Genomic DNA, 55,051 nt, shown 5'->3' with positions numbered 1-55,051 from the left:
CGCTCTGTCGTCACCCTGGGTGCCAAGCTCGGTACCTTGCTGGGTGAGGGTGCCTACGTGCAGCGTGGCGAACGTCGCAAGGCGGTTACCGAGTTCAAGGAAGGCCTCGACTGGCTGATGAACGAGAGCACCAAGCGCCACACCATCCAGCGATACAAAGGGCTGGGTGAGATGAATCCGGATCAGCTGTGGGAAACCACCATGGACCCGACTGTGCGCCGCATGCTCAAGGTCACCATCGAAGACGCGATTGCCGCCGACCAGCTGTTCAACACCCTGATGGGTGACGCCGTGGAACCACGTCGTGACTTCATCGAAAGCAACGCGCTGTCGGTCGCCAACCTGGACTTCTGATCAGCCGAAGCAAAAAAGCCAGTACTCAGGTACTGGCTTTTTTTTGCCCATCGGAAAGTACCGTGAGTGTTCCACGTGGAACTAAAGCCCCAGCGCTTTCAACCGCCGATACAAGGTGCGCTCACTCAGCCCCAGGTGTTCGGCCAGTTCACTGCGCGAGCCACGGAAAGTTTCCAGCGCCAGCGCCAGGTCGGCCATTTCGTTGCGACCACGAGGACGTAGTGCTGATGACTGGGTCATGGGGCGGATATCTTCCGGCAGATGTTCTGGGCGTATCTGCCCATCATCGGCAAATAGCCGGGCGCGCTCGAGGATGTTGCGCAGTTCGCGGATGTTGCCTGGGAATGAGTGCCGGCGCAGATGCTCGAGCGCTTCGGTAGTCATGGTCGGTGATTGCTTGCCGGCCATTCGCTGCAACAGGCTTTCGCATAACAACGAAAGATCCTCTACCCGCTCGCGCAGTGCTGGCAGGCGGATGGGGAAGCCGCTGATGCGGTAGTACAGGTCTTCGCGGAACGTGCCGGCAGCGGCCATCTCTTTCAGTGGCTTGTGGGTCGCCGAGACCAGTCGGAAGTCGGAGTGAACCGTGCGCGTGCTTCCCACTGGGCGGAAGCTGCCCGACTCGATCAAGCGCAGTAGCTTGACCTGCATCGCCAGCGGAACTTCGCCAATTTCATCGAGGAACAGGGTGCCGCCATGGGCGGCTTCAGCCAGGCCGATCTTGCGCTGTGTCGCACCGGTGAAAGCGCCCTTCTCGTAGCCGAACAACTCACTCTCGAACAGCGACTCGGTCAGCCCGGTGCAATCCACCACCACCAGTGGGCCATTGGCGCGTGGGCTGCCCAGGTGCAAGGCGCGGGCGAACAGCTCCTTTCCGGTACCGGACTCACCTTGCAGCAGGACCGGGATCTGCGCCGGGGCTGCGCGCTGCAGGCTGGCGACAGCGCTCTTGAATGCGGGGGCCCGGCCAACCAGACCTTGCTGCTGGGGTTGCGCCGACGCCAGGGTCACGCTGGCCAGGCGCTCGACAAAGGCAACCACCCTGCCCTGTTCGTCGAGGATTGGTCGCAGTTCCACATCCACATGTTCGGGGCCGCGAGGGGTGTGATGGATATGCAGCACACGTTCCGGCACCTTGCTGTCCAGCGACTTGCGCAGCGGGCAATGTTCTCCGGCCTGGTCACAAGGCACTGCGTAGTGATGGGACACCCGGTGGCATTTCTCGCCCACTGGTGCCTGGTCAGCGCTGCCGAACTGACGACGATAGGCCGCATTGGCGGCGAGGATGTTGTAGTCAGTGTCCAGGATGATACTCGGCAGCACATCGTGTTCGAGGTAGGACACCAGCGCGAGGATCGCGGGATGAGTAGCGGTAAGCATGACAGCACCAGGTGAAAGACCTGGCGAGCGTAGCAAGGACTGCCAAACACTGCCATTGGCTGACAGTCGACTGCCACGCGGACTGTCACTTTTGCCTGGCTGACATGGGGCTGCTGCGCAGCCCACCGCGCTACAAGGCCGTGCCTACAGGGGAAAGCGGCTGGTCCGAAAGGCTGGCATGTATCTTGATAAAGCCCCTTCCACTGCCTAAGCCTTCAAGGAGGCCCGGTGGATAACTGGAGAGTGCAATGATCATTGGCAACAACCTTCACGTTGAAGAGTTCTTCGACAAAGCGACCTGGACCATCAGCTACCTGGTCATGGATGGCGAGACACGCCAGTGCGCGCTGATCGATAGCGTGCTGGATTACGACCCCAAATCCGGCCGAACCTGCACAGCTTCGGCGGACAAGCTGATTGCCCGGGTCGAGGCATTGGGCGCCAAGGTGCAGTGGATCCTGGATACCCATGTGCATGCCGACCATCTGTCTGCAGCGGCTTACCTCAAGGAAAAGCTGGGCGGCAGCATCGCTATTGGCGCGCAGATCACTCAAGTGCAGAAAGTCTTTGGCACCTTGTTCAATGCCGAGCCTGGTTTCGCGCGTGACGGCAGCCAGTTCGATGTGCTGCTCGTGGATGAAGAAGGCTTCCGCATTGGCAACCTCCATGCCCGAGCGCTGCATACCCCAGGGCATACCCCTGCCTGCATGAGCTACATGGTCGAGGACACCGGCGAGATCGCGGTATTCGTTGGCGACACATTGTTCACCCCTGACTACGGCACCGCCCGTTGCGACTTCCCCGGCGCCAGCGCTCGTACCCTGTACCACTCGATCCGGCGCCTGCTGGCCTTCCCTGACCAGACCCGGCTGTTCATGTGCCACGACTACCTGCCCGGGGGGCGTGAGCTGCGCCATGTCACCACCGTGGCCGAGCAACGTGCCGAGAACATCCATATTCGCGAAGGCGTCAGTGAGGATGACTTCGTCCGTATGCGCGAGGCTCGTGACGCGACCCTCGACATGCCTGTGCTGATCCTGCCCTCGGTGCAGATCAACATGCGTAGCGGGCAATTCCCGGAACCTGAAGAAAACGGCGTGAGTTACCTCAAGATCCCGCTGAACAAGCTGTAAGACACGCCGTACACATAACGAAGATTCAAAGGAACATCGCCATGCCTGCCCTGCTGTCCCCTGCCAATTCATCCCGTGCCGACCACCATAAAGTGGTGATCGTCGGTGCCGGTGCCGCCGGTATCGCCACTGCCTCCAGTCTGATTGCCCGCGATCCGTCGCTGGACATCGCCCTGATCGATCCTGCCGAGGTGCATTACTACCAGCCCGGCTGGACCATGGTCGGTGCCGGGGTGTTCAAGGCACCGAGCACCGCCCATACCATGGCTGCCACCCTGCCCCGCGGCGTGCGCTGGATAAAGGCGCGAGTCGAAGGTTTCGATCCCCAGGGGCAACTGGTCATCCTCGAGGATGGCTGCGCCGTCAGCTATGAACAGCTGGTGGTCTGCCCGGGTCTCAAGCTCGACTGGAACGCCATCGAAGGCTTGAGCGAGACCCTTGGTCGCAACGGTGTCACTTCCAACTACCGCTATGACCTGGCGCCCTACACCTGGCAACTGGTGCAGAGCCTCAAGTCGGGCCGCGCCCTGTTCACCCAGCCACCGATGCCGATCAAGTGCGCCGGCGCACCGCAAAAAGCCCTGTACCTGTCCTGCGACCACTGGTTGCGCCATGGTCATCTCGGTAATGTTCGCGCCAGCTTCTTCAATGCCGGCGCAGTCCTGTTCGGCGTGCCGGACTATGTACCCGCGTTGATGAGCTACATCGACAAGTACGGCGTCGACCTCAACTATCAGCACCGCCTGACGGCAGTGGACGGTCCGCACAAGCGTGCCACCTTCGTGCGCACCCTGGCCGATGGCAGCACCGAAACACGTGTCGAAGCCTTTGACATGCTGCATGTGGTGCCCCCGCAGGTGGCGCCGGACTTCATCCGCCAGAGCCCGCTGGCCGATGCCGCCGGCTGGGTGGATGTCGATCCGCATACCTTGCGCCACCGCCAGTTCGGCAATATCCATGCCCTGGGCGACGTGGCCAACACCAGCAACGCGAAGACTGCCGCAGCGGCACGCAAGCAGGCGCCGGTGGTGGCCAACAATGTGCTGGTGGCGCTCGGTCGGTTGTCGACGCTGGCGCAATACGACGGCTATGGTTCCTGCCCGCTGACCGTGGAGCGCGGCAAGATCGTCCTGGCTGAGTTCACTTATGGCGGCAAGGTAGCGCCGAGCTTCCCGCGCTGGTTGCTCGACGGCCGCAAGCCGACCCGATTGGCCTGGCTGCTCAAGGCGCAGATCCTGCCGCCGCTGTACTGGAAGGCGATGCTCAAGGGACGTGAGTGGCTGGCGCGACCACAGCCGTTGGTGGCCGAGGCGCAGCGGTGATCGAACATCAGTTGCTGGGCGCCGGGCTCGGCGCGCTCATCGGTGCCGTGCTGGCGCTGACCGGCGCGGGCGGAGGCATCCTTGCGGTGCCGCTGCTGGTGTTCGGCCTGGGCCTGAGCATGGTCGAGGCCGCGCCGATCGGCTTGCTTGCCGTAGGCCTGGCGGCGGCGGTCGGTGCAGTGCTCGGCTTGCGCCAAGGCTTGGTACGTTACCGCGCGGCGCTGTTCATCGCGCTGATCGGCGTCGCTTGCGCGCCGTTCGGCCTGATGCTGGCGCACCGCTTGCCTAACGCCCCGTTGGCGTTGGTGTTCGCCGGGGTGCTGGTGTATGCCTGCCTGCGTATCTGGCGCAAGGCGGTGCGCGAACTGCGCGGCGAGTCGCCCTGTGGCGAGCGGCAGATCATGCCCTGCGTGCTCAATCCGTTGCAGGGCCGCTTGCGCTGGACGTTGCCGTGCGCCCGGGCGCTGGCATTCACCGGGATGCTCTCGGGATTGCTGTCCGGTTTGCTCGGCGTCGGCGGCGGCTTCGTCATCATTCCAGCGCTCAACCGCTACACCAACCTGGACATGAAAAGCATCGTTGCGACCTCGCTGGCGGTAATCGCCCTGGTGTCTACCGGCAGCGTGGTCAGCGCCAGCGTGGCTGGCGTCATGCACTGGGTCGTGGGGGCGCCGTTCGCGCTGGGCGCAGTGCTCGGCCTGCTCCTGGCCAGACCGCTGGCCAGCAGGCTGGCCGGCCCGCGTCTGCAGCAGCTGTTCGCGGTCGCGGGTATCAGCGCCGCAGTGTTGCTGGCCGGCAAGGTGCTACTCGGCTAGCAGTTCATCCTGCTCGGCGGCGCACAGCGCCAGCAGGTAGTCCCACAGCACTCGCAGGCGGACCGACTTGTGCAGTTCGCGGCGGGTGCAGATCCAGTAGCTGCGCTGGATGGTCTCGCTGGGCAGCACGCGCACCAGTTTCGGATCGTGGCGGGCCATGTAGTTGGGCAGCACGGCGATACCCAGGCCGGCCTGCGCCGCATGTTGCTGGGCAATCACGCTGGTACTGCGAAAGACCACGTTCGGCGCCCGGCAGAAACTGTTGAGAAACAGCAGCTCCTGGCTGAACAGCAGGTCGTCGACATAGCCGATCCAGCTGTGCCGGGCGAGGTCCTCGCGGCTGTGCAACGGCGGTGCGCGATCCAGGTAGTCGTGGCTGGCGTACAGCGCCAGGCGGTAGTCGGTGAGTTTGCGGGTGATCAGCAGGTCGGCGCTGGGGCGTTCCAGGTGGATGCTGATCTCGGCTTCACGGTTGAGGATGCTGACGAAGCGCGGCACGGCCACCAGTTCCACCTCCAGCCCTGGATAGCGCTGGAACAGCGCCTTCATGCGCGGGGTGAAGAACATGATGCCGATGCCTTCGGTGACCCCCAGGCGGATTTTGCCCAACGGGGTGATCGCCTGGGTGATTTCTTCCTGCGCCAGCAGGGCGACGTTTTCCATGGCTTCGGCATGCTTGAGCAGGGCCTGGCCGGAGGGGGTGAGTTCGTAGCCCTGGGCATGCTGGACGAACAGCGCGGTACCCAGGTGCTTCTCGATGCTCTCGATATGCCGGGCCACGGTGCTGTGGGTGGTGTTGAGGCGCTTGGCGGCGGTCAACAGCCGGCCACTGCGCTGCAACTCGAGGAAAAACCGCAGATCGTTCCAGTCGAACATGAGCGTCCTTGGATGTACGTGCTGAGGACGCTCTCGCGGACTTGCCCCGCGAGAGCGTCGGAACGCTGTGCTAAAACGCACAACGGCTGCGCGAAATCTCGTGTTTCCTCGGCGAAATTAATCAATAAGATGGATCGGGACAAGAATAATAATCAGGCGCGAGGTTGCACATGCCATCAGCCGATTCTGTCTACGACTACGTGGTCGTGGGTGCCGGTCCCGCCGGTTGCCTGCTGGCCAACCGCTTGTCCGCCGACCCTGCCTGCCGCGTGCTGCTGCTCGAGGCCGGTGGTCGCGACAACTATCCCTGGATTCATATTCCCGTCGGTTACCTCTACTGCATTGGCAATCCACGTACCGACTGGTGTTTCAAGACCGAGCCACAACCCGGCCTGAACGGCCGCGCCCTGGGTTACCCACGGGGCAAGGTGCTGGGTGGCTGCTCATCGATCAACGGCATGATCTACATGCGTGGCCAGGCCGCCGACTATGATCGCTGGGCCGAACAAGGCAACGACGGCTGGGCCTGGAAGGACGTGCTGCCACTGTTCAAGGCCAGTGAGAACCACTTCGCCGGCGCCAGCGACAGCCATGGCGGCGACGGTGAATGGCGGGTCGAGCAGCAGCGCTACAGCTGGCCGATCCTCGACGCCTTCCGCGACGCCGCCGAACAGAGCGGCATCGCCAAGGTCGGCGACTTCAATACCGGTGACAACGCCGGCTGTGGCTACTTCCAGGTCAACCAGCGCAGCGGCGTGCGCTGGAATTCGTCCAAGGCGTTTCTCAAGCCCATCCTCAAGCGACCGAACCTGACCGTGCTGACTGGTGTGCAGGTTGACCAGGTGTTGCTCAACAATACCCGTGCCCGTGCGGTGAAAGCACGCTGGCAGGGTGATTGGCATGAGTTCGGCGCCCGGCGTGAAATCATCCTGTGCGCAGGTTCGGTCGGATCGCCGGGTATCCTGCAGCGCTCCGGCATCGGCCCGCGCAAGCTGCTCGAGGACCTGGGTATCAGCGTGCGTCACGATATGCCTGGCGTCGGCGGCAACCTGCAGGACCATCTGCAACTGCGGCTGATCTACCAGATCCAGAACACTCGCACCCTCAACCAGATGGCCAACAGCCTGTGGGGCAAACTGGCCATGGGCCTGCGCTACGCCGTGGACCGCAGCGGTCCGTTGGCCATGGCACCGAGCCAGCTGGGTGCGTTCGTGCGCTCAGGCCCGGAACAGACCAGCGCCAACCTGCAATATCACGTGCAGCCTCTGTCGCTTGAGCGTTTTGGTGAACCACTGCATCGGTTTCCGGCCTTCACCGCCTCGGTGTGCAACCTGCGCCCGGCCAGTCGTGGCCGGATCGATATCCGCTGCGCGGACATGAATGTGGCGCCCTTGATCGACCCCAACTACCTCAGTGCCCCCGAAGACCTGCGTGTCGCCGCCGATGCCATCCGCCTCACCCGACGCATTGTCCAGGCCCCTGCCCTGGCAGCTTTCGCGCCGCGTGAATACCTGCCGGGCCCTGCCCTGCAATCCGAGCAGGCACTGCATGAAGCGGCAGGCCAGATCGGTACCACGATCTTCCATCCGGTGGGCACCTGCCGCATGGGCAATGGCCCGCTGGATGTCGTCGACAGCCAGTTGCGGGTACATGGCATTCCCGGGCTACGCGTGGCCGACGCCTCGATCATGCCGCAGATCGTCTCCGGCAATACCTGTTCACCCACGTTGATGATCGCCGAGAAGGCGGCGCAATTGATCCTCAAGGGCGCTCACCGCCAGACCAACCTCAGCGACACCAGCGCAATACCGACGCCCTGATCCGGGTGTGTGCAACACCGGCGGCCAGCAGTCAGAGCCGCCGACAGTGGAACAACAAGAATAATCACTGTGGCCTGTGGGCCGAGGACAGCAACGATGTCGGATTACATTCAAGAGCAAGGGGCGGCAGCGAGCAGCTCCAGCCGTCGCGAAGAGCGCAAGATCATTTTCGCGTCATCCCTCGGGACAGTGTTCGAGTGGTATGACTTTTTTCTCTATGGCGCGCTGGCCGCAGTCATCAGCAAGCAGTTCTTCGCTGGCGTCAACGACACCACCGCCTTCATCTTTGCCCTGATGGCCTTTGCCGCCGGCTTCCTGGTGCGCCCGTTCGGTGCGCTGGTGTTCGGTCGCCTGGGCGACATGATCGGGCGCAAGTACACCTTCCTGGTGACCATCGTGCTGATGGGCCTGTCGACGTTCGCGGTCGGCTTGCTGCCCACTTATGCCAGCATTGGTATCGCCGCACCGATCATCCTGGTGGTGCTGCGCATGCTCCAGGGCCTGGCCCTGGGCGGCGAATACGGCGGTGCCGCCACCTATGTGGCCGAGCATGCTCCGCCCGGCAAGCGCGGCTTCCACACCGGTTTCATCCAGTCCACCGCCACCCTCGGCCTGCTGCTGTCGCTGATCGTGGTGCTGGCCAGCCGCTACGTCAGCGGTGACCAGTTCGAGACCTGGGGCTGGCGCCTGCCGTTCCTGCTGTCGATCTTCCTGCTGGCGATCTCCACCTGGATTCGCATGAGCATGCACGAGTCGCCGGCCTTCGTGAAAATGAAGGCCCAGGGCAAGGTCAGCAAATCGCCGATCCGTGAGTCGTTCACTTCCTGGCCCAACCTCAAGGTGGTGCTGACCGCGCTGTTCAGCATCAACGCCGGGCAGGCGGTTACGTTCTACACCGCTCAGTTCTACGTGCTGTTCTTCATGACCCAGATGCTCAAGATGGACCCGGCCCAGGCCAACACCCTGCTGATCATCAGCGTGGTGATCGGTGCACCGTTCTTCGTGTTCTTCGGCTGGTTGTCGGATCGGGTCGGGCGCAAGCCGATCCTGATGCTCGGTCTGCTGCTGGCCACAGTGTTGTACTTCCCGCTGTTCAAGGCCCTGAGCCACTACGCCAATCCGCAGATCGACGCTGCCAGCCAGCAGGCTCCGATCGTGGTGAGCGCCGACCCACAGGGCTGCACCTTCCAGTTCGACCCGGTGGGCAAGGCGCGCTTCGACAGTCCGTGCGACAAGGTCAAGACCTTCCTGGTCAAGCAGGGCCTGCCTTACAGCTCGGTCGATAGCAGCGGTAGCGGCGTCACCGTCAGCGTTGGCAGCACCACCATCAACGGCTTCGACGAGGCGGCCATGCGCAGCGCCATCGATGCCGCCGGCTATCCGGCCAAGGCCGATCCCGCCCACGTGAACCAGGTGATGGTGGTGCTGCTGATCGTCGCCATGATCCTGATCGCCACCATGACTTACGGGCCACTGGCGGCGGTGATGGTCGAGCTGTTCCCGACACGCATCCGCTACACCTCGATGTCCCTGCCCTACCACATTGGCAATGGCTGGTTCGGTGGTTTCCTGCCGACGGTGTCGTTCGCGCTGGTGGTGTATACCGGGGATATCTTCTACGGGCTGTGGTACCCGGTACTGATTACCGGAGTGAGCCTGGTGGTGGGGATCTTCTGCCTGAAAGAGACCAAGGATGTGGATATCGACAAGGTCTGAGCATCAGCCCATAAAAAAACCGGCGTAAAAGCCGGTTTTTTATCGCTGAAAAAAACTTATGCACGATTTTCGAAAAAACGTCATACATAGAAATAAATAGAAGATTCAATCACTTAGCTATCTATCCTGACGCTTTATCGAAAAATTGCTAACAACTTATCCACAGAACGTCAGGCTGGCTGCTGCTCAGGTTTTTCCGCCGCTGGCGGCAGCGAACCCATGGCCCGTTGGGTCGCCTCGTTCCACGCCTGGGCGCGGTCGTTCAGTTCGGCGATGGCCCGTGGCCCGGAACCTTGTGGATACATCGGCTCGCCGATCACCACCTCGATGGTACCCGGTCGTTTGCCCCAGCCCTCGCGTGGCCAGAATTTGCCGGCATTGTGAGCGATCGGCAGCACCGGCAGGCCGGCGTTCACCGCCAGGGCGGTGCCACCGCGGGAGAACTTGCCCATCTGGCCATGAGGCACCCGGGTGCCTTCAGGGAAGATCAGCACCCAGGTGCCCTGCTTGAGCAGCTCGTCGCCCTGGCTGGCGACCTGGCGCAGAGCTTCCTTGGGGTTCTTGCGGTCGATGGCGATCGGTCGCAGCATCGCCATCGCCCAGCCGAAGAACGGCACGTACAGCAGCTCGCGCTTGAGTACCTGGCTCAGCGGTGAGAAGTACGCCGACAGGAAGAACGTCTCCCAGGTGCTCTGGTGGTTCGACAGGATCACGCAGGGCACCTTCGGCACGTTCTCGGCACCGGTGATCTTGTAGTCGATGCCGAGGATGGCGCGGGTCAGGAACACCGCGCAGCGGCACCAGTACACGTTGATGAACTTGTAGCGCTTGGGAAACGGCAGGAAAGGCGCGACGAAGAAGCTCAGCGAGCACCACAGCAGCGAACTGGTGCCCAACAGCAGGTAAAAAAGAAAGATTCTGATCGCCTGCAGGATCGACATAGTGGCATGTACCGTTGCGGGACGCGCCCGCCTAAGGAAAAGTGCGCCACGATGGGCGCACTCATTTAAATAAGTTCTCTGGCGATGGCTGCCAGATCGTCGAAAATCAGTGTAGTTTCCGGGACGCCTTTTTCCAGGGTCCGTTCGCCCTTGCCGGTTTTCACCAGCACGGGTTGTGCATCGACGGCCAGGGCCGCCTCCAGGTCACCTTTGCTGTCGCCGACGAACCATACGCCGGCCAGTGGTACCTGGTAATGCTCGGCGATCGCTCGCAGCATGCCAGGCTTGGGCTTGCGACAGTCGCAACCTTCGTCCGGACCGTGCGGGCAATGCACGATAAGCCCTACCTCGCCGCCCTGCCCGGCCACCAGCTCGCGCAGGCGCGCGTGCATGGCCTCGAGGGTTGCCAGCGAGTAGTAGCCGCGGGCAATGCCGGACTGGTTGGTGGCCACGGCCACCGTCCAGCCCGCCTTGCTCAACTGCGCGATGGCCTCGATCGAGCCGGGAATGGGGATCCACTCCTCCAGCGACTTGATGTAGGCGTCGGAGTCGTGGTTGATCACTCCGTCTCGATCAAGAATCAGCAGTTTCAACGATTTACCCCAGCAGCGAGATATCGGCCACGCCCAGGAACAGACCGCGCAGGCGGCTGAGCAGGGCATAACGGTTGGCGCGTACCTTGGCGTCCTCGGCGTTGACCATCACCGCCTCGAAGAAGGCGTCGACCGGGTCACGCAGGGCGGCCAGGCGGGCCAGCGCCTCGCTGTACTGGCGCGCGGCAGCCATCGGCTGCACGGCCTGGTCGGCCTGCTGGATGGCCGAGTACAGGGAGAACTCGTTGGCGTTGTCGAAGTATTTCGGCTCGACCTGCTCGGCGATGGCGCCTTCGGCCTTGCCCAGCAGGTTCGACACGCGCTTGTTCGCCGCGGCCAGGGCTCCGGCTTCCGGCAGTTGGCGGAACGCCTGCACGGCCTGCACGCGCTGGTCGAAGTCCAGGGCAGAGCCTGGCTTCAGGGCACGCACCGACAGGTAGGTGGAGACATCGATGCCTTCGTCTTCGTAGCGTGCGCGCAGGCGGTCGAAGATGAACTCCAGCACCTGCTCGGACAGGCCTGCGGCCTTGACCTTGGCGCCGAACTGCTTGACCGCGAACTCGACCGCCGCGGTCAGGTCCAGGTCCAGCTGCTTCTCGATCAGGATGCGCAGCACGCCCAGGGCGGCACGACGCAGGGCGTACGGGTCCTTGCTGCCGGTGGGCAGCATGCCGATGCCGAAGATGCCGACCAGGGTGTCGAGCTTGTCGGCGATGGCCACGGCGGCCCCGGTCAGGGTCTGCGGCAGCTCGGCGCCAGCACCACGCGGCATGTACTGTTCGTTCAACGCCAGGGCGACGTCTTCCGGCTCGCCATCGTTGAGGGCGTAGTAGTAGCCGGCAATGCCCTGCATCTCAGGGAACTCGCCGACCATCTCCGAGGCCAGGTCGCACTTGGACAGCAGGCCGGCACGACCCGCGTTGGCGGCGCTGCCACCGAGGTGCGGGGCGATGAACGCGGCCAGCTTCGAGACACGCTCGGCCTTGTCGAACACGGTACCCAGCTGAGCCTGGAACACCACGTTCTTCAGGCGTTCGTTGAAGCTTTCCAGCGGCTGCTTCTTGTCCTGCTTGAAGAAGAACTCGGCGTCGGTCAGGCGTGGGCGCACGACTTTCTCGTTACCTTGCACGATCTGCTTCGGATCGCGGCTCTCGACGTTGGCCACGGTGATGAAGCGCGGCAGCAGCTTGCCGTCGCCGTCCAGCAGGCAGAAGTACTTCTGGTTGTCCTGCATGGTGGTGATCAGGGCTTCCTGCGGCACCTCGAGGAAACGCTCCTCGAACGAGCACACCAGCGGTACCGGCCACTCGACCAGCGCGGTCACTTCGTCCAGCAGCGCCGGCGGCACGATGGCCGTGCCTTCCTGCTGCATGGCCAGCTCCGCGGTGCGCTTGGCGATCAGCTCGCGACGCTCGGCGAAATCGGCCAGCACGTAGGCCTTGCGCAGGTCCTCGACGTAGTTGGCCGGGGTGGTGATGACCACGTTTTCCGGGTGGTGGAAACGGTGGCCGCGGGATTCACGGCCGGCCTGCTGCGCGAGGATGGTGCAGTCGACGACCTGGTCGCCGAGCAGCATCACCAGCCACTGGGTCGGACGCACGAACTCTTCACGGCTGGCGCCCCAGTGCATGCGCTTGGGGATCGGCAGGTCGTTGAGCGAGTCCTCGACGATGGTCGGCAGCAGGCTGCTGGTGGCCTTGCCAGGGATGTGCTGGGAGAAGCGCAGCTTCGGGCCGCTCTGGTCGATGTCCGACAGCTCGACGCCGCACTTCTTGGCGAAGCCCAGGGCGGCCTGGGTCGGGTTGCCTTCGGCGTCGAAGGCTGCCTGGCGGGGCGGGCCGTCGATGTTGATGCTGCGGTCCGGCTGCTGCACGTCGAGTTGGCGAATCAGCACGGCCAGGCGGCGTGGCGCGGCGTAGACCTGCTTGCCGGTGTAGTTCAGGCCGGCGGCCTGCAGGCCTTTCTCGATACCGACGAGGAAGGCGTCGCCGAGCGTCGCCAGGGCCTTCGGTGGCAGCTCTTCGGTGCCCAGTTCAACCAGGAAATCTTGAGCACTCATTGTGCAGCCTCCAGCTTAGCCAACACTTCGTCACGCAGTTCGGGAGAGGCCATCGGGAAGCCCAGGCGTGCACGGGCTTGCAGATAGCTTTGCGCCACGTCCCGGGCCAGGGTACGCACGCGCAGGATGTAGCGCTGGCGCTCGGTCACCGAGATGGCGCGGCGGGCATCCAGCAGGTTGAAGGTGTGCGAAGCCTTCAGGACCATTTCGTAGGTCGGCAGCGGCAGGTCGAGCTTGATCAGGCGGTTCGCTTCGCTTTCGTAGAAGTCGAACAGTTCGAACAGCTTCTCGACGTTGGCGTGCTCGAAGTTGTAGGTCGACTGCTCCACTTCGTTCTGGTGGAACACATCGCCGTAGGTGACCTTGCCGAACGGGCCGTCGGCCCATACCAGGTCATAGACCGAGTCCACGCCCTGCAGGTACATGGCCAGGCGCTCCAGGCCGTAGGTGATTTCACCGGTGACCGGGTAGCACTCAATGCCGCCGACCTGCTGGAAGTAGGTGAACTGGGTCACCTCCATGCCGTTCAGCCAGATTTCCCAGCCCAGGCCCCAGGCGCCGAGGGTCGGCGATTCCCAGTTGTCTTCGACGAAGCGGATATCGTGAACCAGCGGATCCAGGCCGATGGCTTTCAGCGAGCCGAGGTACAGCTCCTGGAAGTTGGCCGGGTTCGGCTTGAGCACCACCTGGAACTGGTAGTAGTGCTGCAGGCGGTTGGGGTTTTCGCCATACCGTCCGTCGGCGGGACGACGGCTGGGCTGCACATAGGCGGCGTTCCAGGTCTCCGGGCCTACGGCGCGCAGGAAGGTAGCAGTGTGGAAAGTGCCGGCGCCTACTTCCATATCGTAGGGCTGAAGCACCACACAACCTTGCTCGGCCCAGTAGTTCTGCAGGGCGAGGATCAGGTCTTGGAAGGTACGCACGGCTGGCGTAGGCTGGCTCACGAAATTCACCTGTATCTGGGGATGCGGATGTAAAGAGCGGGAGTATAACCCGATTCGCCTCGCCCTCTACGTTATTGGAGCCTTATGCCACGCTGCTTTTGGTGTTCCGACGATCCGTTGTACCAGGCCTATCACGACCATGAGTGGGGAACGCCGCAGCGCGATCCGGCGTTGCTCTTCGAGATGCTTTTGCTCGAAGGGTTCCAGGCTGGGTTGTCATGGATCACGGTCCTGAAGAAACGCGAGCGTTATCGCCAGGTGCTGCATGGCTTCGATCCGTTGAAGCTTGCGCAGATGAGCGACGCGCGCATCGAGGAGCTCATGCAGGATGCCGGCATCATCCGCAACCGTCTCAAGCTCAAGGCCGCCCGGCGCAACGCGCAGGCCTGGCTGGCTGTGGATAACCCCGCCGAGTGGCTGTGGTCGTTCGTCGGCGGCGTGCCGAAGATCAACCATTTCAAGGGCCGCGACGAAGTGCCGGCGGTCACCGACGAGGCCAAGGCCATGAGCAAGGCGTTGCAGAAGGCTGGTTTCACCTTCGTCGGGCCGACCATCTGCTACGCCTTCATGCAGGCCACCGGCATGGTCATGGACCACACCACCGATTGCGATCGCTACGCCGCCTTGCTGCGCTGAGGGGTTACAATGCGCGCCTTGCTGAAATAAGGAATCCGCCTGTGGAAAAGTTCAAGGGCGCCCTGATGGTCGGGGTGCTGCGCCTGTTTGCCAAGCTGCCCTGGGGCGCTGTGCAGCGTGTCGGCACCGGCATCGGCTGGCTGATGTGGAAAATCCCCAATGGCTCGCGCAATGTCGTGCGCATCAACCTGGCCAAGTGCTTCCCGGAGATGGATCCGGTCGAGCGCGAGCAACTGGTCGGGCGTGCGTTGAAGGACATCGGCAAGTCGTTCGTCGAGAGCGCCTGTGCCTGGATCTGGCCGCCGCAACGCTCGCTCGACCTGGTCAAGGAAGTGCACGGCCTGGAAGTGCTGGAGCAGGCCCTGGCCTCGGGCAAGGGCGTGGTCGGCATCACCAGCCACCTGGGCAACTGGGAAGTGCTCAACCACTTCTATTGCAACCAGTGCAAACCGATCATTTTCTATCGCCCGCCGAAGCTGAAGGCGGTGGATGACCTGCTGCGCGAGCAACGTGTGCAGATGGGCAACCGGGTGGCGCCTTCGACCAAGGAAGGCATCCTCAGCGTGATCAAGGAAGTCCGTCGCGGTGGTCAGGTGGGCATTCCCGCCGACCCGGAGCCGGCCGAGTCGGCAGGTGTGTTCGTGCCGTTCCTGGGGACCCAGGCGCTGACCAGCAAGTTCGTGCCGAACATGCTCGCCGGCGGCAAGGCGGTCGGGGTGTTCCTGCATGCGTTGCGCCTGCCGGATGGCTCGGGCTTCAAGGTGTTCCTGGAGGCGGCGCCGGAGGCGATGTACAGCGAGGATGTGACGGTGTCGGCGGCGGCCATGAGCCAGGTGGTCGAGCGCTATGTGCGCGAGTACCCGAGCCAGTACATGTGGAGCATGAAGCGTTTCAAGAAGCGCCCGGCGGGCGAGCCGCGCTGGTATTGAGGTTGCTGGGGGCGCTTTGCGCCCCTTTCGCGACGCAAGGCAGCTCCGGCGATTTCAGGCCTTGTTCAGTTTCTTGAGAAATACCGTCATCTCTTTCTCGGCCTGCTTGTCGCCATGGGCCTGCGCCGCCGCGATTCCCTCTTCCCAGGCCTGGCGCGCGCCAGCCAGATCGCCGCTGAGCTGATACGCCTTCCCCAGCAGCTTCCACGCCGCCGAGTATTTCGGATCCTGCTGCACACAAGCAGCCAGGTGCACTGCCGCTTCAGCGCCATTGCCCTCGTCCAGCCAGGCCTTGCCCAGGCCGAACCTCAGCAGCGGGTTATCCACACCCTTGGCCAGCATCTTTTCCAGCGATTCGCGCATGCCCTTTGCTCCTAGAAGAAACTCAGCCCCACGTGGAACAGCCGCTCCACGTCACGGATCTGCTTTTTATCCACAACGAACAGGATCACGTGGTCGCCGGACTCGATCACCGTGTCGTCGTGGGCGATCAGCACCTCGTCCTCGCGGATGATCGCGCCGATGGTGGTGCCCGGCGGCAGGTTGATGTCCTCGATGGCCTTGCCCACCACCTTGCTCGACTTCGCATCGCCATGTGCCACCGCCTCGATGGCCTCGGCCGCGCCACGGCGCAGCGAGTGCACGCTGACGATATCGCCACGGCGCACGTGGGCCAGCAGGGTCCCGATGGTGGCCAGCTGCGGGCTGATGGCGATGTCGATATCGCCGCCCTGGACCAGGTCGACGTAGGCCGGGTTGTTGATGATGGTCATCACCTTGCGCGCGCCCAGGCGCTTGGCCAGCAGCGACGACATGATGTTGGCTTCGTCGTCGTTGGTCAGGGCCAGGAAGATGTCGGCGTCGGCGATGTTCTCCTCGAGCATCAGGTCCTTGTCCGAGGCGCTGCCCTGTAGCACCACGGTGCTCTCCAGGGTGTCGGAGAGCTGGCGACAGCGGGTCGGGTTCATCTCGATGATCTTGACCTGGTAGCGGCTTTCGATGGCCTCGGCCAGGCGCTCGCCGATCTGCCCGCCCCCGGCGATGACCACGCGCTTGTTGGTCTCGTCGATGCGCCGCAACTCGCCCATCACCGCACGGATGTCCTTGCGCGCGGCGATGAAGAACACTTCGTCGTCGGCCTCGATCACCGTGTCGCCCTGCGGGATGATCGGCCGGTCGCGACGGAAGATCGCCGCCACGCGGGTGTCGACGTTGGGCATGTGCGCGCGGATCTGGCGCAGTTGCTGGCCCACCAGCGGGCCGCCGTAGTAGGCCTTGACCGCCACCAGCTGGGCCTTGCCCTCGGCGAAGTCGATCACCTGCAGGGATCCGGGGTGCTCGATCAGGCGCTTGATGTAGTTGGTGACGACCTGCTCGGGGCTGATCAGCACGTCCACCGGAATATGGTCGTTGTCGAACAGTTCTTCGCGGGTCAGGTAGGCCGATTCGCGTACCCGGGCGATCTTGGTCGGGGTGTGGAACAGCGTGTAGGCCACCTGGCAGGCGACCATGTTGGTTTCGTCGCTGTTGGTCACCGCCACCAGCATGTCGGCGTCGTCGGCGCCGGCCTGGCGCAGTACCGTCGGCAGCGAGGCGCGGCCCTGCACGGTACGGATGTCGAGGCGGTCGCCAAGGTCGCGCAGGCGCTCGCCGTCGGTGTCGACCACGGTGATGTCGTTGGCTTCGCTGGCCAGGTGCTCGGCCAGCGTGCCGCCGACCTGCCCCGCGCCGAGGATGATGATCTTCATCCGCTACTCCCTACCTTTTTGTGCTTACCCGCGCGAAGCGGCGATCTTGATCAGCTTGGCATAGTAGAAACCGTCGTGGCCGCCTTCCTGGGCCAGCAACTGGCGGCCATGGGGCTGGCGCAGGCCGGCCTCGGTGGCCAGGTCCAGCTCGCGGGCACCGGGGGTGCGGGCGAGGAAGGCGTCGATCACCTCGGTGTTCTCGGTCGGCAGGCTCGAACAGGTGGCATACAGCAGCATGCCGCCGACCTCGAGGGTCGGCCACAGGGCATCGAGCAGTTCGCCTTGCAGCGTGGCCAGGGCCGGGATGTCCTCGGCCTGGCGGGTCAGCTTGATGTCCGGGTGGCGGCGGATCACGCCGGTAGCCGAGCAGGGCGCGTCGAGCAGGATGCGCTGGAACGGCTTGCCGTCCCACCAGCTGGCGGTGTCGCGGGCGTCGCAGGCGATCAGCTCGGCGTCGAGCTGCAGGCGGTCGAGGTTCTCGCGCACGCGGGCCAGACGCTTGGCTTCCAGGTCGATGGCGACCATGTGGCCCAGGCCCGGCTCGGCCTCGAGCAGGTGGCAGGTCTTGCCGCCGGGGGCGCAGCAGGCGTCGAGCACGCGCTGGCCGGGAGCCAGCTCGAGCAGGTCGGCGGACAACTGCGCGGCCTCGTCCTGCACGCTGACCCAGCCCTCGGCGAAGCCCGGCAGGCCGCGCACGTCACAGGCTTCGGCGAGCACGATGCCGTCACGGCTGTACTGACAGGCGCTGGCGCCGATGCCCGCCTCGGCCAGCAATGCCAGGTAGGCGTCGCGGCTGTGATGGCGGCGGTTGATCCGCAGGATCATCGGCGGGTGGGCATTGTTGGCGGCGCAGATCGCTTCCCACTGCTCCGGCCAGAAGGCCTTGAGCGACTTCTGCAACCAGCGCGGGTGGGCGGTGCGCACCACCGGGTCGCGCTCCATGCCGGCGAGCAGTGCCTCGCCTTCGCGCTGGGCGCGGCGCAGCACGGCGTTGAGCAGGCCTTTGGCCCAGGGCTTCTTGAGCTTGTCGGCGCAGCCGACGGTCTCGCCGATGGCGGCGTGGGCCGGAATGCGGGTGTAGAACAGCTGGTACAGGCCGACCAGCAGCAGCGCCTGGACATCGGCGTCGGCGGCCTTGAAGGGTTTTTGCAGCAGTTGCGCGGCGAGCAGGTCCAGGCGGGGCTGCCAGCGGGCAGTGCCAAAGGCCAGGTCCTGGGTCAGGCCGCGGTCGCGCTCCTCGACCTTGTCCAGTTGCGCCGGCAACGAGCTGTTGAGCGAAGCCTTGCCGCTGAGCACGGCGGCCAGGGCACGGGCGGCGGCCAGGCGTGGGTTCATTGGCCGAGCACCTTGCCGCTGGCGAATTTTTCGCGGCGGCTGTTGAACAGGTCGCTGAAGGCCAGCGCCTTGCCACCGGGCAGTTGCAGACGGGTCAGGCTCAGCGCGCCCTCACCGCAGGCGACCACCAGGCCGTCCTTGCTGGCCGAGAGGATCTCGCCCGGGGCGCCCTGGCCTGTGGACAACTGGGCGGCCAGCACCTTGACGCTTTCGCCATCGAGGGTGCTGTGGCACACCGGCCATGGGTTGAAGGCACGGACCAGGCGCTCCAGCTCGACGGCCGGGCGATTCCAGTCGATACGGGCTTCGTCCTTGTTCAGCTTGTGCGCGTAGGTGGCCAGGGCATCGTCCTGGACTTCACCTTGCAGCGATCCGTCGGCCAGGCCGGCAATCGCCTGCACCACGGCGCCCGGGCCCATGCTGGCCAGGCGGTCGTGCAGACTGCCACCGGTGTCCTCGGCGCCGATCGGGGTGATCACCTTGAGCAACATGGGGCCAGTGTCCAGGCCCGCTTCCATGCGCATCACGGTCACGCCGCTTTCGGCATCGCCCGCTTCCACGGCGCGCTGGATCGGCGCCGCACCGCGCCAGCGTGGCAGCAAGGAGGCATGGCTGTTGATGCAGCCCAGGCGTGGGATATCCAGCACCGCTTGCGGCAGGATCAGGCCGTAGGCGACCACCACCATCAGGTCTGGCTCGAGCGCGGCCAGTTCGGCCTGGGCATCGGCGTTGCGCAGGGTTGGCGGCTGGAACACCGGAATGTCATGGGCCACGGCCAACTGCTTGACCGGGCTCGGCATGAGCTTCTGGCCACGCCCGGCGGGACGGTCGGGCTGGGTGTAGACGGCCACGACCTCGTACGGGCTGTCGAGCAGGGCCTTGAGGTGTTCGGCGGCAAACTCTGGAGTGCCTGCGAAGACGATGCGCATGGGAGTTCTCGCTGCAAAAAAGAAAAAGGCTTGCCGGAGCAAGCCTTCTGGAAGGTCGGGATCAGGCTTGCTGGCGGTGCTGCTTTTCCAGCTTCTTCTTGATCCGGTCACGTTTGAGCTGCGACAAGTAGTCGACGAACAGCTTGCCGTTCAGGTGATCGAATTCGTGCTGCACGCACACCGCCAGCAGGCCTTCGGCCTCGAGTTCGTAGGGCTTGCCGTCGCGGTCCTGGGCCTTGACCCGAACACGCAGCGGGCGGTCGACGTTCTCGTAGAAGCCCGGCACCGACAGGCAGCCTTCCTGGTACTGGCCCATGTCGTGGGTCAGTTCTTCGACGCTGGGGTTGATGAAGACGCGCGGCTCGCTGCGGTCTTCGCTCAGGTCCATCACCACGACCTGCTTGTGCACGTTGACCTGGGTCGCGGCCAAGCCGATGCCAGGGGCTTCGTACATGGTTTCAAACATGTCGTCGATCAGCTGACGCAGGGCGTCGTCGAACTCCGTCACCGGTTTGGCGATGGTGCGCAGGCGCGGGTCAGGGAATTCGAGAATGTTCAAGATGGCCATAGGGGTCAGGCAGTCACTGTGCGGTCGGTTGAAAACTGAGCACACATAATAAAGGGAATCGGGGCGTTCGGCACCTGGGAAAGCTCGACTAGGGTCTCTATGGGCTTGATAGCTGCCACTTAATGGACAGCTTTTCAAAGTATTACCCACAAAGTTATCCACAGGTTGCGCCACGCCAGTGGCCCCCCGTTTCGATCAAGGATGATCCCTATGAGCGCAGTCCATTCGTCGCCTTGTCCACCGGCCGAACTGGAAGCGCGATTGCGTCTGCATCGCCTTCCCGAGATCGGTCTTCGGCGTTTTCACAGCCTGATCCAGGCCTTCGGCAGTGCCTCCTCGGCCCTCAGTGCACCGGCCAGCGCCTGGCGTTCGCTGGGGCTGCCGGCAGCTAGTATAGACGCTCGGTGCAGTGTGCAAGTGCGCGATGGTGCATTGGCGGCGATGGCCTGGCTAGAGCGTCCGGGCCAGTATTTGCTGATGTGGGACCAGCCCGGCTACCCGGCGTTGCTGGGTGAAATCGACGATCCGCCACCGCTGCTTTTCGTCGCCGGTGAGCCCACCTTGCTGGAGCGTCCGCAACTGGCGATCGTCGGTAGCCGACGCGCCACGCCGCCGGCGCTGGACACCGCCGGCGCGTTCGCCCGCTGTCTTGCCCAGGCCGGATTCACCATCACCAGTGGCTTGGCCCTGGGGGTCGACGGTGCCGCTCATCGGGGCGCGTTGCAGGCTGGCGGATCGACAATCGGGGTGCTCGGCACCGGGTTGCAAAAACTTTATCCACAGCGTCACCGCGACCTGGCGCGGGCGATGGTCGACAACGGCAGCGCGCTGGTTTCGGAGTACCCGCTGGACGCCGGCCCCCTGGCGGCCAACTTCCCTCGGCGTAACCGCATCATCAGCGGCTTGTCGCTCGGCGTGCTGGTGGTCGAGGCCAGCCTGGCCAGCGGTTCGCTGATCACCGCCCAGCTGGCGGCCGAGCAAGGGCGGGAGGTGTATGCGCTTCCCGGGTCCATCCACCACCCGGGCGCCAAGGGCTGTCACCAGTTGATCCGCGACGGCGCGTCGCTGGTGGAAAACGTGGAACAGATCCTCGAGACGCTGGGCGGCTGGCGGAACCTGCCGCCCGCGTCTGTGGATAAACCCGTTCATCCGTTGCTGGCGCTGCTGCACGTTGCGCCGCAGACCAGCGAGGGCCTGGCGCACAGCAGTGGCCAGCCATTGGCCCAGGTGCTGGCCAGTCTCACCGAACTGGAACTCGAAGGCCGGGTCAGCAATGAAGGCGGGCGTTGGTTTGCCCGTGCCGGCTAAGTACACTGCGCGCACGGCGTTTTTATGCGGAGAGACGGAAAAATGGTGAGCAGTTGGCGTGTGCAACAAGCCGCGCGTGAGGTGAAGGCGGGTGCGGTGATCGCCTACCCGACGGAAGCGGTCTGGGGCCTGGGCTGCGACCCGTGGAACGAGGACGCGGTGTACCGTCTGCTGGCGCTCAAGTCGCGGCCTGTGGATAAAGGCCTGATCCTGATCGCCGACAACATTCGCCAGTTCGATTTCCTGTTCGAGGATTTTCCGCAGGATTGGATCGACCGCATGGGCAGCACCTGGCCGGGGCCGAACACCTGGCTGGTGCCGCACCAGGACCTGTTGCCCGAGTGGGTGACCGGCCAGCACGACACCGTGGCATTGCGGGTCAGCGATCACCCGCAGGTGCGTGAGCTGTGCGCGCTGGTGGGGCCGTTGATTTCCACCTCGTGCAACCCGGCCGGACGGCCGGCGGCCAAGAGCCGGTTGCGGGTGGAGCAGTACTTCCATGGGCAGGTGGATCTGGTGCTCGGCGGTGCGCTGGGCGGGCGCAAGAATCCGAGCGTGATTCGTAACCTGGTGACGGGCGAGGTCGTGCGCCCGGGCTGATATCGCTGGCGAGGGCGTTGCCCTCGTTTCGCGACACAAGGCCGCTCCTACAGGGCATCGCGTCCGTCTGTAGGAGCGGGCTTGCCCCGCGATAGGGCCCTCAAGGCAGCAGGACGGTGGAGCCGACGGTACGCCGCGCCGACAGTTCCGTCTGCGCCTTGGCCGCTTCGCTCAACGGATAGCGCTGCTGGATATCCACAACCAGCTTGCCACTGGCGATCATGGCGAACAGATCATCAGCCATGGCCTGGGTGTTCTCGGCATTGTTGGCATAGGTGCCCAGCGTTGGCCGGGTCACGTACAGCGACCCCTTCTGCGACAGGATCCCAAGGTTCACCCCGCTGACCGCCCCGGACGCATTGCCGAAACTCACCATCAACCCACGCGGCCTCAGGCAGTCCAGCGAGGTCAGCCAGGTATCGGCGCCCACGCCGTCATACACCACTGCGCACTTTTGACCGTCGGTCAGCTCAAGCACACGCTTGGCCACGTCTTCATGGCTGTAGTCGATGGTTGCCCAAGCACCGAGGGCCTTGGCCCGTTCGGCTTTCTCGGCAGAGCTGGCGGTGCCGATCAACTTGGCCCCCAGTGCCTTGGCCCACTGGCAAGCCAGCGACCCCACGCCACCGGCTGCGGCATGGAACAGTACGAAATCGCCCGGTTGCACGGCGTAGGTCTGCTTGAGCAGGTACTGGGTGGTCAGGCCCTTGAGCATCACCGCCGCCGCCTGCTCGAAGCTGATGGCATCGGGCAGCTTGACCAGGTTGGCCTCGGGCAGCGTGTGGACTTCGCTGTAGGCTCCCAGCGGGCCGCCGGCATAGGCCACGCGGTCACCGACCTTGATTCGGCCGACGCCCTCGCCTACCGCCTCGACCACGCCGGCGCCCTCCGTGCCCAGCCCGGAAGGCAATGACGGCGGCGCATACAGCCCGCCTCGGAAATAGGTGTCGATGAAGTTCAGGCCGATCGCCCGGTTGCGCACCCGCACCTGCTGCGGACCGGGCGGGGCCGGGTCGAACTCCACCAGTTGCAGGACTTCCGGGCCGCCATGCTGGCTGAACTGGATACGCTTGGCCATCACACACTCCTGTCGTCGAAGGTCGCAAAGGCCTTCTATCGGACGCCTTTGCTTGATCGCCGTCAACTGCGACGCGGCGTTGGCCGGTGGTATGCTACGCGGCGAATTTTTCTGCTCCTTCCAGGTGACCCGATGACCAGCCGCACCGAGGCCGTGAAAGCCTACCTGCTCGACCTGCAAGACCGCATCTGCACTGCCCTCGAAAACGAAGACGGCGGCGCCCGCTTCGTCGAGGATGCCTGGGTGCGTGATGCCGGTGGCGGCGGGCGCACGCGGGTGATCGGCGAAGGCAAGGTCATCGAGAAAGGCGGCGTCAACTTCTCCCACGTGTTCGGCGCCGGCCTGCCACCGTCGGCCAGCGCCCACCGCCCGGAGCTGGCGGGTCGTGGCTTCGAGGCCCTGGGCGTGTCGCTGGTGATCCATCCGCATAACCCGCATGTGCCCACCTCCCACGCCAACGTGCGCTTCTTCATCGCTGAAAAGGAAGGCGAAGAGGCGGTGTGGTGGTTCGGTGGCGGCTTCGACCTGACCCCGTACTACGGCAACGAGGAAGACTGCGTGCACTGGCACCGGGTCGCCGAGCAGGCCTGCGCGCCGTTCGGCGCGGATGTCTACCCGCGCTACAAGGCCTGGTGCGACCGCTACTTCCACCTCAAGCACCGTGGCGAGCCGCGCGGCATCGGCGGCCTGTTCTTCGATGACCTGAACGAGTGGGGCTTCGATACCTGCTTCGCCTTCATCCGCGCCATCGGCGATGCCTATGTCGACGCCTACCTGCCGATCGTCCAGCGTCGCAAGGACACCCCGTACACCCCCGCGCAGCGTGAATTCCAGGAATACCGCCGTGGCCGCTACGTCGAGTTCAACCTGGTCTACGACCGCGGTACCCTGTTCGGACTGCAGTCCGGTGGGCGTACCGAGTCGATCCTGATGTCGCTGCCGCCGCAGGTTCGCTGGGGCTACGACTGGAAAGCCGAACCGGGCAGCGAGGAAGCACGCCTGACCGAGTACTTCCTGCAGGATCGCGACTGGCTCGCCCAGTAAGCCTGTGGATAACCGAGGAGCTCCCATGGACCAGTACGTCGTTTTCGGCAACCCCATCGGCCACAGCAAGTCGCCGCTGATCCACCGGCTGTTCGCCGACCAGACCGGCGAGGACCTGGAATATGCCACCCTGCTGGCGCCTGTGGATGACTTCAGCGACTGCGCCCGGGGCTTCTTCAAGCAAGGCTGCGGCGCCAATGTCACCGTGCCGTTCAAGGAAGAGGCCTACCGCCTGTGCGACAGCCTCACTCCCCGGGCGCAACGCGCCGGCGCGGTGAACACCCTGACCAAGCTGGCCGATGGCACGCTGCAGGGCGACAACACCGATGGCGCCGGGTTGGTGCGGGACCTTACCGTCAATGCCGGGGTCGCGTTGACCGGCAAGCGGGTCCTCATCCTCGGCGCCGGTGGCGCCGTGCGCGGCGTGCTGGAGCCGATCCTGGCGCACCGGCCGCAGTCGCTGGTGATCGCCAACCGCACGGTGGAAAAGGCCGAGCAACTGGCCCGTGAGTTCGATGAGCTGGGGCCGGTGGTGGCCAGTGGGTTCGCCTGGCTGCAGGAACCGGTGGACGTGATCATCAATGCCACGTCGGCGAGCCTGTCCGGCGAGTTGCCGCCGATTGCCGACAGCTTGGTCGAGGCTGGGCGCACGGTTTGCTACGACATGATGTATGGCAAGGAACCGACGCCGTTCTGCCTGTGGGCCAGCAAGCTGGGGGCAGCCAAGGTGCTCGATGGGCTGGGGATGCTGGCCGAGCAGGCGGCCGAGGCGTTCTTCATCTGGCGGGGGGTACGGCCGGAGACGGGGCCGGTACTGGACGAGCTGCGCCGGCAACTCGCTCGGGTTTGAGATTGCTGGGGCCGCTTTGCGGCCCTTTCGCGGCGCAAGGCCGCTGCTACAAAGCAACGCGGCTCCAGGTGTCGCGAAAGGGCTCAACACAACCGTCGGATTTCAACCTCACTCCTCAAATCGGATCGGGCACCGCGCCACGCCCTCCAGCTTCTGCAATTCCTCGATCACTTGCGGCCTGGCCCTTTGCAGCGTCAGGCTCCCGCCCCCACGCAGCAACCGCCGCGCCTCGCGGTGCAACATATCCACACCCGAATAATCGATGAAGTTCACCTGCCGTGCGTCGATCAGCACATGCGGCCCCTGGCAGCGCTGCAAGCGCGCTTGCAGGTAATGCGCGGCGCCGAAGAAGATCGAACCACCCACTTTCAGTACATCCGTCTCCCCTTCCCGGCTCTGCTGTACCCGCGGCCGCGACGTGCGCTTGAGGTAGAAGAACAGCGACGCCAGCACTCCGGCATAGATCGCCGTCTGCAACTCCAGCAGCAACGTTGCCGCAGCGGTCAGTGCCATTACCAGGAACTCTGAGCGACTGACCCGGAACAGCGCGCGGATCCCGCGATGATCCACCAGCCCCCAGCAGATCAGCAGGATGCTTCCGGCCATCGCCGGGATCGGCAGATGGGCGATCAATCCGGCGCCGGTCACCGCGAACAGCGCTACCCACAGTGCCGAGAACACCCCGGCCAGCGGTGAGCGTGCTCCGGCCTCGTAGCTCAGGCCCGAGCGGGTGAACGAACCGGATGACAGGTAGCCGGAAAAGCACGCGCCGACGATGTTCGACAGGCCCTGGGCGCGGACTTCCTGGTTGGCGTCGATCAGTTGTTCCGAGCGCGCCGACAGCGAGCGGGCGATGGACAGGCTGGTCACCAGCCCGAGCATGCCTACGGCCACGGCGCTGGGCAGCAGGCGCAGGATCAGTTCAAGGTCGAACAACGGCAGCGGGCTCAGCGGCGGCAGTTGGCCGATGAATGCTGGCACCCGTGCCACATGGCCGAACACCCCGGGCAACAGCCAGGCCACCAGGCTGACCAGCAGCAGACTTATCAACAGGCTCGGCCAGCGCGGGCGCCACAGTTTCAGCGCGATGCCGATCACCAGTGTGGCCAGGCCCAGGGCCAGCGATGGCAGGTCCACCTCGCCGATATGCCTGGCCAGATCCTGCACGGTCTTCAGCGCTGTGGCCTGGCTGGGCAAATCCATGCCCAGCAGGTTGGGTAGCTGGCCGAGGGCGATGACGACGGCGGCCCCGAGGGTGAAGCCCAGCACCACCGAGTGGGAGACGAAGTTGACCAGTGCGCCGAAGCGCAGCAGCCCCAGCAAGAGTTGGAAGATACCGCCGAGGAAGGTGAGCAACAGCACCAGGGTCACGTAGTCAGCGCTGCCGGCCACGGCCAGCGGGCTGATGCTGGCGTAGAGGACGATGGAAATGGCGGCGGTGGGGCCGCCGATAAGGTGCCAGGACGAGCCCCACAGGCAGGCGATGAGCACCGGCACGATGGCGGCGTACAGGCCGTACTCGGCGGGCAGGCCGGCAATCAGCGCGTAGGCGATGGACTGCGGCAGGGCGAGGATGGCGCCGCTCAGGCCCACCAGCAGGTCCTGACGCAGGCTGCGGCCCGATTGGTGGGGTAGCCAGGAGAGGAAGGGCAGCAGGTGGACAAGGCGAGGCATCTATTATCGATCCTGGTATTCGGGCGACATTCGAGATTGCAGGCGAGGGCTTCGCCCTCGTTTCGCGAAAGGGCCGCGAAGCGGCCCCGGCAGCCTAACAGACAAACTTCAGAGCTTAGCCCTGACCGCTTCCGATGCATCACCGTCGGTCTTGGTCGTCACGCCCGCCAGCCACCCTTCAAGCCGCTCGGGATGCGCTTTGACCCAAGCCCTGGCCGCGTCATCGAAGCTCACTTTCTTATCCACGACCTCGGCCATGATGCTGTTTTCCATCTCCAGCGAGAACCTCAGGTTCGCCAGCAGCTTCGCGGCATTCGGGCAGGCTTGTGGATAACCGTTGCGGACCAGGGTGTATACCTCGCCCTTGTTGCCGAACCACTGCTCGCCGCCCGTGAGGTAGTGCATCTTCAGCTTCACGTTCATCGGGTGCGGGGTCCAGCCGAGGAAGGTGATGAACTGCTGTTTCTTCACTGCCCGGTCCACCTGGGTCAGCATCGCCTGCTCGCTGGACTCGATCAGCTTCCACTGGCCAAGGTCGAATTCGTTGTTGGCGATGATCGCTTTCAGCGACAGATTGGCCGGTGCGCCGGAACCTATGCCGTAGAGCTTGCGGTCGAACCTCTCGGCATTGCGTTGCAGGTCGGCGAAATCCTTGATTCCGGCGTTCCACACGTAGTCCGGCACCGCCAGAGTGAACTCGGTACCTTCGAGGTTGCGCGCCAGCCGCAGCACATCGCCATTGGCGACGAACCTGTCATGGAAGCCCTGTTGCGCCGGCATCCAGTTGCCGAGAAAGGCATCCACCCGGCCATCCTTCAGGCCGCCATAGATGATCGGCACGGCCAGGCTGTCGATCTTCACCTGGTAGCCCAGGCTTTCCAGCAGCAGGCGGGCGATGGCGTTGGTACTGGCGATATCGCTCCAGCCGGGGTCGGCCAGTTTCACGGTGCTGCATTGCGTGTCGCTGTCGGCGGCGTGGGCCGTGCCCAGGCCGAGGGCCAGGGTGAGCACGGTGGCGGAGAACTTGTGCATGGCGGCCTCTCTTGTCAATCCAGGGGTGCGGGCTGTGGATAACGTGCCTTGCGCTCGAGGTCGTCGAGATCGATGTGGTTGCGCATGTACTGTTGGCTGGCGTCCACCAGGGGTTGGTGGTCCCAGCTTTGCAGCTTGCCGATGGCCAGTGCCTCGGCCACCAGGCGGCGGCGGCGCTGGCTGGCCAGCACCTGCTGGCGCAGCGCCGGGATGTCCCAGCGTTGGCGGGCTTCATCGACGAATGCCTGCAGCAGCGCCTGGTGCTCAGGGCTGCCGGTGAGGTTCTCCCGCTCGTGCGGGTCGCGGCTCAGGTCGTAGAGTAGCCAGGGGTCGTCCTCGCTGTACACGAACTTGTAGGCGCCGCGGCGGATCATCATCAGCGGGCCGACCGTGCCTTCGGCCATGTATTCGCCGATCACTTCGTCATGGCCGCCCTGCCCTTGCAGGTGGCCGAGCAGCGAGCGGCCGTCCAGGTGCAACGATTTATCCACCGCCCCGCCCGCCAGCTCGACCAGGGTCGGCAGCAGGTCGCAGGTGGACACGCTGGCGCTGACGCGGCTTGCGGCAAAACGTGTTGGTGCGTGGACCAGCAGCGGCACCCGCGCCGACATCTCGAACCAGTGCATCTTGTACCAGAGCCCGCGTTCGCCAAGCATGTCGCCGTGATCACCAGAGAACACGACCAGCGTGTCGTCGGCCAGGCCGCATTCCTCCAGCGTCTGCAGCAACTGGCCGATGTTGTCGTCGATGTAGCTGCAGGCGCCGAAGTAGGCGCGGCGGGCGTCGCGGATCTTGTCCACAGGCAGTGGCTTGTTCCACAGGTCATAGACCTTGAGCAGGCGTTGCGCGTGTGGGTCCTGCTGATCCTGGGGGATTTCGCCGCGGGGCAGCGGGATATCCACAGCCTCGTACAGGTCCCAGTAGCGCCTGGGGATGGTGTAGGGGTCGTGCGGGTGGGTCATGGAAACGGTCAGACAGAACGGCTGGCCACTGCCATCGCGTACATGGTCGTAGAGGTACTGGCGAGCCTTGAACACCACCTCCTCGTCGAAATCCAGCTGGTTGGTGCGCACACAGGGGCCGGCTTGCAGCACGGAAGACATGTTGTGGTACCAGCTCGGGCGCTGGTCCGGCGCGTCCCAGTTCACTGCCCAGCCGTAGTCGGCCGGGTAGATGTCGCTGGTCAGGCGCTCTTCGTAGCCGTGCAACTGGTCTGGCCCGCAGAAGTGCATCTTGCCTGACAGCGCGGTGCGGTAGCCGAGGCGGCGCAGGTAGTGGGCGTAGGTGGGCGTGTCGGCGGGAAAGTCCGCGGCGTTGTCGTAGGCACCGATGCGGCTGGGCAACTGGCCGCTGACCAGGGTGAAGCGCGACGGCGCGCACAGCGGGCTGTTGCAGTAGGCGCTGTCGAACACCACGGCCTGCTCGGCGAGGCGCGCCAGGTTGGGCATCCTGATCGGCGATGGGTTGTAGATCGGCAGCAGCGGCGCGGCCATCTGGTCGGCCATGATGAACAGGATATTGGGTCGCTTCATGGATGCCCTTCCATCGTCTGGAGTTATGGTGAACGCTTGAAATCCAGCATGCTGCTGTGGATAACAGGGGTAAAGCCCACACCGGGCAATGACTGGGATTAGCCACACTTATGTTTGATCACCTCGCCGACCTGTCTCTCGATACCCTGCGCGTGTTCGAGGCTGCCGCCCGCCTGCGCGGCTTCACCGCCGCAGCGCTCGAGCTGGGCACCACGCAGCCGGCGGTGAGCCAGCAGGTCAAGCGCCTGGAAGCGCAGTTGGGGACGCGGTTGTTCGACCGCATCTACCGGGGCATTGCGCTGACTGAGGCGGGCCGGTCGTTGTTCGAGCAGGTGCATCAAGGGCTGCAGGTCATGGACGATGGCATTGCCCAGGTCAGTGGCAAGGGCCAGCGCGAGGTGTTGCAGGTCGCCACCGACTTCGCCTTTGCAGCGTTCTGGCTGATGCCGCGGCTGCAGCGTTTCCACGAGGCTTATCCACAGGTGGACGTGAGCCTGGTGACCGGTGAGCGCAGCCAGGGGATGCTACGACCGGATATCGATGTGGCGGTGTTGTTTGGCGATGGCCGCTTTCACCAGGGCGAGAGCCGCTGGCTGTTCGATGAAGAGGTTTTCCCGGTGTGCAGCCCTCGGCTGGTTCATGGCAAACCCTTGTCAGCCGTGGCTTTGCAACGATTGCCATTGCTCCACCTGAAGGGCGAGCAAGCCAGCCGCTGGTTCGACTGGGCGGGTGTGTTTCGCGGGTTTGGCGTGGACAGCCCGCCTCCGGCCGGGCAGTTGCGGTTCGACAACTACACCTTGCTGATCCAGGCGGCGATTGCCGGGCAAGGGGTGGCGATCGGCTGGGGGCACCTGGTGGATGGGCTGGTCGAGCAAGGGTTGTTGTGTCGGCCTGTCGAAGGCAGCTTGTGTTCGGCGCGCGGGTATTACGTGGTGCTGCCGCCGCGCAAGCGGCGTGGGGCGTTGATCCAGCGCTTCGTGGATTGGCTGGAGCAAGAGCGTGTGTAGGAGCGGCCCCGGATTTCAGCATGCCTGCAATATTGCCGAGGCGGCTTCGCCGCCTGTTCGTGACGCAAGGCCGCTCCTACAGGGATGGCGTAGACTTCCAGGTATTCGCATTAGCGCAATCAGGAGCCATCGTGCAAAGGATCAAGGGCTACCACGCCCACGTTTACTACGACGCATCGACCATGGAGCAGGCGCGTGAGCTGTGCGAAGAAGCCGCACGGCTGTTTCCGGTGACCATGGGTCGCATGCACCAGAAACCGGTCGGGCCGCACCCGGACTGGAGCTGCCAGCTGGCGTTCGGGCCGGAGGTGGTGGGAGTGGTGCTGCCGTGGCTGGCGCTGTACCGCAAGGGGCTGGTGGTGTTCCTGCACCCGGAGACCGGCGATGAACTGGCGGATCACCGCGACCATGCGATCTGGATGGGGGCGATTCGCCCACTGGACCTGTCGATCTTTGGCGCCTGATGCAACGTGGGAGCGGGCTTGACCTGCGACAGCGGCGCTGAGTCCAGCATCGTCATCGCAGAGCAAGCCTGCTCCCACCACACCTGCTGCGTGGATCAGGCGCGAGCAGCGCGCACGCCTTCGGCCAGGGCCGAGCACAGGCTCAGCACATCATTCACCGCCTGATCGGCGCTCTTGGCCTGGGCGATCTTGTCGACCAGCGCCGAACCCACCACCACGCCATCGGCCAGGCGGGCAATGGCTGCCGCCTGCTCTGGCGTGCGGATACCAAAGCCGACGCTGATCGGCAGATCGGTATGTCGACGCAGGCGGGTGATCGCTTCGGTCACGTGTTCGGTGGTCGCCGAACCGGCACCGGTCACACCCGCCACCGATACGTAGTAGACGAACCCGGAGCTGCGCCCCAGCACGCGCGGCAGGCGCGCATCGTCGGTAGTCGGGGTGGTCAGGCGAATGAAGTCGATGCCTGCGGCCTGGGCCGGGGTGGCCAGTTCGGCGTCGTGCTCCGGTGGCAGGTCGACGATGATCAGGCCATCGACACCGGCTTGCTTGGCTTCGGCGACGAACTTCTCCACGCCGAAGCGGTGGATCGGGTTGTAGTACCCCATCAGCACGATCGGCGTGGCCTGGTTGTCCACGCGGAATTCACGCACCATCTGCAGGGTCTTGGCCAAGGTCTGGCCGGCTTCCAGGGCGCGCAGGGTGGCGAGCTGGATGGCCACGCCGTCGGCCATCGGGTCGGTGAACGGCATGCCCAGTTCGATCACGTCGGCGCCGGCTGCCGGCAGGCCCTTGAGGATCTTCAGCGAGGCGTCGTAGCCCGGGTCGCCGGCGGTGACGAAGGTGACCAGGGCCGAGCGGCCTTCGGCCTTGAGTTCGGCGAAGCGTTGTTCGAGACGGCTCATGCCTGTTTCTCCTGGGCGGCCATGTGGTTCATCACGGTTTGCATGTCCTTGTCGCCGCGACCGGACAGGCAGATCACCATCAGGTGGTCCTTGGGCAGTTTCGGCGCGCGCTTGATCGCCTCGGCCAGGGCGTGGGAGCTCTCCAGCGCCGGGATGATGCCTTCCAGGCGGCAGGTGGCGTGGAAGGCGTCGAGGGCCTCGTCGTCGGTGATGCTGACGTACTCCACGCGCTTCACTTCGTGCAGGTAGGCATGCTCCGGGCCGATGCCGGGGTAGTCGAGGCCGGCGGAGATCGAGTGGGCGTCGGTGATCTGGCCGTCGTCGTCCTGCAGCAGGTAGGTGCGGTTGCCGTGCAGCACGCCCGGCACACCGCCGTTGAGGCTGGCGGCGTGCTTGTCGGTGTGCACGCCGTGGCCACCGGCTTCGACGCCGATGATCTGGACGCTTTGCTCATCGAGGAACTCATGGAACAGGCCCATGGCGTTGGAGCCGCCGCCGACGCAGGCGATCAGGCTGTCGGGCAGGCGCCCTTCCTTCTCCTGCAACTGGGCACGGGTTTCCTTGCCGATGATCGACTGGAAGTCGCTGACCATCGCCGGGTACGGGTGCGGGCCGGCCACGGTGCCGATCAGGTAGAAGGTGTCCTCGACATTGGTGACCCAGTCGCGCAGGGCCTCGTTCATGGCGTCCTTGAGGGTGCCGGTACCGGCGGTGACCGGGACGATTTCGGCGCCGAGCAGCTTCATGCGGAACACGTTGGCCTGCTGGCGCTCGATGTCGGTGGCGCCCATGTAGATCACGCAGGGCAGGCCGAAGCGCGCGGCCACGGTGGCGGTGGCCACGCCGTGCATGCCGGCGCCGGTCTCGGCGATCAGGCGCTTCTTGCCCATGCGCTTGGCCAGCAGCACCTGGCCGATGCAGTTGTTCACCTTGTGCGCACCGGTGTGGTTGAGTTCTTCACGCTTGAAGAAGATCTTCGCGCCGCCGCAGTGCTCGGTCAGGCGCTCGGCGAAATACAGCGGGTTGGGACGGCCGATGTAGTCGCGCTGGAAGTAGGCCAGTTCCTCGAGGAACTTGGGATCGGCCTTGGCGGCTTCGTATTCGCGGGCCAGGTCGAGCACCAGCGGCATCAGGGTTTCGGCCACGTAGCGGCCGCCGAACGAGCCGAACAGGCCGTTGGCGTCTGGGCCGGCGCGGTATTGGGTCTGGGTCATGGGGCGCTCCGTTGACAGGTTCGATAGAGGGACCGTGTTGCCTGCTTACCGCTGCGTGGCTGCGGCGGTAAGCCGATGCGACTTGCCCCGCGATGAGGTGGGCGCCGGTCGATGGGGTCTACTCTAACCAGCGCACGTCCGGCTGAAAACCGATAAGATTGCGCCAACCTGTCAGGAAAACTCACAAGTCACATGGCCCAGGATCTCCCGCCCCTCAACGCCCTGCGCGCCTTCGAGGCCACGGCTCGACTCAACAGCGTCAGCCAGGCTGCCGAAGCGCTTCACGTGACCCACGGTGCTGTCAGCCGGCAGATCAAGGTGCTCGAGGAGCATTTGGGGGTGGTGCTTTTCGTCAAGGACGGACGCGGCGTCAAACTCACGGATGCCGGTGTTCGTCTGCGTGATGCCAGCTTCGAGGCGTTCGACCGGCTGCGTGCTGCCTGCGCCGAACTTTCCCGCGATGCCGGGGAAGCACCGTTCGTCCTGGGTTGTTCTGGCAGCTTGCTGGCGCGCTGGTTCATCCCGCGTCTGGGGCGCCTGAAAGCCGACTTGCCGGAGCTGCGCTTGCACCTCTCGGCCGGCGAAGGCGATCTCGACCCGCGGCGTCCCGGGCTGGACGCCCTGTTGGTGTACGCCGAGCCGCCCTGGCCGGCAGACATGCAGGTGCACGTGCTCGCCGAGGAAAGGATCGGCCCGGTGATGAGCCCGCGCTTCGAAGGCTACCAACGTTTGCAAGCCGCGCCAGCCGTGGCTTTGCTACGAGAAACGGTGCTGCACACCACCTCGCGTCCACAGGCTTGGCCGGTCTGGGCCGCACAGCATGGGTTGGCGCCGGATGCACTGAACCAGGGCCAGGCTTTCGAGCATCTGTACTACCTGCTGGAGGCGGCGGTGGCGGGGTTGGGGGTGGCGATCGCACCGCAGCCCCTGGTGGCGGATGACCTCAAGGCCGGGCGGTTGGTTGCACCGTGGGGTTTTTCGCCGACCCAGGCCGCCTTGGCGCTATGGGTACCCCGGCGAGCCGCCGACGGGCGCGCCGAGCAACTGGCGCAGTGGCTGCGCCAGGAGTTGCAGCGTCAGGCCAGTTAGTTGCGTCGGCACATCAGGTAGGCCGCCAGCAGGCCGAGGGCGCCTACCGCCACCCCAGCCGTGGTCCAGGGGTGTTCCTGGGCATAGTCACGGGTGGCTATGCCGGTCTGGCGGGTGCGGGTCTTCACTTCTTCGTAGGCCTCGCCGAGCAGGCTGCGCGAATGTCGCAGCGCACGCTCGGCGCTGCTGCGAATGGCCTTCACGGACTTTTGCGATTCCTCCGAGGCGTCGTGCTTGAGATCTTCCAGGGTCTTCAGCAGGCTTTCGATCTCGTCCTGCATGCTTTCCAGAGACGCTTGGCGCAGTGAGTTGCGTGGCATGTTGACTCTCCTTGGCGGTGTGGGCTGTAAGAAATGCGACTGTGGGGCCTGGTGAAAGTGCGATCGAATTTTCACGATAGACGACGGCTCGCAGGTAAACCGGGCCCGCGCTGCTAGGCTCAACGGACATCCCTCAAGGAGAGCGCTCATGTCCGATCATCACACCTACAAGAAGATCGAGCTGGTCGGGTCGTCCCCCACCAGCATCGAGGAGGCGATCAACAATGCCCTGGCCGAGGCCGGCAAGAGCATCAAGCACCTGGAGTGGTTCGAGGTGGTCGATACCCGTGGGCACATCCGCGACAACAAGGCCGCGCACTTCCAGGTGACACTGAAGGTCGGCTTCCGTATCGCCAACAGCTGACGCTGGGCTTGTTCCGCCAGATACGGTAATAAGGGCTCAGGGCGCGTGCTTCGCGCCCTTTCCGTCTTTGATCAGTACAAGGAAAGCGATCGATGAAGAAGCTGATTCTGGCCGTGGGCCTGATGGCATTGGCCGGTGGTGCGCTGGCGGCGGGCAAGCCGTGCGAGGAGCTCAAGGCGGAGATTGCCGCCAAGCTCGATGCCAAGGGTGTGAGAGGCTACTCGCTGGAAGTCGTCAAGAAAGGCGAGCCGGCGGGCAAGGTCGTCGGCACCTGCGAGGGCGGCAGCAAGGAAATCGTCTACCGCCGCGGTTGAGCCAAGGGGCATCGCAGGCTGCCGCCAGTATCCACAGGGTCTTGTGGGCGCTGGCGGCAGCTTGCGCTGGACTCACTCTGCCTTCAAGGCTTGAGCCATCAGTTCATAGGACCTGATCCGGTCCGCATGCTCATACAGGTCGCTGGTGAAGATCAGCTCGTCCGCGCCGGTCTGCTCCAGTAGCACCTCGATCTTCGCCCGCACTTTCTGCGGGCTGCCAATCATCGCCAGACCCAGGAAACTGCTGACCGCGTCGCGTTCGTGGGGCAGCCAGAGGCCGCTCATGCTTTCTACCGGCGGACGTTGCATCAGGCTCTGGCCACGGATCAACGCCAGGATGCGCTGGTACACCGAGGTGGCCAGGTAGTCGGCTTTCTCGTCGGTTTCCGCCACCACCATCGGGATGCCCAGCATCACGTAGGGCTTGTCCAGCGTCGTCGATGGCTTGAAATGGTCGCGGTAGATGCGGATCGCCTCATGCATGTAGCGCGGCGCGAAGTGCGAGGCGAAGGCATAGGGCATGCCGCGCATGCCGGCCAGCTGGGCGCTGAACAGGCTGGAACCGAGTAGCCACATCGGTACCTCGGTGTCGTGGCCAGGCACGGCGATGACCTTCTGGTCGCCGGTACGCGGGCCCAGGTAGCGCGACAGTTCCTCGACATCGTCGGGGAAGTCGTCGGCGCTGCCGGAGCGTTCGCGGCGCAGGGCGCGGGCGGTCATCTGGTCGGAGCCCGGGGCGCGCCCCAGGCCCAGGTCGATGCGGCCCGGGTACAGGCTGGCCAGGGTGCCGAACTGCTCGGCGACCACCAGCGGCGCATGGTTGGGCAGCATCACCCCGCCGGAGCCGACACGGATGGTCGAGGTGCCGCCAGCCAGGTAGCCGATCAGCACGGCAGTGGCGGAACTGGCGATGCCGTCCATGTTGTGGTGCTCGGCGACCCAGAAGCGGTGGTAGCCGAAGCGCTCGACATGCTGAGCCAGGTCCAGCGAGTTGCGCAGTGCTTGCGCCGGGCCACTGCCGGCGCGCACGGGCACCAGGTCGAGGGTGGAAATCTTCAGGTCTCGCAGGTGCGTCATCGGAGCCTCCGCAACAGGTGGTTGGCCAAGGGCCTTTTGCAGTCTGTATGGGCACATTCGGCGGATTCAATGCCTGTTGGTGGATTGACCTGAACTTGGCGCAGGTCGTGTCCTCAGAACCAGAGACATCCACCCGATCAGCCTGGATGCCACCCTACTGCCCTAGGCGGCGCAACAGGGGCGGATTGCTGTAGTCTAACCAGCGTCGGCAGCCCGCCTGCCCTTCCAGGAGCTGTTCCCCATGATCCGCGTAACAATCGCCGTGCTTGCCTCGCTGCTGGCCACGGCCGCACTGGCCGCGCCCAAGCCGTGCGAGGAGCTCAAGGCCGAGATCGAAGCGAAGATCCAGGCGCGCGGGGTGTCTTCCTACACGCTGGAGATCGTACCCAACGCCGAAGTCAGCGATCCGAACATGATCGTAGGCAGTTGCGAGGGCGGGACCAAGAAGATCATCTACCAGAAGAACGATCGATAGCCTGTAGCGGCTTCGCCCTGTAGGAGCCAGCCTTGCTGGCAAACCAGGCGTCGCAGTGCCGGTGTTCGCCGGCAAAGCCGGCTCCTGCATCGACCGCCTGCCTTCAAGGAATGCAGTACACCTCGCTAGGCTCGTCCACCACCACCTTGCGACTGGCGTCGTACAGCAGCACCTGTGGCTGCATCACCGGTGCCCGCGCCTCCAGGCGATAGCGTTCGCCGGCCTTGAAGTCGTTGAAGCGCACGGTCAGGTAGCAGGTGCGCTCGGTCGGGTCGGTGCTGAAGCCACCGGCATAGATCTCGTAGTCGAAGCGCACCACCAGTTCGTGCTTGCCCGGCGTTACCTGGAAGTAGCGCCCATCGTCCAGGCGCTTGCCGTCCAGGCGCTCGGCCATGATCGTCCGTCCGGGGGTGATGGTGTAGAGATCGACCCAGGCCTTGTTCGGGTCGACGGGCGGCAAGGGGCTGGCGCAAGCCCCCAGGGCACTGAGGGCGATCAGCATCATGGGCTGGCGCATGGCGAAACTCCTGCTCGCGATTCACAGGCAACAAGCATAGCGCCGTTCGCCGCCTCAGGTGCGCTGGCAGCCTGCCGGTTCGCCCTGGCCGATCAGCTTGCGCTGCTGGTCATACAGTTTCACCCAGGGATGAAAGCCGATGCTGCCGGCCTGCATCTGGTAGCGCTGGCCGGCGTTGAAGTCCTTGAACGTCAGGTTGAGCTGGCAGTCGCGCCACAGCGGCTCGTCCACCGGGCCGATATTGCTGGGCGCGACCGCGAACTGATAGCGCACGGTCAGCTCGTGATTGCCGGGCTGGACCTCGAAGTAGCGGTTGTCGGCCCAGTCGCGTTCGTCGACCTGCACGGCGTGCAGCGAGCTATTGCCGGGCGGGGCGAGGTCGATCCAGGCCTGGTTGGGATCAGGGTCGGGCAGTGTGGTGCAACCGGACAACAGCACGAGTGTGCCGACCGCAGACAGCGTACGCATGGCGAAGCTCCCCCTTGCGAGATAGTCTTGGACGCATTCGGCCGACGAGCGAGATAGACAGCCTCGATGTGTGGACTTTTTCTTTTCATGCGCGGCAGCCGTCGGGCTCTCGACCGTGTTTTCACCCGGTTGGTTCCCGGCGCGCTGGGTGTTCTGCTGAGCGGTTGTTCCAGCCTGGGCTATTACGGTCAGTTGGCCGAGGGGCAATGGCAGCTGTTGCGTTCACGCCAGCCGGTGGCGCAGGTCGTCGCCGACCCGGCCACCAGCCCGGCGTTGCGCCAGCGCCTGCAGTTCGCCGAGCAGGCCCGGGTGTTCGCCAGTGAGCGGCTCAAGTTGCCAGACAACGGCAGTTATCGGGTGTATGCCGAGCTGGGTCGGCCCTACGTGGTGTGGAATGTGTTCGCTACGCCGGAGCTGTCGTTGCAGCCGGTCACCCACTGCTTCCCCATCGCAGGCTGCGTGGCCTATCGCGGCTACTACCAGCCCGGCGCGGCGCGTGGCGCGGCGGCGCTGATGCGGCAGCAGGGACTGGATGTCTACATCGGTGGCGTGGAGGCCTATTCGACCCTCGGCTGGTTCGACGATCCGATTCTCTCGAGCATGGTGGGTTGGGGCGATGAGCGCCTGGCCACGGTGATCTTCCATGAGCTGGCACACCAGCGTTTCTATGTGAAGGACGATACCGAGTTCAATGAGTCGTTCGCGACCTTCGTCGAGCAGGAGGGCTCGCGGCAATGGCGCCTGGCCCGTGGGTTGGCGCCGGTCGATGATGCCAGCGCGCGGCAACGCGAGCAGTTGACCCAACTGGTGCTGGACAGTCGTGGGCGGTTGCAGGCGATCTATGCAGGGCCGCTGGACGATGCCGGCAAGCGCAAGGCCAAGCAGGCGGAGTTCGAGCGCCTGCGCCGGGAATACCGGGAGGTGCGGGATCGTGACTGGCAGGGGGACCGGCGTTTCGATGTGTGGATGTTCGCACCGATGAACAACGCGAAGTTGCTGCCGTTCGGGCTTTATGACCAATGGGTGCCAGCGTTTTCGCAGCTGTTCAAGGAGGCGGGAGGAGACTGGCGGCAGTTCTACCAGCGGGTCGAGGCGTTGGGACGGCTGCCCATTGAACAGCGCAAGGCGGCGCTTGGGCGGCTGATGGCCGGGCCTTGAGGCCTGGGGGCTTGGTACGCCCCACCGCAGGCAAGCCAATTCCCGAAGGTAGGAGCGGCCTTGTGTCGCGAAAGGGCCGCTCCTACAGATCTCGCGTCTTCGGGAGCCTGGTTGCCTAGTGAACGAAGGCCCGGTGCAGCTCGGCCAGGGTCTGGAAATGAAATGCCGGCGTTTCGGCCACCAGTTCTTCCCGGCTACCGAACCCGTACCCCACCGCCACCGCCTGCAGCCCATTGCTGTGCGCGCCGATCAGGTCATGCTTGCGGTCGCCGATCATCAGCGTCTGCGCCGGATCCAGGCCTTCCTCGTCCAGCAGGTGGCGGATCAGTTCGACCTTGTTGGTCCGGGTGCCGTCCAGCTCACTGCCGTAGATCACCTTGAAGTGACGGTCGAAGGCGAAGTGCCGGGCGATTTCGCGGGCATATTCCCAAGGTTTCGAGGTGGCGATGTACAGCGTGCGGCCTTGGTCGTTCAGGGCTTGCAGCAACGCCGGCACGCCGTCGAACACCTGGTTCTCGTACAGCCCGGTGACCTTGAAGCGCTCCCGGTAGAAGTTCACTGCGTCCCAGGCCTTGGCCTCATCGAACCCGTAGAACTGCATGAAGGCCTGCAGCAGGGGCGGGCCGATGAAGGGCTCGAGGCGGGTGAGGTCGGGCTCGTCGATGCCGAGCTTGGCCAGGGCGTACTGGATCGAGCGGGTGATGCCTTCGCGCGGGTCGGTCAGGGTGCCGTCGAGGTCGAAAAGGATGTTCTGCTGGTGCATGGCGCTGTCCACTGTGTTGTTCGTTGTGCCGTCGCGGGCAAGCCCGCGATGCGGTCATTCCGCTTGGTCGTAGCCTTCGGCCAGGTGCTGGTCCTTGAGCTTGACGTAGTTGCCGGCGCTGTAGGCGAAGAACGCGTGTTCCTGGTCGTTCAGCAGGCGCACCTGCTTCACCGGGCTGCCCATGTACAGGTAGCCGCTGACCAGGCGCTTGCCTGGCGGCACCAGGCTGCCGGCGCCGATGATCACTTCGTCCTCGACGATGGCGCCGTCCATGACCGTGCTGCCCATGCCGACCAGGATGCGGTTGCCCAGGGTACAGCCATGCAGCATGACCTTGTGGCCGATGGTCACCTCGTCGCCGATGATCAGCGGGAAACCGTCGGGATTGAACGGTCCGGCATGGGTGATGTGCAACACGCTGCCATCCTGCACGCTGGTGCGCGCGCCGATGCGGATGCGGTGCATGTCGCCGCGTACCACCGTCAGTGGCCAGACCGAGCTGTCCGCGCCGATCTCGACGTCGCCGATGACCACCGCCGAACGGTCGACGAAGGCGCGTGGTCCAACTTTCGGCGTGTGTTCCCGGAACGTGCGGATGGCCATGATAGTGTTCCTCTGCAATGCCGATAGGCGGGCTGCCTGCTGCGGTCGGCGTCGATTGTAATTAAGATGGTCCCGTGTTTCTCCTGCCAAGGTACCCGAACCGTGAGTACGAACAACCCGCTGCTGCAGTCCCATGATCTGCCGCCGTTCTCGGCCATCCGTCCTGAGCATGTGCTGCCGGCGATCGAGCAGATCCTCGCCGACAACCGCAAGGCCATCGCCGAGATCCTCGAACAGCAGGGCAAGAACCCGACCTGGACCGGCCTGGTGTTGGCCATGGACGAACTGAACGACCGCCTGGGCGCCGCCTGGAGCCCGGTCAGCCACCTCAACGCGGTGTGCAACAGCCAGGCGCTGCGCGAGGCCTATGAAGCGTGCCTGCCGGCCCTGAGCGCCTACTCCACCGAACTGGGGCAGAACCGCGCCCTGTTCGAAGCCTACGAGGCCCTGGCGGCCAGCCCCGAGGCCGCAGGCTTCGACGTGGCGCAGAAGACCATCCTCGAACATGCCCTGCGCGACTTCCGCCTGTCGGGCATCGACCTGCCGGCCGACCAGCAGCAGCGCTACGCCGAGGTGCAGAGCACGCTCAGCGAGCTGGGCAGCCGGTTCTCCAACCAGTTGCTCGACGCCACCCAGGCCTGGACCAAGCACGTCACCGACGAAGCCGCGCTGGCCGGCCTGACCGACTCGGCCAAGGCGCAGATGGCTGCCGCTGCCCAGGCCAAGGGCCTCGACGGCTGGCTGATCACCCTCGAGTTCCCCAGCTACTACGCGGTGATGACCTATGCCAGCGATCGCGCCTTGCGCGAAGAGCTGTACGCCGCCTACTGTACCCGCGCCTCCGACCAGGGCCCGAACGCCGGCCAGTTCGATAACGGTCCGGTGATGGAGCAGATCCTCGACCTGCGCCAGGAACTGGCCGGGCTGCTGGGCTACCAGAACTACGCCGAGCTGAGCCTGGCCACCAAGATGGCCGAGTCCAGCGACCAGGTGCTGAGCTTCCTGCGTGACCTGGCCAAGCGCTCCAAGCCGTTCGCTGCCCAGGACCTGGAGCAGCTCAAGGCCTATGCCGCCGAGCAAGGCACTCCTGAGCTGGCCAGCTGGGACGCCGGCTACTTCGGCGAAAAGCTGCGCGAGCAGCGCTACAGCGTGTCGCAGGAGGCCCTGCGCGCCTACTTCCCGATCGACAAGGTGCTGTCCGGCCTGTTCGCCATCGTCCAGCGCCTGTACGGCATCGAGATCGCCGAGCTCAAGGGCTTCGACAGCTGGCACCCGGACGTGCGCCTGTTCGAGATCAAGGAGCACGGCCAGCACGTCGGCCGTTTCTTCTTCGACCTCTACGCCCGCGCCAACAAGCGTGGCGGCGCCTGGATGGACGGTGCCCGCGATCGCCGTCGCACCGCCGCCGGCGAACTGCAGAGCCCGGTGGCCAACCTGGTGTGCAACTTCACCCCGGCCGCGCCCGGCAAGCCGGCGCTGCTGACCCACGACGAAGTCACCACCCTGTTCCACGAGTTCGGCCACGGCCTGCACCACCTGCTGACCCGCATCGAGCATGCCGGGGTGTCCGGCATCAACGGCGTGGCCTGGGACGCGGTGGAGCTGCCGAGCCAGTTCATGGAGAACTGGTGCTGGGAGCCCGAGGGCCTGGCGCTGATCTCCGGCCACTTCGAAACCGGCGAGCCGCTGCCGCAGGACCTGCTGGACAAGATGCTGGCGGCGAAGAACTTCCAGTCCGGCATGATGATGGTGCGCCAACTGGAGTTCTCGCTGTTCGACTTCGAACTGCACGCCACCCATGGCGACGGTCGCAGCGTGCTGCAGGTGCTCGAGGGCGTTCGCGACGAGGTCTCGGTGATGCGTCCGCCGGCCTATAACCGCTTCCCCAACAGCTTCGCGCACATCTTCGCCGGCGGTTACGCGGCGGGCTACTACAGCTACAAGTGGGCTGAAGTGCTGTCGGCCGATGCCTTCTCGCGCTTCGAAGAGGAAGGCGTGCTCAACGCCGAGACCGGCCGCGCCTTCCGTGAAGCCATCCTGGCCCGTGGCGGCTCCCGCGAACCGATGGTGCTGTTCGTCGATTTCCGTGGCCGCGAGCCTTCCATCGACGCGTTGCTGCGCCATAGTGGTCTGACCGAGGACGCGGCAGCATGAGCGAGGTGGCCGTGAACAAGACCAAGCGACGCTTCATCGCCGGGGCGGTATGCCCGGCGTGCAGCGAGATGGACAAGCTGACCATGTGGAACGAGGACGGCGTGCCACACCGCGAGTGCGTGGCCTGCGGGTTCACCGACACCCTCAACGAACAGGGGTTGTCGGTACCCAAGGAGCTGGGTACCCGGGTCAACCACCAGGCGCCCAAGGCGGCGCCGGCCAAGGTGCAGACCGTGCAGTTCTTCCCCAATCCGAAGCTGAAGAAGCCGGCCGAGTGAGGTCGCTGCGTCACCCATGCCGAGGCGAGGCGTGACGCACCCTCCTTACCCATGTAGTAGATATTCAGCGCCATGCACACGGCGCTGCTCTCCATGCTCGAGTTGACCAACAATCGGGCAGGAGCCTTCGATGCACGCGCAAAACCCCCTCCTCAACGAAAACCGCGGCCCCGTCGACTATGACGCGGTGACGCTCAACCATGTGAAGTCGGCCCTTGATACGGTGATCAAGGCTTATGAGGTCGGTCTTGATCAAGTCCTGACCAAGCAACGAGAACAACCCAGCTGGTACGGGCTGGTGTTGGCAATGGATACCGTGATTGCGGATATGCAGGGGGTTGTTTTGGGGACATTGCCTCTGATCAGTAAAGGAGACGATTGGAAGGCGGCGTTCAACGATGGGTATGGGCGGGCACAGCAGTTGTTCATGGAGAACCGCAGGAATCGGCCCTTGCACGCGCTCTATGAACGTCTCGCCAACAGTGACCCTAGCTTGGACGTGTACGAGCGAGCGACCCTGCAGAAGATTCTGCTGGAGTATCGTCTGGCCGGTGTGCACCTGGACGCTCAGCAAAGCACCAGGCTGACCCAGCTGGAAGATGACATCAACGAACATGTTGGCGGCTTTCACAGAACGCTCGAAGAGACAGTTCTGCAGTCCGGTATCGATGTCGATGATGAGAGCCGTTTGCAGGGGGTGCCGCAACGACTGCGTGACCTGATGGCTGAGGAAGCAAGGAAAGCAGGCGTGCAAGGTTGGCGGATCCTGTGCAATGAACAGCATGTCAACGCCATCCTCGAGTTTGCCGACAATCGGGATCTGCGCCAGGCGGTGTTCAAGGCCTTCCATTCCAGAGGTACCCACGCTGACATGCAGCGAGACAACGGTCACCACTTGCAACAGTTGGCGCTGTTACGCGAACAGAAGGGACAACTGATTGGAAACGGCAGCTACGCCAAGTTGATGCTGCAAGGCAAAGCCGCCGGTGCGGTCGAGCCTGTAAATGACCTGCTGCAGCGTTTGGCGCAAAAGCTCAAGCCGGTCATGCTCGAGGCCAGATCTGGCCTGCAGCGCTTGGCCGAGCAGCATAACCTAGATGAGGCTCAGCCCTGGGACATCAAGTACCTGCGCGCGCGCAAGCACAGCATGAACAGCGAAGAGCTGCGGTGTTACTTCACTTTGGATCAGGCGGTGCAGGCTCTGGTCGACCTGGCCCGGCAGGTGTTTGATCTCACGCTCATTCCTTCGACTTCGAAATGGCACTCCAGCGTACGAAGCTTTCGCGTAGAGCAGGACACTACGCATGTGGGGCAGCTTTATCTCGATGTCCTTCTCTATCCAGGCAAGTCGGCAGACGTTCACACCGTCGCGTTGCGCCATCGTCGAAGAGATACCGAGGGCCGTGCCCATCCCGCCTCGGTAGTGGTCGTCAGCGACGGGGCTCCGGGCCAGAACGGCGAGCCAGCACTGCTCGACCATCTGGCGCTGCGTAAGCTGTTCCACGAGTTCGGCCATGCCTTGCACATCCTGTTGATGCCTGCAACCAATCACGTGCTGTCGGATTCGCGTCAATCCGGTTCGGACAACCAGGAGTTCTACGGTAAGTTTCTTGAGCGCTGGTTATGGAACGCCGAGTACCTGGCCGGGATTTCCAGGCATTACCTGACGGGTGAGTCGCTAACCCAGGCACAAGCCGAGGTGGTACTGGCTGAGCTGCGCGAGGAGGATCTCGATGACTGTGCTCGCGGCGTGGGCATGGCGATGTTCGACCTGGCACTGCACACGTCTCCGAGTGACGGTAAAAGCCTGCAGCAGCGCTTGGAGGAGTGCCTTGAGCGCTGTGGTTGCCGGCCTTTGGCGAGCTTCGAAAAGCCGGCGCATGCTTTTGACTATCTGGTGACGGGTTACGAGGCCGGCTTTTACAGCTACACGTGGGGAGGCGTGCATGCCATCGATGTGTTTACCCTGTTCGAGCGATGGGGCGTACTCAACAATCGAACGGGCAAGCGCTTCAGGGCTGCATTCGCCGATTGGGCGACGAGCAAGCCGATGTCCGAAGGGACTGAAGATTTTCTGGGACGCCCGATGACGCTGGAGGCATTCCTGCGTTGGTATGGCCTGAACTGACCAGTGGATCGAAGGCGCTGGAATGAATGCGCTAGGATGGATACTGTATGCATGGACAGTATTCGGAGCCTGTAATGTTCACTCCAGCGCCGCAAAAAGGCCGTGGCACGGCCCAGAATCCACACAATCGTTTCGCCCCGCGCCAATCGGTGGTGCAGGATGATGGCTGGTACCAGGAGGCCCCGCTGACCCAGGGCACCGAGGTCAGGATCGAGACAGCCAAGAGCATCATCAGCCGCAACACCTCGCCCGACCTGCCCTTCGATCGTTCGATCAATCCCTATCGCGGATGCGAGCATGGCTGCATCTATTGCTACGCCCGCCCCAGCCATGCCTACTGGGACCTGTCTCCCGGCCTGGACTTCGAAACCAAGCTGATTGCCAAGACCAATGCCGCCGATGTGCTCGAGCAGCAACTGAGCAAGCCTGGCTATGTGTGCGCGCCGATCAACCTCGGTTCCAACACCGATCCGTACCAGCCCATCGAGCGCGAGCAGCAACTCACCCGGCGCCTGCTCGAAGTGCTGCTGCGCTACCGTCATCCGGTGACCATCGTCACCAAAGGCTCGCTGATACTGCGCGATCTCGACCTGATCAGCGAACTGGCCGGCCAGCGCCTGGCTCGGGTGATGATCAGCCTCACCACCCTCGACGATGAGCTCAAGCGCACGCTGGAGCCGCGTGCGGCGGCGCCCAAGGCGCGCCTTCGCGCGATCCGGGTATTGCGCGAGGCGGGCGTGCCGGTGGGCGTGCTGTGTTCGCCGATGATTCCGATGATCAACGACAGTGAGCTGGAGCGCTTGCTGGAAGCGGCTCGGGAGGCTGGCGCGCAGAGCGCGGCGTACATGCTGCTGCGCTTGCCGCTGGAGGTGGCGCCATTGTTCGAGCAGTGGTTGCAGGACCACTATCCACAGCGCGCCGCTCATGTGTTGAGCCTGATTCGCCAGAGCCGCGGTGGTGAGCTGTATGACAGCCGGTTCGGGGCGCGGATGCGCGGCGAAGGGGTGTTCGCCGAATTGCTGGCGCAGCGCTTTCGCAAGGCGGCCAGGCAGCTGGGGTTTGAAGGGCGGGAGGGGATGGCGCTGGATTGCAGCGCGTTCTGTCCGCCGGGTGCGCAGATGGCGTTGTTCTGAGAGTGCATGCATGAGGGCGGCATGGGCAGGAACCGCATGAGTGGTATCGCGAGGGAGCGTGGAAGGGCCTTGCCGCGGGATTGCGATGCTGGCTCTATCGCGGGGCAAGACCGCCCCCAAGATGTCCATGCTCCTCGTTCTGTGCACGCCTCACTGGCGTAGCTGTTCACAGAGCATCAGTCCAACTAAACCTATCGCCCCATTTCACTCATGATGCTTGGCAACTGATGCTTTTTTGCTATTATCCAGAGCTCCCACCTTTCATCTGGAACGCCTGTTCTAGAGCCTGCGCAATTAAGTTTCAGTTAAGTTTTCTCCGCTAGCGTAGCCATCACCCCATCGGGACTGTGATCAATTTTCTGTGCGCGTCATCTAATCCCCGCATAGCCAAAATCTTTCCCCGGTAAAATGGACTTACCTTCACACCGTCAAGAGGATGAACCATGCCCGTCAAGGACCCCTCCAAGGCCGTCCCGGCTGCACCCGCCGAGAGCGCCGATGCTGCCCTGAAGCATATCGTCGACGGCTTCCTGCGGTTCCACACCGAAGTCTTCCCCGAGCAGCAGGAGCTGTTCAAGAAGCTGGCCACCGCGCAAAAGCCCCGCGCCATGTTCATCACTTGCGCCGACTCGCGCATCGTTCCCGAGCTGATCACCCAGAGCTCGCCGGGCGATCTGTTCGTCACCCGTAACGTCGGTAACGTCGTGCCGCCCTACGGCCAGATGAACGGCGGTGTATCCAGCGCCATCGAATACGCCGTGCTGGCCCTTGGCGTTCACCACATCATCGTCTGCGGCCACTCCGACTGCGGCGCCATGCGCGCGGTGCTCAACCCGCACTCGCTGGACAAGATGCCGACCGTTGCCGCCTGGCTGCGTCATGCCGAAGTCGCGCGCACGGTGATCGAGGACAACTGCTCCTGTGGCAGCGAGCACGAAAGCATGCAACTGCTGACCAAGGAAAACGTCATCGCCCAGCTGCATCACCTGCGCACCCACCCGTCGGTGGCCTCGCGCCTGGCTGCCGGCCAACTGCACATCCATGGCTGGATCTACGACATCGAAACCAGCCAGATCGAAGCCTACGATGCCGCCAGCGACCGTTTCCTGCCGCTGACCGCCGGCGATTCGATCCCCTCCGCTACACCGAGAGGCCGCTACTAAGCGACCCGGACACGCTGAACCGACCTTGATAGCCGGCTGCACCCGATGGGTGCGGCGCGGCCTTCGCCTGCCTTGAAAATGCCCTGACCGTCTTGCCGGCAAACCCGCTGGCGGCCCGCGCCTGCGCGCGATTCAGGGTTCCCCGTGCTTGCGGCCAGAGGAATGGCCGCGAACCTCAGAAAGGAGTTTCATGGTGAACACGACACAGATCAAAGCGGCGCTGCCGCGTGAACTAATGGCCTCGGTGGTGGTGTTCCTGGTAGCCCTGCCCTTGTGCATGGGTATCGCCATCGCCTCTGGCATGCCGCCGGCCAAAGGGCTGATCACCGGGATCATCGGTGGCATCGTGGTGGGCTTTCTGGCCGGCTCGCCGTTGCAGGTCAGCGGCCCGGCGGCGGGCTTGGCGGTGCTGGTGTTCGAGCTGGTGCGCCAGTATGGAATGGCCATGCTCGGGCCGCTCCTGCTGTTGGCCGGCCTGTTGCAACTGCTGGCCGGGCGGCTGCGTCTGGGCTGCTGGTTCCGGGTGACGGCACCGGCAGTGGTGTACGGCATGCTCGCCGGTATCGGCGTGTTGATCGTGCTGTCCCAGGTGCATGTGATGTTCGATACGACGCCGCAGCCTTCGGGCGTGGGCAATCTGCTGGGCTTCCCTGCGACCTTGGTAGCGGCGCTGCCGTCGGAGCGTGAGGGCAACGGCTGGCAGGCGGGTGCCCTGGGCCTGGGCACCATCGCCATCATGTGGGGCTGGGAGCGCTGGCGGCCCCGGCGGCTGCGGTTCGTGCCGGGGGCTTTGCTCGGCGTTGCGGCGATGACGGTCATCAGTCTGTGGCTGGCGCTGCCGGTCGACCGTGTGCAGGTGCCGGCCGACCTCTCCCAGGCCGTCGACTGGCTGCGTCCGGCCGATCTGCTCAAGCTGGCCGACCCTGGCCTGTTGGTGGCTGCCTTCGCCCTGGCCTTCATCGCCAGTGCCGAGACGTTGCTGTCCGCAGCGGCAGTGGATCGCATGCACAATGGTCCGCGTTCGAATTTCGACCGCGAACTGTCGGCGCAGGGTATCGGCAACATGCTCTGTGGGGTGCTCGGCGCGCTGCCGATGACCGGCGTGATCGTGCGCAGTTCGGCCAATGTCCAGGCCGGTGCCCGGACCCGGGCCTCGGCGATCCTGCACGGGTTCTGGCTGCTGGCGTTCGTCGTGGCGTTGAGCAGCGTGCTGCAGCAGATCCCGGTGGCCAGTCTGGCCGGGGTGCTGGTGTATACCGGCGTCAAGCTGGTGGACTTCAAGGCGTTCCGAGGTTTGCGCCGCTATGGGTGGATGCCGATGTTCACCTATGCGGCCACGGCGCTGGCGATCATCTTCACCGACCTGCTGACAGGCGTGCTGCTGGGCTTTGCCCTGACGCTGCTGAAGCTGGCGTTCAAGGCGGCGCGGTTGAAGATCGGCCTGGTAGCGTTGGCGGCGCCGGGGCACATGGAACTGCGTCTGAGTGGCGCGGCGACCTTTCTCAAGGTGCCGGCGCTGGCCCAGGTACTCGACAGCGTGCCGCAGGGGACCACGCTGCATGTACCGCTGGGCAACCTGAGCTATATCGACCATTCCTGCCTGGAACTGCTGGAGGACTGGGGACGCGCAGGCGCGGCCAAGGGCGCGCGGCTGGTGATCGAGCGACGGCGCCTGAAACGGCGGGTCGAGGGCAGGTTACGCACCTCGGCGGGTATCGGGGCTTAGCTTGTCAGATTGCTGGGGCCGCACTGCAGCCCCAGCGATGTCGAAGGAACCTCAGGCCGACTGCCCGAGCTCCACACCCAGCTGGCGCGACAGGCACGGCCAGCGTTTCCACGCCTCGCCGGTCTGCGGGCTGGACAGCTTGTCACGATAGATCTCCACCGACTCTACCGCGAAGCTTTCGTCGTCGAGCATCTCGTCCACCGAGTGGTGCACCACTTCGTCGAGCTGGTTGGCGAAGGTTTCGCCGATCAGCTGGTGGGCGATCAGGTTGGCCACGGTGGTGTCCACCGGGATCAATGGTTGCTGGAAGTGGCGGATATACAGGTCGTTGACCTCCTCCACCAGGCGATGGGCCAGGTAGGCCTCGTCCAGCAGGCTGTCGAGGCCGATCTGCCCGGCCATCACGCTCGGTGGTTGCAGGAAGTAGGCTTCGGCGATCTTCAGGACCGGTTTGATCTGCGATTCGATGCCGGCTTCGAGGGCCACGCTGTGCGCCGCCTCGAGCAGTTCCGGCACTTCGTTGATGTAGGCGCTGACGAAGCGCGTCAAGGTACCCTGGGCGTCCTGCTTGGGCAGATGGATCGACGGATGCAGATGCGGCAGTTGTTGCTCGAGACGGGCCTTGAGCTGGCCGGTGCGGCCTTCGTGTTGGTGGGCGTGTTCGATCTGCTCGCGTACAGCAGCGATGTTCATGACAACTCCAGGGGCATGGCGTTACAAACGGAAGACAATAACTTAGCTTGCTTACGAGAATGACTAAGACGCATTTGTTATATCGCTGAGACACGTGTAGGAAATTCGCTATATCAATATGCCATCATTGTGCCAAGACCCAGTATTCACAAGGGTTTTGGCGCAAACATCAGGTTTGCTGAAACTCATCGCAAACGTGTCGTTGCGCGCCGTTGGTCGGTGTCTATACTCCCGGTGAAACGTGATTCGTAGATGAGGCCCGACTGCCTTTAGCAGGGGGCTCGGTCGTCGAAGCCAGGCAGTCTTGGCCGCCGTTCCCCCCTTTGTCGTAGCAGGTCGTCCACGCCTCCGGGACTACAAGAACGATAAGGGGAACCCGCAATGATGCGACATCCACGGGTCTGGATGGGCCTTCTGTTGTGGTCGGTGTTCGGGCAGGCGCACGGTGCATGGACGGTGAACATGTCGCCCGGCGCGACGGATGTTTCCCATGCCGTGTTCGACCTGCACATGACCATCTTCTGGATCTGCGTGATCATCGGCATCGTGGTGTTCGGCGCGATGTTCTGGTCGATGGTCGTCCATCGTCGTTCCACCGGGCAGGAGCCTGCGCATTTCCACGAGCACACCTGGGTGGAAATCCTCTGGACAGTGGTCCCCTTCCTGATCCTGGTGGCCATGGCCATCCCGGCCACCAAGACCCTGATCAACATCTACGATGCCAGCGACTCGGATATCGACATCCAGGTCACCGGCTACCAGTGGAAGTGGCACTACAAGTACCTGGGCCAGGACGTCGAGTTCTTCAGCAACCTCGCAACCCCCGCCGAGCAGATCCACAACCAGGCGCCCAAGGACGAGCACTACCTGCTCGAGGTCGACCAGCCGTTGGTGCTGCCGGTCGGCGCCAAGGTGCGTTTCCTGGTGACCGCCGCCGACGTGATCCACTCCTGGTGGGTGCCGGCCTTCGCGGTCAAGCGCGACGCCATCCCCGGATTCGTCAACGAAGCCTGGACCCGGGTCGAGAAGCCCGGCATCTACCGTGGCCAGTGTTCCGAGCTGTGTGGCAAGGACCACGGCTTCATGCCCATCGTGGTCGAGGTCAAGTCCAAGGCCGACTACGACACCTGGCTGGGCGAGCGCAAGGCCGAGGCTGCCCAGCTCAAGGAGCTGACCAGCAAGGAATGGACCCTGCAAGAGCTGGTCGAGCGCGGCGACAAGGTCTACCACACCACCTGCGTGGCCTGTCACCAGGCCGAAGGCCAGGGCCTGCCGCCGATGTTCCCGGCGCTCAAGGGCTCGAAGGTGGCCACCGGGCCGAAGGAAGAGCACCTGAGCACGGTCTTCCACGGGCGTCCGGGTACCGCCATGGCGGCGTTCGGCAAGCAGCTTTCGGAAGTCGACATCGCCGCCGTGGTCACCTACGAGCGCAACGCCTGGGGCAACAACAAGGGCGACATGGTCACGCCGAAGGACGTGCTGGCGCTCAAGCAGTCGGAGGCGAAATGAACCGGGTCAGCCGTGGCAACCAGCGGATTGCAGGAGACAGGACATGAGTGCAGTGATCGACGACCACACCCACGGCGATGCCCATGCCCATGGCCCGGCCAAGGGCCTGATGCGCTGGGTGCTGACCACCAACCACAAGGACATCGGCACGATGTACCTGTGGTTCGCCTTCACCATGTTCCTGCTTGGCGGCTCGTTCGCCATGGTGATTCGTGCCGAGCTGTTCCAGCCGGGCCTGCAGATCGTCGAACCGGCGTTCTTCAACCAGATGACCACCATGCACGGGTTGATCATGGTGTTCGGCGCGGTGATGCCGGCGTTCGTCGGCCTGGCCAACTGGATGATCCCGCTGATGATCGGCGCGCCGGACATGGCCTTGCCGCGGATGAACAACTTCAGCTTCTGGCTGCTGCCGGCAGCCTTCCTGCTGCTGGTCTCGACCCTGTTCAGCCCTGGCGGCGGGCCGAACTTCGGCTGGACCTTCTACGCCCCGCTGTCGACCACCTACGCCCCGGCCAGCGTGACCTTCTTCATCTTCGCCATCCACCTGATGGGCATCAGCTCGATCATGGGCGCGATCAACGTGATCGCCACCATCCTCAACCTGCGCGCCCCCGGCATGACCCTGATGAAGATGCCACTGTTCGTCTGGACCTGGCTGATCACCGCGTTCCTGCTGATCGCGGTGATGCCGGTGCTGGCCGGCGTGGTGACCATGATGCTGATGGACATCCACTTCGGCACCAGCTTCTTCAGCGCCGCCGGCGGCGGTGACCCGGTGCTGTTCCAGCATGTGTTCTGGTTCTTCGGCCACCCCGAGGTGTACATCATGATCCTGCCGGCGTTCGGCGCGGTCAGTTCGATCATCCCGGCGTTCTCGCGCAAGCCGCTGTTCGGCTACACCTCGATGGTCTATGCCACCGGGGCGATCGCCTTCCTGTCGTTCATCGTCTGGGCCCACCACATGTTCGTGGTCGGCATCCCGGTGGTGGGCGAGCTGTTCTTCATGTACGCGACCATGTTGATCGCCGTGCCCACCGGGGTGAAGGTGTTCAACTGGGTCAGCACCATGTGGCAGGGCTCGCTGACCTTCGAGGCGCCGATGCTGTTCGCCATCGCCTTCGTCATCCTGTTCACCATTGGCGGCTTCTCCGGGCTGATGCTGGCCATTGCCCCGGCCGATTTCCAGTACCACGACACCTACTTCGTGGTGGCGCACTTCCACTACGTGCTGGTGCCCGGGGCGATCTTCGGCATCTTCGCCTCGGCCTACTACTGGTTGCCGAAGTGGACCGGACACATGTACGACGAGACCCTGGCCAGGCTGCACTTCTGGCTGTCGTTCGTCGGCATGAACATGGCCTTCTTCCCCATGCACTTCGTCGGCCTGGCCGGCATGCCGCGGCGGATTCCCGACTACAACCTGCAGTTCGCCGACTTCAACATGATCTCGTCGATCGGCGCGTTCATCTTCGGTGCCACCCAGGTGTTCTTCCTGTTCATCGTCATCAAGTGCATCCGTGGCGGTGCGCCGGCGCCGGCCAAGCCGTGGGACGGCGCCGATGGCCTGGAGTGGACGGTGCCTTCGCCGGCGCCGTACCACACCTTCCAGACGCCGCCGGACGTGAAGTAGGAGACAGCGCATGGACGGAGTGTCGATCAAGCGTCTGGTCACCCGCCTGCTGATGCTGACCGTGGTGATGTTCGCCTTCGGCTTCGCCCTGGTGCCGATCTACGACGTGATGTGCAAGGCCTTCGGCATCAATGGCAAGACCGGCGGGCAGTACGAGGGCAGCCAGGTCAGCGATCCGTCACGCTCGGTACGGGTGCAGTTCATGTCGACCAATGCCGGCGACATGAGCTGGGAGTTCCACTCCACCGCCGACCAGATCGAGGTTCACCCGGGGGCGGTCAACCAGATGATCTTCATCGCCCGCAATCCGACCAACAAGCCGATGAGCGCCCAGGCCATCCCCAGCATCACCCCCGCCGATGCCGCCGCCTATTTCCACAAGACCGAGTGCTTCTGCTTCACCCAGCAGGTGCTGCAGCCCGGCGAACGTATCGAGATGCCGGTGCGCTTCATCGTTGACCGCGACCTGCCGGCATCGGTGAAGCACCTGACGTTGGCCTACACCTTGTTCGACATCACCGCTCGCCACCCCCCGGTCGCTCATGCCGCGACCGAGGGCGCCCGTTGAGGGAAGGAGATCTGCCATGGCAAGCCACGAGCACTACTACGTCCCGGCGCAGAGCAAGTGGCCGATCATCGCCACGATCGGCCTGTTCATCACCGTGTTCGGCCTGGGCACCTGGTTCAACGACATCAAGGCCGGCCATGCGCAGTCCCACGGGCCCTTGATCTTCTTCGTCGGCGCCCTGTTCCTGGCCTACATGCTGTTCGGCTGGTTCGGTTCGGTGGTCCGTGAAGGCCGTGCCGGGCTGTACAGCCCACAGATGGACCGCTCGTTCCGCTGGGGCATGAGCTGGTTCATCTTTTCCGAGGTGATGTTCTTCATGGCGTTCTTCGGCGCACTGTTCTACGTGCGGGTGCTGGCCGGACCATGGCTGGGAGGCGAGGGACACAAGGGCGTGGCGCACATGCTCTGGCCCAACTTCGAGTTCGCCTGGCCACTGCTGCACACCCCTGACCCGAAGTTGTTCCCGCCGCCCAAGGAAGTGATCGATCCGTGGCACCTGCCACTGATCAACACCATTCTGCTGGTGAGCTCCAGCGTGACCGTGACCATTGCCCACCATGCCTTGCGCAAGGGGCATCGTGGCGTGCTGAAGCTGTGGCTGGGGCTGACCATCCTGCTGGGGCTGGCGTTCCTCACGCTGCAGGCCTACGAGTACCACGAGGCCTATACCAAGCTGGGACTGACGCTGGGGTCGGGGGTCTATGGCGCGACGTTCTTCATGCTCACCGGGTTCCATGGCGCGCACGTGACGCTGGGGACGCTGATCCTGTTCGTGATGTTCTGCCGCGTGCTGCGCGGGCATTTCGACCCGGACAAGCACTTCGGCTTCGAGGCGGCCAGCTGGTACTGGCACTTCGTCGATGTGGTCTGGGTGGGGTTGTTCATCTTTGTGTATGTGCTCTGAAACCAAGGGGCTGCTGTGCAGCCCATCGCAGGCTTCGCCAGCTCCTACAGGGTTCTGGGTGGCTTTTGATCTTGTGGGGGCTGGCGAAGCCTGCGATGGAGCGCAAAGCGCTCCCAGAGCACTCAGAACGGTGCGTGGGAAACCAACTGGCCACTGATAAAGCCCCAGGCCACCAGCCCGATGGTCAGGGTGGCCAGGGCGACACGCACGGTGAGGGCCTTGAGCAGGCGGGTCGACTGGTCGTCATCCTTGACCAGGAACACCAGGCCACTGAACAGGCTGGCGACCGTGGCCAGCAGCATCAGAACTATCGCGGCCTTGAGCATGGCGTAACTCCGGGGGGATGCGGTGATGAATGAAAGTATAGCGTTCGACCAGGCGAGGTCGCGGTGAAGCCATTTCGCCCCGGCCTGCTGCCGACCCTGGTGGTGCTTGCCCTGCTGCCGGGGTTGATCGCCCTGGGTTGCTGGCAACTGCGCCGCGCCGACGAGAAGCGCGCATTGATGGACGTCTATGCCGAACGCCAGCTCGAGGCGCCAGTGGCGGTGGCCCAGCTGGACCAGTTGGCGGACCCGGCGTTCTATCCGGTGCGCCTCTATGGCCGTTTCGATGCTGCCCACAGCCTGCTGCTGGACAACCAGATACGCGGCGGCCAACCCGGTGTCGAGCTGCTGCAGCCGTTCCATGACCAGGCCAGTGGCCAGTGGCTGCTGGTCAACCGCGGCTGGCTGCCCTGGCCCGACCGGCGTGTGCCGGTGCGTTTCGATACCCCTGGGCAGCCCTTGGCGCTGGACGCCTCGGTCTACGTGGCGCCGGGCAAGACCTTCCAACTGCACCCCGATCCGGTTGGCGGCCAGTGGCCGCATCTGTTGACCGCCATCGACCCGGCCGTGCTCTGGCAGCAACTAGGTCGTGAAGGCTTCGCCCATGAACTGCGCCTGGCCCCTGGCCCCGCCAGCTACCGGCTGGACTGGCCGGTGGTGGCCATGGGGCCGGAAAAGCACCAGGGCTATGCCGTGCAATGGTTCGCCCTGGCCACGGCGCTGGTGCTGCTCTACCTCTATTTCGGCTGGCACAACGACCACAAGGAGAACCGCCATGGCCGCCGCCACGAGTCCACTGGGCGCGTCTGACGCCCGCAGGCCCCGCGGGCGCCTGCAACTGTTGCTGATCCTGCTGGTGGTGCTGGGGCCGATGATCCTCGCCAC

The 55,051-nt window shown here is 64.4% G+C and carries 56 protein-coding genes (2 of these 56 only partly in view); 31 read left to right on the top strand and 25 right to left on the bottom strand.

Translation table 11 applies throughout. The features are described 5' to 3' along the window. Positions 1-354: the end of a DNA topoisomerase (ATP-hydrolyzing) subunit B gene (gene gyrB / locus F3J43_RS19630; protein ID WP_166890626.1), read on the top strand. It extends 2,067 nt beyond the left edge of the window; 354 of the gene's 2,421 nt are visible here — the last part of the coding sequence; its start codon lies beyond the left edge, outside the window; its stop codon occupies positions 352-354. A gap of 81 nt (positions 355-435) precedes the next feature. On the opposite strand, the gene F3J43_RS19625 is transcribed toward gyrB, so the two are convergent. Then, positions 436-1,734, bottom strand: coding sequence for a sigma-54 interaction domain-containing protein (locus F3J43_RS19625; protein ID WP_166890623.1), 1,299 nt, complete (start codon positions 1,732-1,734; stop codon positions 436-438). Positions 1,735-1,982: 248 nt separating this feature from the next. Between F3J43_RS19625 and F3J43_RS19620 the strand changes: the two genes are divergently transcribed. From F3J43_RS19620 to F3J43_RS19610, 3 genes are read left to right on the top strand one after another with little or no spacing between them, the layout of a single operon-like run. Beyond that, positions 1,983-2,867: an MBL fold metallo-hydrolase gene (locus tag F3J43_RS19620; RefSeq protein ID WP_166890620.1), complete on the top strand. Its 885-nt coding sequence runs from the start codon at positions 1,983-1,985 to the stop codon at positions 2,865-2,867. A gap of 41 nt (positions 2,868-2,908) precedes the next feature. Next, entirely contained in the window at positions 2,909-4,189 is a 1,281-nt protein-coding gene (locus F3J43_RS19615) for an NAD(P)/FAD-dependent oxidoreductase (RefSeq protein WP_166890617.1), read from the top strand. Next, the gene (locus F3J43_RS19610; RefSeq protein WP_166890613.1) at positions 4,186-5,004 is read left to right on the top strand and encodes a sulfite exporter TauE/SafE family protein; all 819 of its coding nucleotides are present in this window, start codon (positions 4,186-4,188) and stop codon (positions 5,002-5,004) included. The genes F3J43_RS19615 and F3J43_RS19610 overlap by 4 nt, the downstream gene beginning before the upstream one ends. Here the strand turns inward: F3J43_RS19610 and F3J43_RS19605 are convergent. Further along, entirely contained in the window at positions 4,993-5,880 is an 888-nt protein-coding gene (locus F3J43_RS19605; RefSeq protein WP_166890610.1) for a LysR family transcriptional regulator, read from the bottom strand. The two genes, F3J43_RS19610 and F3J43_RS19605, sit on opposite strands and share 12 nt — an antisense overlap. Before the next feature lie 170 nt (positions 5,881-6,050). On the opposite strand from F3J43_RS19605, the gene F3J43_RS19600 reads away from it, so the two are divergent. Continuing rightward, positions 6,051-7,700 carry a GMC family oxidoreductase gene (locus F3J43_RS19600; protein ID WP_166890606.1) on the top strand — a complete coding sequence of 550 codons (1,650 nt, stop codon included), beginning with the start codon at positions 6,051-6,053 and terminating at the stop codon, positions 7,698-7,700. Between the two features lie 96 nt (positions 7,701-7,796). Then, the gene (locus tag F3J43_RS19595) at positions 7,797-9,416 is read left to right on the top strand and encodes an MFS transporter (protein WP_166890603.1); all 1,620 of its coding nucleotides are present in this window, start codon (positions 7,797-7,799) and stop codon (positions 9,414-9,416) included. A gap of 170 nt (positions 9,417-9,586) precedes the next feature. Here the strand turns inward: F3J43_RS19595 and F3J43_RS19590 are convergent, their stop codons facing one another. The 4 genes from F3J43_RS19590 to glyQ form a co-directional block, all read right to left on the bottom strand. Continuing rightward, positions 9,587-10,357, bottom strand: a complete 771-nt coding sequence (locus F3J43_RS19590; RefSeq protein WP_166890600.1) for a lysophospholipid acyltransferase family protein — start codon at positions 10,355-10,357, stop codon at positions 9,587-9,589. Positions 10,358-10,422: 65 nt separating this feature from the next. Continuing rightward, positions 10,423-11,019 (bottom strand): D-glycero-beta-D-manno-heptose 1,7-bisphosphate 7-phosphatase, encoded by a 597-nt coding sequence (gene gmhB / locus F3J43_RS19585; protein WP_286184832.1) that lies wholly within the window; start codon positions 11,017-11,019, stop codon positions 10,423-10,425. After that, positions 10,955-13,009, bottom strand: coding sequence for a glycine--tRNA ligase subunit beta (glyS, locus tag F3J43_RS19580; RefSeq protein ID WP_166890595.1), 2,055 nt, complete (start codon positions 13,007-13,009; stop codon positions 10,955-10,957). Before glyS ends, gmhB begins: the two co-directional genes overlap by 65 nt. Further along, positions 13,006-13,932 carry a glycine--tRNA ligase subunit alpha gene (glyQ, locus tag F3J43_RS19575; RefSeq protein ID WP_353618262.1) on the bottom strand — a complete coding sequence of 309 codons (927 nt, stop codon included), beginning with the start codon at positions 13,930-13,932 and terminating at the stop codon, positions 13,006-13,008. The genes glyS and glyQ overlap by 4 nt, the downstream gene beginning before the upstream one ends. Positions 13,933-14,037: 105 nt before the next feature. Between glyQ and F3J43_RS19570 the strand changes: the two genes are divergently transcribed. Together F3J43_RS19570 and F3J43_RS19565 are read left to right on the top strand one after the other, a co-directional pair. Beyond that, positions 14,038-14,589 (top strand): DNA-3-methyladenine glycosylase I, encoded by a 552-nt coding sequence (locus tag F3J43_RS19570; protein WP_166890592.1) that lies wholly within the window; start codon positions 14,038-14,040, stop codon positions 14,587-14,589. A gap of 41 nt (positions 14,590-14,630) precedes the next feature. Continuing rightward, the gene (locus tag F3J43_RS19565; RefSeq protein WP_166890590.1) at positions 14,631-15,518 is read left to right on the top strand and encodes a lysophospholipid acyltransferase; all 888 of its coding nucleotides are present in this window, start codon (positions 14,631-14,633) and stop codon (positions 15,516-15,518) included. A 54-nt stretch (positions 15,519-15,572) separates the two neighbouring features. Here F3J43_RS19565 and F3J43_RS19560 read toward each other — a convergent pair whose 3' ends face one another. The 5 genes from F3J43_RS19560 to def all read right to left on the bottom strand — a co-directional run bounded on the left by F3J43_RS19560 (position 15,573) and on the right by def (position 20,098). Next, a complete protein-coding gene (locus F3J43_RS19560) occupies positions 15,573-15,881 on the bottom strand; it encodes a tetratricopeptide repeat protein (protein WP_166890587.1) in 309 nt (102 codons plus the stop codon). Between the two features lie 11 nt (positions 15,882-15,892). After that, positions 15,893-17,266 carry a Trk system potassium transporter TrkA gene (trkA, locus tag F3J43_RS19555; RefSeq protein ID WP_166890584.1) on the bottom strand — a complete coding sequence of 458 codons (1,374 nt, stop codon included), beginning with the start codon at positions 17,264-17,266 and terminating at the stop codon, positions 15,893-15,895. A 24-nt stretch (positions 17,267-17,290) separates the two neighbouring features. After that, a complete protein-coding gene (gene rsmB / locus F3J43_RS19550; RefSeq protein ID WP_166890581.1) occupies positions 17,291-18,601 on the bottom strand; it encodes a 16S rRNA (cytosine(967)-C(5))-methyltransferase RsmB in 1,311 nt (436 codons plus the stop codon). Next, positions 18,598-19,530, bottom strand: a complete 933-nt coding sequence (gene fmt / locus F3J43_RS19545; protein ID WP_166890578.1) for a methionyl-tRNA formyltransferase — start codon at positions 19,528-19,530, stop codon at positions 18,598-18,600. The genes rsmB and fmt overlap by 4 nt, the downstream gene beginning before the upstream one ends. Positions 19,531-19,591: 61 nt before the next feature. Then, positions 19,592-20,098: a peptide deformylase gene (def, locus tag F3J43_RS19540; protein ID WP_166890575.1), complete on the bottom strand. Its 507-nt coding sequence runs from the start codon at positions 20,096-20,098 to the stop codon at positions 19,592-19,594. Between the two features lie 210 nt (positions 20,099-20,308). Between def and dprA the strand changes: the two genes are divergently transcribed. Both dprA and tsaC read left to right on the top strand, forming a co-directional pair. Further along, the gene (gene dprA / locus F3J43_RS19535; protein ID WP_166890572.1) at positions 20,309-21,406 is read left to right on the top strand and encodes a DNA-processing protein DprA; all 1,098 of its coding nucleotides are present in this window, start codon (positions 20,309-20,311) and stop codon (positions 21,404-21,406) included. Between the two features lie 45 nt (positions 21,407-21,451). Beyond that, on the top strand, positions 21,452-22,006 hold the full coding sequence (gene tsaC / locus F3J43_RS19530; RefSeq protein WP_353618259.1) for an L-threonylcarbamoyladenylate synthase type 1 TsaC: 555 nt from the start codon (positions 21,452-21,454) through the stop codon (positions 22,004-22,006). A gap of 100 nt (positions 22,007-22,106) precedes the next feature. Here the strand turns inward: tsaC and F3J43_RS19525 are convergent, their stop codons facing one another. Continuing rightward, positions 22,107-23,084, bottom strand: coding sequence for an NADPH:quinone reductase (locus F3J43_RS19525; protein WP_166890566.1), 978 nt, complete (start codon positions 23,082-23,084; stop codon positions 22,107-22,109). A 132-nt stretch (positions 23,085-23,216) separates the two neighbouring features. Between F3J43_RS19525 and hemF the strand changes: the two genes are divergently transcribed. Beyond that, positions 23,217-24,128, top strand: a complete 912-nt coding sequence (gene hemF, locus F3J43_RS19520) for an oxygen-dependent coproporphyrinogen oxidase (protein ID WP_166890562.1) — start codon at positions 23,217-23,219, stop codon at positions 24,126-24,128. Between the two features lie 25 nt (positions 24,129-24,153). Then, the gene (gene aroE / locus F3J43_RS19515) at positions 24,154-24,978 is read left to right on the top strand and encodes a shikimate dehydrogenase (RefSeq protein WP_166890558.1); all 825 of its coding nucleotides are present in this window, start codon (positions 24,154-24,156) and stop codon (positions 24,976-24,978) included. A gap of 108 nt (positions 24,979-25,086) precedes the next feature. Here the strand turns inward: aroE and F3J43_RS19510 are convergent, their stop codons facing one another. From F3J43_RS19510 to betC, 3 genes are all read right to left on the bottom strand, one after another. Then, on the bottom strand, positions 25,087-26,652 hold the full coding sequence (locus F3J43_RS19510; RefSeq protein ID WP_166890555.1) for a SulP family inorganic anion transporter: 1,566 nt from the start codon (positions 26,650-26,652) through the stop codon (positions 25,087-25,089). 108 nt (positions 26,653-26,760) lie between these two features. Next, positions 26,761-27,684, bottom strand: a complete 924-nt coding sequence (gene choX, locus F3J43_RS19505) for a choline ABC transporter substrate-binding protein (RefSeq protein ID WP_166890551.1) — start codon at positions 27,682-27,684, stop codon at positions 26,761-26,763. A gap of 14 nt (positions 27,685-27,698) precedes the next feature. Further along, the gene (gene betC, locus F3J43_RS19500) at positions 27,699-29,216 is read right to left on the bottom strand and encodes a choline-sulfatase (RefSeq protein WP_166890548.1); all 1,518 of its coding nucleotides are present in this window, start codon (positions 29,214-29,216) and stop codon (positions 27,699-27,701) included. A 110-nt stretch (positions 29,217-29,326) separates the two neighbouring features. Between betC and F3J43_RS19495 the strand changes: the two genes are divergently transcribed. Both F3J43_RS19495 and F3J43_RS24150 read left to right on the top strand, forming a co-directional pair. Beyond that, entirely contained in the window at positions 29,327-30,223 is an 897-nt protein-coding gene (locus F3J43_RS19495; protein WP_166890545.1) for a choline sulfate utilization transcriptional regulator, read from the top strand. 131 nt (positions 30,224-30,354) lie between these two features. Beyond that, on the top strand, positions 30,355-30,687 hold the full coding sequence (locus F3J43_RS24150; protein ID WP_166890542.1) for a DOPA 4,5-dioxygenase family protein: 333 nt from the start codon (positions 30,355-30,357) through the stop codon (positions 30,685-30,687). 95 nt (positions 30,688-30,782) lie between these two features. Here the strand turns inward: F3J43_RS24150 and trpA are convergent, their stop codons facing one another. Beyond that, positions 30,783-31,592 (bottom strand): tryptophan synthase subunit alpha, encoded by an 810-nt coding sequence (gene trpA / locus F3J43_RS19485; RefSeq protein ID WP_166890539.1) that lies wholly within the window; start codon positions 31,590-31,592, stop codon positions 30,783-30,785. After that, entirely contained in the window at positions 31,589-32,806 is a 1,218-nt protein-coding gene (gene trpB, locus F3J43_RS19480) for a tryptophan synthase subunit beta (protein ID WP_166890536.1), read from the bottom strand. The genes trpA and trpB overlap by 4 nt, the downstream gene beginning before the upstream one ends. A gap of 192 nt (positions 32,807-32,998) precedes the next feature. On the opposite strand from trpB, the gene F3J43_RS19475 reads away from it, so the two are divergent. Continuing rightward, the gene (locus F3J43_RS19475) at positions 32,999-33,895 is read left to right on the top strand and encodes a LysR family transcriptional regulator (protein ID WP_166890533.1); all 897 of its coding nucleotides are present in this window, start codon (positions 32,999-33,001) and stop codon (positions 33,893-33,895) included. Here F3J43_RS19475 and F3J43_RS19470 read toward each other — a convergent pair. Then, the gene (locus tag F3J43_RS19470) at positions 33,892-34,215 is read right to left on the bottom strand and encodes an ElaB/YgaM/YqjD family protein (protein WP_166890530.1); all 324 of its coding nucleotides are present in this window, start codon (positions 34,213-34,215) and stop codon (positions 33,892-33,894) included. The genes F3J43_RS19475 and F3J43_RS19470 overlap by 4 nt on opposite strands. Positions 34,216-34,363: 148 nt before the next feature. On the opposite strand from F3J43_RS19470, the gene F3J43_RS19465 reads away from it, so the two are divergent. Further along, positions 34,364-34,579: a dodecin gene (locus F3J43_RS19465; protein ID WP_011531496.1), complete on the top strand. Its 216-nt coding sequence runs from the start codon at positions 34,364-34,366 to the stop codon at positions 34,577-34,579. 92 nt (positions 34,580-34,671) lie between these two features. Beyond that, positions 34,672-34,893: a DUF1161 domain-containing protein gene (locus F3J43_RS19460; protein ID WP_166890527.1), complete on the top strand. Its 222-nt coding sequence runs from the start codon at positions 34,672-34,674 to the stop codon at positions 34,891-34,893. A 72-nt stretch (positions 34,894-34,965) separates the two neighbouring features. Here F3J43_RS19460 and F3J43_RS19455 read toward each other — a convergent pair whose 3' ends face one another. Then, complete coding sequence (locus F3J43_RS19455) at positions 34,966-35,970, bottom strand: LLM class flavin-dependent oxidoreductase (protein WP_166890524.1); 1,005 nt, start codon at positions 35,968-35,970, stop codon at positions 34,966-34,968. 241 nt (positions 35,971-36,211) lie between these two features. On the opposite strand from F3J43_RS19455, the gene F3J43_RS19450 reads away from it, so the two are divergent. Further along, positions 36,212-36,445, top strand: a complete 234-nt coding sequence (locus tag F3J43_RS19450) for a DUF1161 domain-containing protein (RefSeq protein WP_166890520.1) — start codon at positions 36,212-36,214, stop codon at positions 36,443-36,445. Between the two features lie 103 nt (positions 36,446-36,548). Here F3J43_RS19450 and F3J43_RS19445 read toward each other — a convergent pair whose 3' ends face one another. Then, a complete protein-coding gene (locus tag F3J43_RS19445) occupies positions 36,549-36,962 on the bottom strand; it encodes a PA0061/PA0062 family lipoprotein (protein WP_166890517.1) in 414 nt (137 codons plus the stop codon). A 54-nt stretch (positions 36,963-37,016) separates the two neighbouring features. Continuing rightward, positions 37,017-37,430: a PA0061/PA0062 family lipoprotein gene (locus tag F3J43_RS19440; RefSeq protein WP_166890514.1), complete on the bottom strand. Its 414-nt coding sequence runs from the start codon at positions 37,428-37,430 to the stop codon at positions 37,017-37,019. A gap of 87 nt (positions 37,431-37,517) precedes the next feature. Here F3J43_RS19440 and F3J43_RS19435 point away from each other — a divergent pair, with 87 nt between their 5' ends. Then, positions 37,518-38,588, top strand: coding sequence for an aminopeptidase (locus F3J43_RS19435; protein WP_166890510.1), 1,071 nt, complete (start codon positions 37,518-37,520; stop codon positions 38,586-38,588). 115 nt (positions 38,589-38,703) lie between these two features. Here F3J43_RS19435 and F3J43_RS19430 read toward each other — a convergent pair whose 3' ends face one another. Together F3J43_RS19430 and F3J43_RS19425 are read right to left on the bottom strand one after the other, a co-directional pair. Continuing rightward, a complete protein-coding gene (locus F3J43_RS19430; RefSeq protein WP_166890507.1) occupies positions 38,704-39,351 on the bottom strand; it encodes an HAD family hydrolase in 648 nt (215 codons plus the stop codon). A 54-nt stretch (positions 39,352-39,405) separates the two neighbouring features. After that, on the bottom strand, positions 39,406-39,954 hold the full coding sequence (locus F3J43_RS19425) for a gamma carbonic anhydrase family protein (protein WP_166890504.1): 549 nt from the start codon (positions 39,952-39,954) through the stop codon (positions 39,406-39,408). Between the two features lie 66 nt (positions 39,955-40,020). Between F3J43_RS19425 and prlC the strand changes: the two genes are divergently transcribed. The 6 genes from prlC to F3J43_RS19395 all read left to right on the top strand — a co-directional run bounded on the left by prlC (position 40,021) and on the right by F3J43_RS19395 (position 48,536). Beyond that, positions 40,021-42,108: an oligopeptidase A gene (gene prlC, locus F3J43_RS19420; protein WP_166890501.1), complete on the top strand. Its 2,088-nt coding sequence runs from the start codon at positions 40,021-40,023 to the stop codon at positions 42,106-42,108. Further along, on the top strand, positions 42,105-42,386 hold the full coding sequence (locus F3J43_RS19415; RefSeq protein ID WP_166890498.1) for a YheV family putative zinc ribbon protein: 282 nt from the start codon (positions 42,105-42,107) through the stop codon (positions 42,384-42,386). Before prlC ends, F3J43_RS19415 begins: the two co-directional genes overlap by 4 nt. A gap of 130 nt (positions 42,387-42,516) precedes the next feature. Further along, a complete protein-coding gene (locus F3J43_RS19410) occupies positions 42,517-44,514 on the top strand; it encodes a M3 family metallopeptidase (protein ID WP_166890495.1) in 1,998 nt (665 codons plus the stop codon). Positions 44,515-44,588: 74 nt separating this feature from the next. Continuing rightward, positions 44,589-45,647, top strand: a complete 1,059-nt coding sequence (locus tag F3J43_RS19405) for a PA0069 family radical SAM protein (RefSeq protein ID WP_166890492.1) — start codon at positions 44,589-44,591, stop codon at positions 45,645-45,647. A 506-nt stretch (positions 45,648-46,153) separates the two neighbouring features. After that, the gene (locus F3J43_RS19400) at positions 46,154-46,810 is read left to right on the top strand and encodes a carbonic anhydrase (RefSeq protein ID WP_286184843.1); all 657 of its coding nucleotides are present in this window, start codon (positions 46,154-46,156) and stop codon (positions 46,808-46,810) included. A gap of 193 nt (positions 46,811-47,003) precedes the next feature. Next, entirely contained in the window at positions 47,004-48,536 is a 1,533-nt protein-coding gene (locus tag F3J43_RS19395; RefSeq protein ID WP_166890486.1) for a SulP family inorganic anion transporter, read from the top strand. A 51-nt stretch (positions 48,537-48,587) separates the two neighbouring features. On the opposite strand, the gene F3J43_RS19390 is transcribed toward F3J43_RS19395, so the two are convergent. After that, a complete protein-coding gene (locus tag F3J43_RS19390; RefSeq protein ID WP_166890483.1) occupies positions 48,588-49,229 on the bottom strand; it encodes a hypothetical protein in 642 nt (213 codons plus the stop codon). Positions 49,230-49,610: 381 nt separating this feature from the next. On the opposite strand from F3J43_RS19390, the gene coxB reads away from it, so the two are divergent. From coxB to F3J43_RS19370, 4 genes are read left to right on the top strand one after another with little or no spacing between them, the layout of a single operon-like run. Next, positions 49,611-50,738, top strand: coding sequence for a cytochrome c oxidase subunit II (gene coxB, locus F3J43_RS19385; protein ID WP_166890479.1), 1,128 nt, complete (start codon positions 49,611-49,613; stop codon positions 50,736-50,738). A gap of 43 nt (positions 50,739-50,781) precedes the next feature. Then, complete coding sequence (gene ctaD / locus F3J43_RS19380; RefSeq protein ID WP_166890476.1) at positions 50,782-52,371, top strand: cytochrome c oxidase subunit I; 1,590 nt, start codon at positions 50,782-50,784, stop codon at positions 52,369-52,371. A gap of 10 nt (positions 52,372-52,381) precedes the next feature. Next, positions 52,382-52,939 (top strand): cytochrome c oxidase assembly protein, encoded by a 558-nt coding sequence (locus F3J43_RS19375; RefSeq protein WP_166890473.1) that lies wholly within the window; start codon positions 52,382-52,384, stop codon positions 52,937-52,939. A gap of 16 nt (positions 52,940-52,955) precedes the next feature. Continuing rightward, complete coding sequence (locus F3J43_RS19370; protein ID WP_166890469.1) at positions 52,956-53,843, top strand: cytochrome c oxidase subunit 3; 888 nt, start codon at positions 52,956-52,958, stop codon at positions 53,841-53,843. Positions 53,844-53,965: 122 nt separating this feature from the next. Here F3J43_RS19370 and F3J43_RS19365 read toward each other — a convergent pair whose 3' ends face one another. Continuing rightward, positions 53,966-54,169 (bottom strand): twin transmembrane helix small protein, encoded by a 204-nt coding sequence (locus F3J43_RS19365; RefSeq protein WP_166890464.1) that lies wholly within the window; start codon positions 54,167-54,169, stop codon positions 53,966-53,968. Between the two features lie 63 nt (positions 54,170-54,232). Between F3J43_RS19365 and F3J43_RS19360 the strand changes: the two genes are divergently transcribed. Both F3J43_RS19360 and F3J43_RS19355 read left to right on the top strand, forming a co-directional pair. Beyond that, the gene (locus F3J43_RS19360) at positions 54,233-54,976 is read left to right on the top strand and encodes an SURF1 family protein (RefSeq protein WP_166890461.1); all 744 of its coding nucleotides are present in this window, start codon (positions 54,233-54,235) and stop codon (positions 54,974-54,976) included. Beyond that, a protein-coding gene (locus F3J43_RS19355; RefSeq protein WP_166890457.1) for a PA_0111/PP_0108 family redox-active disulfide protein crosses the window boundary here: on the top strand, positions 54,942-55,051 show its beginning. The gene runs 469 nt beyond the window's last position; 110 of the gene's 579 nt are visible here — the first part of the coding sequence; its start codon is at positions 54,942-54,944; its stop codon lies beyond the right edge, outside the window. Before F3J43_RS19360 ends, F3J43_RS19355 begins: the two co-directional genes overlap by 35 nt.

This window comes from Pantoea sp. Cy-639 (assembly GCF_011752525.1).
GTDB lineage: Bacteria > Pseudomonadota > Gammaproteobacteria > Pseudomonadales > Pseudomonadaceae > Aquipseudomonas.
This window is presented reverse-complemented; position numbering and strand designations above follow the sequence as displayed.

Bases quoted from the DNA above. Each gene is read 5' to 3' on its own strand.
- F3J43_RS19625 (WP_166890623.1), bottom strand. From the start codon at position 1,734: ATGCTTACCGCTACTCATCCCGCGATCCTCGCGCTGGTGTCCTACCTC.
- F3J43_RS19560 (WP_166890587.1), bottom strand. From the start codon at position 15,881: ATGCGCGAATCGCTGGAAAAGATGCTGGCCAAGGGTGTGGATAACCCG.
- F3J43_RS19365 (WP_166890464.1), bottom strand. From the start codon at position 54,169: ATGCTCAAGGCCGCGATAGTTCTGATGCTGCTGGCCACGGTCGCCAGC.
- betC (WP_166890548.1), bottom strand. From the start codon at position 29,216: ATGAAGCGACCCAATATCCTGTTCATCATGGCCGACCAGATGGCCGCG.
- prlC (WP_166890501.1), top strand. From the start codon at position 40,021: ATGGTCCCGTGTTTCTCCTGCCAAGGTACCCGAACCGTGAGTACGAAC.
- ctaD (WP_166890476.1), top strand. From the start codon at position 50,782: ATGAGTGCAGTGATCGACGACCACACCCACGGCGATGCCCATGCCCAT.
- F3J43_RS19375 (WP_166890473.1), top strand. From the start codon at position 52,382: ATGGACGGAGTGTCGATCAAGCGTCTGGTCACCCGCCTGCTGATGCTG.
- F3J43_RS19470 (WP_166890530.1), bottom strand. From the start codon at position 34,215: ATGCCACGCAACTCACTGCGCCAAGCGTCTCTGGAAAGCATGCAGGAC.
- F3J43_RS19525 (WP_166890566.1), bottom strand. From the start codon at position 23,084: ATGGCCAAGCGTATCCAGTTCAGCCAGCATGGCGGCCCGGAAGTCCTG.
- F3J43_RS19455 (WP_166890524.1), bottom strand. From the start codon at position 35,970: ATGACGCACCTGCGAGACCTGAAGATTTCCACCCTCGACCTGGTGCCC.
- def (WP_166890575.1), bottom strand. From the start codon at position 20,098: ATGGCCATCTTGAACATTCTCGAATTCCCTGACCCGCGCCTGCGCACC.
- F3J43_RS19600 (WP_166890606.1), top strand. From the start codon at position 6,051: ATGCCATCAGCCGATTCTGTCTACGACTACGTGGTCGTGGGTGCCGGT.
- F3J43_RS19440 (WP_166890514.1), bottom strand. From the start codon at position 37,430: ATGCGTACGCTGTCTGCGGTCGGCACACTCGTGCTGTTGTCCGGTTGC.
- hemF (WP_166890562.1), top strand. From the start codon at position 23,217: ATGACCAGCCGCACCGAGGCCGTGAAAGCCTACCTGCTCGACCTGCAA.
- trkA (WP_166890584.1), bottom strand. From the start codon at position 17,266: ATGAAGATCATCATCCTCGGCGCGGGGCAGGTCGGCGGCACGCTGGCC.
- F3J43_RS19405 (WP_166890492.1), top strand. From the start codon at position 44,589: ATGTTCACTCCAGCGCCGCAAAAAGGCCGTGGCACGGCCCAGAATCCA.
- F3J43_RS19460 (WP_166890527.1), top strand. From the start codon at position 34,672: ATGAAGAAGCTGATTCTGGCCGTGGGCCTGATGGCATTGGCCGGTGGT.
- F3J43_RS19465 (WP_011531496.1), top strand. From the start codon at position 34,364: ATGTCCGATCATCACACCTACAAGAAGATCGAGCTGGTCGGGTCGTCC.
- F3J43_RS19410 (WP_166890495.1), top strand. From the start codon at position 42,517: ATGCACGCGCAAAACCCCCTCCTCAACGAAAACCGCGGCCCCGTCGAC.
- F3J43_RS19570 (WP_166890592.1), top strand. From the start codon at position 14,038: ATGCCACGCTGCTTTTGGTGTTCCGACGATCCGTTGTACCAGGCCTAT.
- trpA (WP_166890539.1), bottom strand. From the start codon at position 31,592: ATGAGCCGTCTCGAACAACGCTTCGCCGAACTCAAGGCCGAAGGCCGC.
- F3J43_RS19620 (WP_166890620.1), top strand. From the start codon at position 1,983: ATGATCATTGGCAACAACCTTCACGTTGAAGAGTTCTTCGACAAAGCG.
- F3J43_RS19605 (WP_166890610.1), bottom strand. From the start codon at position 5,880: ATGTTCGACTGGAACGATCTGCGGTTTTTCCTCGAGTTGCAGCGCAGT.
- F3J43_RS19425 (WP_166890504.1), bottom strand. From the start codon at position 39,954: ATGGCCATCCGCACGTTCCGGGAACACACGCCGAAAGTTGGACCACGC.
- F3J43_RS19615 (WP_166890617.1), top strand. From the start codon at position 2,909: ATGCCTGCCCTGCTGTCCCCTGCCAATTCATCCCGTGCCGACCACCAT.
- F3J43_RS19390 (WP_166890483.1), bottom strand. From the start codon at position 49,229: ATGAACATCGCTGCTGTACGCGAGCAGATCGAACACGCCCACCAACAC.
- choX (WP_166890551.1), bottom strand. From the start codon at position 27,684: ATGCACAAGTTCTCCGCCACCGTGCTCACCCTGGCCCTCGGCCTGGGC.
- F3J43_RS19450 (WP_166890520.1), top strand. From the start codon at position 36,212: ATGATCCGCGTAACAATCGCCGTGCTTGCCTCGCTGCTGGCCACGGCC.
- F3J43_RS19475 (WP_166890533.1), top strand. From the start codon at position 32,999: ATGGCCCAGGATCTCCCGCCCCTCAACGCCCTGCGCGCCTTCGAGGCC.
- trpB (WP_166890536.1), bottom strand. From the start codon at position 32,806: ATGACCCAGACCCAATACCGCGCCGGCCCAGACGCCAACGGCCTGTTC.
- F3J43_RS19370 (WP_166890469.1), top strand. From the start codon at position 52,956: ATGGCAAGCCACGAGCACTACTACGTCCCGGCGCAGAGCAAGTGGCCG.
- F3J43_RS19415 (WP_166890498.1), top strand. From the start codon at position 42,105: ATGAGCGAGGTGGCCGTGAACAAGACCAAGCGACGCTTCATCGCCGGG.
- dprA (WP_166890572.1), top strand. From the start codon at position 20,309: ATGAGCGCAGTCCATTCGTCGCCTTGTCCACCGGCCGAACTGGAAGCG.
- gmhB (WP_286184832.1), bottom strand. From the start codon at position 11,019: ATGCCCTGCTCAGCCGCCTGCGCGGTCTGTTCCTGGGCGTGGCCGATA.
- F3J43_RS19430 (WP_166890507.1), bottom strand. From the start codon at position 39,351: ATGCACCAGCAGAACATCCTTTTCGACCTCGACGGCACCCTGACCGAC.
- rsmB (WP_166890581.1), bottom strand. From the start codon at position 18,601: ATGAACCCACGCCTGGCCGCCGCCCGTGCCCTGGCCGCCGTGCTCAGC.
- F3J43_RS19510 (WP_166890555.1), bottom strand. From the start codon at position 26,652: ATGCCTCGCCTTGTCCACCTGCTGCCCTTCCTCTCCTGGCTACCCCAC.
- F3J43_RS19590 (WP_166890600.1), bottom strand. From the start codon at position 10,357: ATGTCGATCCTGCAGGCGATCAGAATCTTTCTTTTTTACCTGCTGTTG.
- fmt (WP_166890578.1), bottom strand. From the start codon at position 19,530: ATGCGCATCGTCTTCGCAGGCACTCCAGAGTTTGCCGCCGAACACCTC.
- F3J43_RS19495 (WP_166890545.1), top strand. From the start codon at position 29,327: ATGTTTGATCACCTCGCCGACCTGTCTCTCGATACCCTGCGCGTGTTC.
- F3J43_RS19435 (WP_166890510.1), top strand. From the start codon at position 37,518: ATGCGCGGCAGCCGTCGGGCTCTCGACCGTGTTTTCACCCGGTTGGTT.
- F3J43_RS19595 (WP_166890603.1), top strand. From the start codon at position 7,797: ATGTCGGATTACATTCAAGAGCAAGGGGCGGCAGCGAGCAGCTCCAGC.
- glyS (WP_166890595.1), bottom strand. From the start codon at position 13,009: ATGAGTGCTCAAGATTTCCTGGTTGAACTGGGCACCGAAGAGCTGCCA.
- aroE (WP_166890558.1), top strand. From the start codon at position 24,154: ATGGACCAGTACGTCGTTTTCGGCAACCCCATCGGCCACAGCAAGTCG.
- coxB (WP_166890479.1), top strand. From the start codon at position 49,611: ATGATGCGACATCCACGGGTCTGGATGGGCCTTCTGTTGTGGTCGGTG.
- F3J43_RS19445 (WP_166890517.1), bottom strand. From the start codon at position 36,962: ATGCGCCAGCCCATGATGCTGATCGCCCTCAGTGCCCTGGGGGCTTGC.